This window comes from Nonomuraea sp. B208 (assembly GCF_057536035.1).
Genome location: NZ_BAAJOU010000028.1, coordinates 728,372 through 786,042, shown reverse-complemented (window position 1 = coordinate 786,042; position 57,671 = coordinate 728,372). Strand labels below are relative to the sequence as shown.

Annotated in this window: 47 protein-coding genes and 1 tRNA gene (2 of these 48 running past the window's edge); 18 read left to right on the top strand and 30 right to left on the bottom strand. The window is 72.8% G+C overall.

Translation table 11 applies throughout. The features are described from left to right. From AC27IY_RS39935 to pgsA, 7 genes are all read right to left on the bottom strand, one after another. Positions 1-1,536, bottom strand: the 5' portion of a protein-coding gene (locus AC27IY_RS39935; protein ID WP_423476384.1) for an alkaline phosphatase D family protein. It extends 129 nt beyond the left edge of the window; the window shows 1,536 of its 1,665 coding nt (coding positions 1-1,536); it begins with the start codon at positions 1,534-1,536; its stop codon lies off the left edge, out of view. A gap of 154 nt (positions 1,537-1,690) precedes the next feature. Then, on the bottom strand, positions 1,691-2,605 hold the full coding sequence (gene pdxS, locus AC27IY_RS39930; protein ID WP_344218600.1) for a pyridoxal 5'-phosphate synthase lyase subunit PdxS: 915 nt from the start codon (positions 2,603-2,605) through the stop codon (positions 1,691-1,693). A gap of 118 nt (positions 2,606-2,723) precedes the next feature. Then, positions 2,724-3,737: a DUF3048 domain-containing protein gene (locus AC27IY_RS39925; protein WP_364445080.1), complete on the bottom strand. Its 1,014-nt coding sequence runs from the start codon at positions 3,735-3,737 to the stop codon at positions 2,724-2,726. A 65-nt stretch (positions 3,738-3,802) separates the two neighbouring features. Next, entirely contained in the window at positions 3,803-4,333 is a 531-nt protein-coding gene (locus tag AC27IY_RS39920) for a hypothetical protein (protein WP_423476803.1), read from the bottom strand. Positions 4,334-4,341: 8 nt separating this feature from the next. After that, positions 4,342-5,472: a glycosyltransferase family 4 protein gene (locus AC27IY_RS39915; protein ID WP_344218456.1), complete on the bottom strand. Its 1,131-nt coding sequence runs from the start codon at positions 5,470-5,472 to the stop codon at positions 4,342-4,344. Then, positions 5,469-6,389 carry a phosphatidylinositol mannoside acyltransferase gene (locus AC27IY_RS39910; RefSeq protein WP_344218454.1) on the bottom strand — a complete coding sequence of 307 codons (921 nt, stop codon included), beginning with the start codon at positions 6,387-6,389 and terminating at the stop codon, positions 5,469-5,471. Before AC27IY_RS39910 ends, AC27IY_RS39915 begins: the two co-directional genes overlap by 4 nt. Beyond that, a complete protein-coding gene (gene pgsA / locus AC27IY_RS39905; RefSeq protein WP_423450414.1) occupies positions 6,386-6,988 on the bottom strand; it encodes a phosphatidylinositol phosphate synthase in 603 nt (200 codons plus the stop codon). Before pgsA ends, AC27IY_RS39910 begins: the two co-directional genes overlap by 4 nt. Positions 6,989-7,151: 163 nt before the next feature. Here pgsA and AC27IY_RS39900 point away from each other — a divergent pair, with 163 nt between their 5' ends. Continuing rightward, on the top strand, positions 7,152-9,290 hold the full coding sequence (locus AC27IY_RS39900) for an elongation factor G-like protein EF-G2 (RefSeq protein WP_423450416.1): 2,139 nt from the start codon (positions 7,152-7,154) through the stop codon (positions 9,288-9,290). 141 nt (positions 9,291-9,431) lie between these two features. Continuing rightward, complete coding sequence (locus AC27IY_RS39895) at positions 9,432-10,994, top strand: glycoside hydrolase family 10-like protein (RefSeq protein WP_487181162.1); 1,563 nt, start codon at positions 9,432-9,434, stop codon at positions 10,992-10,994. Here AC27IY_RS39895 and AC27IY_RS39890 read toward each other — a convergent pair. Further along, positions 10,981-11,619 (bottom strand): TetR/AcrR family transcriptional regulator, encoded by a 639-nt coding sequence (locus tag AC27IY_RS39890; RefSeq protein ID WP_487181161.1) that lies wholly within the window; start codon positions 11,617-11,619, stop codon positions 10,981-10,983. The two genes, AC27IY_RS39895 and AC27IY_RS39890, sit on opposite strands and share 14 nt — an antisense overlap. Before the next feature lie 97 nt (positions 11,620-11,716). Between AC27IY_RS39890 and AC27IY_RS39885 the strand changes: the two genes are divergently transcribed. Further along, positions 11,717-12,646 (top strand): zinc-binding dehydrogenase, encoded by a 930-nt coding sequence (locus tag AC27IY_RS39885; protein WP_344218444.1) that lies wholly within the window; start codon positions 11,717-11,719, stop codon positions 12,644-12,646. A 139-nt stretch (positions 12,647-12,785) separates the two neighbouring features. Here AC27IY_RS39885 and AC27IY_RS39880 read toward each other — a convergent pair whose 3' ends face one another. Continuing rightward, entirely contained in the window at positions 12,786-14,126 is a 1,341-nt protein-coding gene (locus tag AC27IY_RS39880; RefSeq protein ID WP_423476389.1) for an aminotransferase-like domain-containing protein, read from the bottom strand. A 90-nt stretch (positions 14,127-14,216) separates the two neighbouring features. Between AC27IY_RS39880 and AC27IY_RS39875 the strand changes: the two genes are divergently transcribed. Together AC27IY_RS39875 and AC27IY_RS39870 are read left to right on the top strand one after the other, a co-directional pair. Further along, a complete protein-coding gene (locus AC27IY_RS39875; RefSeq protein ID WP_487181160.1) occupies positions 14,217-15,173 on the top strand; it encodes a branched-chain amino acid transaminase in 957 nt (318 codons plus the stop codon). A 133-nt stretch (positions 15,174-15,306) separates the two neighbouring features. After that, entirely contained in the window at positions 15,307-17,379 is a 2,073-nt protein-coding gene (locus AC27IY_RS39870) for a hypothetical protein (protein WP_487181159.1), read from the top strand. Here AC27IY_RS39870 and AC27IY_RS39865 read toward each other — a convergent pair. Continuing rightward, a complete protein-coding gene (locus AC27IY_RS39865; RefSeq protein ID WP_344218436.1) occupies positions 17,335-17,865 on the bottom strand; it encodes an HIT family protein in 531 nt (176 codons plus the stop codon). The genes AC27IY_RS39870 and AC27IY_RS39865 overlap by 45 nt on opposite strands. 86 nt (positions 17,866-17,951) lie before the next feature. Here AC27IY_RS39865 and AC27IY_RS39860 point away from each other — a divergent pair, with 86 nt between their 5' ends. Next, positions 17,952-18,680, top strand: coding sequence for a PIG-L deacetylase family protein (locus AC27IY_RS39860; RefSeq protein ID WP_344218434.1), 729 nt, complete (start codon positions 17,952-17,954; stop codon positions 18,678-18,680). Between the two features lie 66 nt (positions 18,681-18,746). On the opposite strand, the gene thrS is transcribed toward AC27IY_RS39860, so the two are convergent. The 3 genes from thrS to AC27IY_RS39845 form a co-directional block, all read right to left on the bottom strand. Further along, a complete protein-coding gene (gene thrS / locus AC27IY_RS39855; RefSeq protein WP_344218432.1) occupies positions 18,747-20,711 on the bottom strand; it encodes a threonine--tRNA ligase in 1,965 nt (654 codons plus the stop codon). Positions 20,712-20,777: 66 nt separating this feature from the next. Next, the gene (locus AC27IY_RS39850) at positions 20,778-21,374 is read right to left on the bottom strand and encodes a glycoside hydrolase family 25 protein (protein ID WP_487181158.1); all 597 of its coding nucleotides are present in this window, start codon (positions 21,372-21,374) and stop codon (positions 20,778-20,780) included. A gap of 54 nt (positions 21,375-21,428) precedes the next feature. Beyond that, positions 21,429-22,328, bottom strand: a complete 900-nt coding sequence (locus AC27IY_RS39845; protein WP_423450432.1) for a TIGR03564 family F420-dependent LLM class oxidoreductase — start codon at positions 22,326-22,328, stop codon at positions 21,429-21,431. A gap of 96 nt (positions 22,329-22,424) precedes the next feature. On the opposite strand from AC27IY_RS39845, the gene pgm reads away from it, so the two are divergent. After that, on the top strand, positions 22,425-24,059 hold the full coding sequence (gene pgm, locus AC27IY_RS39840) for a phosphoglucomutase (alpha-D-glucose-1,6-bisphosphate-dependent) (protein WP_487181157.1): 1,635 nt from the start codon (positions 22,425-22,427) through the stop codon (positions 24,057-24,059). 12 nt (positions 24,060-24,071) lie between these two features. Here the strand turns inward: pgm and AC27IY_RS39835 are convergent, their stop codons facing one another. Then, entirely contained in the window at positions 24,072-24,770 is a 699-nt protein-coding gene (locus AC27IY_RS39835) for a DUF2786 domain-containing protein (RefSeq protein ID WP_344218424.1), read from the bottom strand. Positions 24,771-24,794: 24 nt separating this feature from the next. After that, positions 24,795-26,033 (bottom strand): hypothetical protein, encoded by a 1,239-nt coding sequence (locus AC27IY_RS39830; protein ID WP_344218422.1) that lies wholly within the window; start codon positions 26,031-26,033, stop codon positions 24,795-24,797. Between the two features lie 295 nt (positions 26,034-26,328). On the opposite strand from AC27IY_RS39830, the gene AC27IY_RS39825 reads away from it, so the two are divergent. The 3 genes from AC27IY_RS39825 to AC27IY_RS39815 are packed head-to-tail and all read left to right on the top strand — an operon-like array spanning position 26,329 to position 28,565. Further along, positions 26,329-27,504 carry a cytochrome P450 gene (locus AC27IY_RS39825; protein ID WP_487181156.1) on the top strand — a complete coding sequence of 392 codons (1,176 nt, stop codon included), beginning with the start codon at positions 26,329-26,331 and terminating at the stop codon, positions 27,502-27,504. 18 nt (positions 27,505-27,522) lie between these two features. Then, positions 27,523-28,296 (top strand): HAD family hydrolase, encoded by a 774-nt coding sequence (locus tag AC27IY_RS39820; RefSeq protein ID WP_487181155.1) that lies wholly within the window; start codon positions 27,523-27,525, stop codon positions 28,294-28,296. After that, positions 28,293-28,565, top strand: a complete 273-nt coding sequence (locus tag AC27IY_RS39815) for a DUF4031 domain-containing protein (protein WP_329574786.1) — start codon at positions 28,293-28,295, stop codon at positions 28,563-28,565. The genes AC27IY_RS39820 and AC27IY_RS39815 overlap by 4 nt, the downstream gene beginning before the upstream one ends. 6 nt (positions 28,566-28,571) lie before the next feature. Here the strand turns inward: AC27IY_RS39815 and AC27IY_RS39810 are convergent, their stop codons facing one another. Continuing rightward, a complete protein-coding gene (locus AC27IY_RS39810; protein WP_487181154.1) occupies positions 28,572-29,213 on the bottom strand; it encodes an HD domain-containing protein in 642 nt (213 codons plus the stop codon). A gap of 401 nt (positions 29,214-29,614) precedes the next feature. Here AC27IY_RS39810 and AC27IY_RS39805 point away from each other — a divergent pair, with 401 nt between their 5' ends. Both AC27IY_RS39805 and AC27IY_RS39800 read left to right on the top strand, forming a co-directional pair. After that, a complete protein-coding gene (locus AC27IY_RS39805; RefSeq protein WP_487181153.1) occupies positions 29,615-30,781 on the top strand; it encodes an alpha-hydroxy acid oxidase in 1,167 nt (388 codons plus the stop codon). A 99-nt stretch (positions 30,782-30,880) separates the two neighbouring features. Further along, on the top strand, positions 30,881-31,300 hold the full coding sequence (locus AC27IY_RS39800; RefSeq protein ID WP_344218411.1) for a hypothetical protein: 420 nt from the start codon (positions 30,881-30,883) through the stop codon (positions 31,298-31,300). An 8-nt stretch (positions 31,301-31,308) separates the two neighbouring features. Here the strand turns inward: AC27IY_RS39800 and AC27IY_RS39795 are convergent, their stop codons facing one another. Genes AC27IY_RS39795 through AC27IY_RS39785 form a run of 3 tightly spaced genes read right to left on the bottom strand, consistent with a single transcriptional unit; the run spans position 31,309 to position 36,573 of the window. Then, positions 31,309-34,512 (bottom strand): ATP-binding protein, encoded by a 3,204-nt coding sequence (locus AC27IY_RS39795; RefSeq protein ID WP_423450441.1) that lies wholly within the window; start codon positions 34,510-34,512, stop codon positions 31,309-31,311. Then, positions 34,509-35,840, bottom strand: a complete 1,332-nt coding sequence (locus AC27IY_RS39790) for an oxygenase MpaB family protein (RefSeq protein WP_487181152.1) — start codon at positions 35,838-35,840, stop codon at positions 34,509-34,511. Before AC27IY_RS39790 ends, AC27IY_RS39795 begins: the two co-directional genes overlap by 4 nt. A 22-nt stretch (positions 35,841-35,862) precedes the next feature. After that, positions 35,863-36,573 (bottom strand): Crp/Fnr family transcriptional regulator, encoded by a 711-nt coding sequence (locus tag AC27IY_RS39785; RefSeq protein ID WP_423450445.1) that lies wholly within the window; start codon positions 36,571-36,573, stop codon positions 35,863-35,865. A gap of 188 nt (positions 36,574-36,761) precedes the next feature. On the opposite strand from AC27IY_RS39785, the gene AC27IY_RS39780 reads away from it, so the two are divergent. Then, positions 36,762-37,334, top strand: a complete 573-nt coding sequence (locus tag AC27IY_RS39780) for an RNA polymerase sigma factor (RefSeq protein WP_344218403.1) — start codon at positions 36,762-36,764, stop codon at positions 37,332-37,334. A gap of 17 nt (positions 37,335-37,351) precedes the next feature. Here the strand turns inward: AC27IY_RS39780 and AC27IY_RS39775 are convergent, their stop codons facing one another. The 7 genes from AC27IY_RS39775 to AC27IY_RS39745 all read right to left on the bottom strand — a co-directional run bounded on the left by AC27IY_RS39775 (position 37,352) and on the right by AC27IY_RS39745 (position 44,735). Beyond that, positions 37,352-38,623 carry a hypothetical protein gene (locus AC27IY_RS39775; protein WP_487181151.1) on the bottom strand — a complete coding sequence of 424 codons (1,272 nt, stop codon included), beginning with the start codon at positions 38,621-38,623 and terminating at the stop codon, positions 37,352-37,354. Positions 38,624-38,813: 190 nt separating this feature from the next. After that, positions 38,814-39,677: a hypothetical protein gene (locus tag AC27IY_RS39770; RefSeq protein WP_423476401.1), complete on the bottom strand. Its 864-nt coding sequence runs from the start codon at positions 39,675-39,677 to the stop codon at positions 38,814-38,816. 107 nt (positions 39,678-39,784) lie between these two features. Next, complete coding sequence (locus AC27IY_RS39765; protein WP_487181150.1) at positions 39,785-40,531, bottom strand: SDR family NAD(P)-dependent oxidoreductase; 747 nt, start codon at positions 40,529-40,531, stop codon at positions 39,785-39,787. A 20-nt stretch (positions 40,532-40,551) separates the two neighbouring features. Continuing rightward, positions 40,552-42,108 (bottom strand): phospholipase D family protein, encoded by a 1,557-nt coding sequence (locus AC27IY_RS39760; protein ID WP_487181149.1) that lies wholly within the window; start codon positions 42,106-42,108, stop codon positions 40,552-40,554. A 57-nt stretch (positions 42,109-42,165) separates the two neighbouring features. Further along, positions 42,166-43,176 carry an aminoglycoside phosphotransferase family protein gene (locus AC27IY_RS39755; RefSeq protein WP_487181148.1) on the bottom strand — a complete coding sequence of 337 codons (1,011 nt, stop codon included), beginning with the start codon at positions 43,174-43,176 and terminating at the stop codon, positions 42,166-42,168. Between the two features lie 108 nt (positions 43,177-43,284). Continuing rightward, a complete protein-coding gene (locus tag AC27IY_RS39750; protein WP_487181146.1) occupies positions 43,285-44,160 on the bottom strand; it encodes a hypothetical protein in 876 nt (291 codons plus the stop codon). Continuing rightward, positions 44,157-44,735, bottom strand: coding sequence for an RNA polymerase sigma factor (locus AC27IY_RS39745; RefSeq protein ID WP_487181145.1), 579 nt, complete (start codon positions 44,733-44,735; stop codon positions 44,157-44,159). The genes AC27IY_RS39750 and AC27IY_RS39745 overlap by 4 nt, the downstream gene beginning before the upstream one ends. A gap of 144 nt (positions 44,736-44,879) precedes the next feature. On the opposite strand from AC27IY_RS39745, the gene AC27IY_RS39740 reads away from it, so the two are divergent. The 3 genes from AC27IY_RS39740 (at position 44,880) to AC27IY_RS39730 (ending at position 53,159) form a co-directional block, all read left to right on the top strand. Further along, positions 44,880-48,059: a S8 family serine peptidase gene (locus tag AC27IY_RS39740; RefSeq protein WP_487181144.1), complete on the top strand. Its 3,180-nt coding sequence runs from the start codon at positions 44,880-44,882 to the stop codon at positions 48,057-48,059. 289 nt (positions 48,060-48,348) lie between these two features. Next, complete coding sequence (locus AC27IY_RS39735; RefSeq protein WP_487181143.1) at positions 48,349-49,770, top strand: flavin-containing monooxygenase; 1,422 nt, start codon at positions 48,349-48,351, stop codon at positions 49,768-49,770. A gap of 107 nt (positions 49,771-49,877) precedes the next feature. Then, entirely contained in the window at positions 49,878-53,159 is a 3,282-nt protein-coding gene (locus AC27IY_RS39730) for an ATP-binding protein (protein ID WP_487181142.1), read from the top strand. 165 nt (positions 53,160-53,324) lie between these two features. Here AC27IY_RS39730 and AC27IY_RS39725 read toward each other — a convergent pair. Further along, positions 53,325-53,396 (bottom strand) — tRNA-Val (locus AC27IY_RS39725). Positions 53,397-53,890: 494 nt separating this feature from the next. Here AC27IY_RS39725 and AC27IY_RS39720 point away from each other — a divergent pair. Then, a complete protein-coding gene (locus AC27IY_RS39720) occupies positions 53,891-54,307 on the top strand; it encodes an SsgA family sporulation/cell division regulator (protein WP_020547189.1) in 417 nt (138 codons plus the stop codon). A 68-nt stretch (positions 54,308-54,375) separates the two neighbouring features. Here AC27IY_RS39720 and AC27IY_RS39715 read toward each other — a convergent pair whose 3' ends face one another. Continuing rightward, positions 54,376-54,984: a DUF305 domain-containing protein gene (locus AC27IY_RS39715; RefSeq protein WP_487181141.1), complete on the bottom strand. Its 609-nt coding sequence runs from the start codon at positions 54,982-54,984 to the stop codon at positions 54,376-54,378. A 114-nt stretch (positions 54,985-55,098) separates the two neighbouring features. On the opposite strand from AC27IY_RS39715, the gene AC27IY_RS39710 reads away from it, so the two are divergent. Beyond that, entirely contained in the window at positions 55,099-56,487 is a 1,389-nt protein-coding gene (locus AC27IY_RS39710) for an LVIVD repeat-containing protein (protein WP_423450470.1), read from the top strand. A gap of 56 nt (positions 56,488-56,543) precedes the next feature. Here AC27IY_RS39710 and AC27IY_RS39705 read toward each other — a convergent pair whose 3' ends face one another. Both AC27IY_RS39705 and AC27IY_RS39700 read right to left on the bottom strand, forming a co-directional pair. Next, positions 56,544-57,374: an aminotransferase class IV gene (locus AC27IY_RS39705; protein ID WP_344218121.1), complete on the bottom strand. Its 831-nt coding sequence runs from the start codon at positions 57,372-57,374 to the stop codon at positions 56,544-56,546. Then, positions 57,371-57,671: the final stretch of a chorismate-binding protein gene (locus AC27IY_RS39700; RefSeq protein WP_344218123.1), read on the bottom strand. 710 nt of this gene lie beyond the right edge of the window; the window shows 301 of its 1,011 coding nt (coding positions 711-1,011); the start codon falls outside the window, past its right edge; its stop codon occupies positions 57,371-57,373. Before AC27IY_RS39700 ends, AC27IY_RS39705 begins: the two co-directional genes overlap by 4 nt.

Sequence of the window (57,671 nt, the reverse complement as noted above, 5' to 3'; positions counted from 1 at the left end):
CCGCGTGTAGGCCTCCGCGCCCGGCACGGTGACCCGGGGCACCACCTTGAAGTCCGCGGTGATCTGGTCGCGCTCGATCTTCGTGAGCACGTAGCCGCGCTGGTTGTTGTAGAACTTCAGGTGCGGGTTGATCGCCAGGAACGGGTGCGCCGCCGGGTCGGAGTCGGCGCCGTCGCCGGTGGTGGAGATCGAGGTGGCGACCAGCTCCGCGCCCACCGAGGGCCCGGTCGGGTCGTCGTAGTCGAGCTTGAGGTCGCTGGCCCAGTGGGCGTGCACGTCGCCGGTCAGCACGACGGCGTTGCGCACCCCCGCGTCCACCCAGCCCTGCGTGATGCGCCGGCGGGAGGCCACGTAGCCGTCCCAGGCGTCCATGCTGGTGATCTTGGCGGGGCCCGCGTTGTTGTCGCGCTGGGCGAAGAAGACCTGCTGGCCCAGGATGTCCCACTGCGCCCGCGAGCGGCGGAAGCCGTCCAGCAGCCACGCCTCCTGCTCGGCCCCGGTGATCGAGCGGGCCGGGTCCACGGCGGCCGGGCAGTCCTTGTAGCCGTCGCCGCAGCCCTGGTCGTCGCGGTACTGCCGGGTGTCGAGCATGTGGAAGGTGGCCGTACGGCCCCAGCGGACCCGCCGGTAGAGCTGCATGTCGATGCCGCGCGGGATCGAGGTGCGGCGCAGCGGCATGTTCTCGTAGTAGGCGCGGAAGGCGGCCTCGCGGCGGGCCAGGAAGTTCGGCTGCGGGACCTCGGGCTTCTCCGGCACCTCGTCCGCCCAGTTGTTGTCCAGCTCGTGGTCGTCCCAGACGACCAGCCAGGGCGCGGCGGCGTGCGCGGCCTGCAGGTCGGGGTCGGTCTTGTACTGGGCGTGGCGCTGGCGGTAGCCGGCCAGGGTCTCGGTCTCGGGGCCCTCGTGGTCGCGGATGTTGCCGCCGGGGATCGTGTAGGTGTCCCTGGTGTACTCGTACTGGTAGTCGCCGAGGTGCAGGACCAGGTCCGGGTGGTCCTCGGCCAGCCTGCGGTACGAGGTGAAGTAGCCGTGCTCGTACTGGGCGCAGGAGACGAACGCCATGGCGAGGGCGCCGCCGTAGGACGCCGGGTGCGGGGCGGTGCGGGTGCGGCCGGCCGGGGAGACGTACGGGCCGACGCGGAAGCGGTACCAGTACTCCCGGTCGGCGGCCAGCCCGTCCACCTCGACGTGGACGCTGTGCCCCCATTCCGGGGCGGCCGTCGCGACGCCGGCGCGCACCACCCGGCGCAGCCGCTCGTCGGCGTAGACCTGCCACAGGACGGGGAACGGCCGCTGCGGCATGCCGCCGAGCCCGTCCTCGGCGAGCGGCTGCTGCGCGAGGCGGGTCCACAGCACGAAGCCCTCGTGGTCGGGGTCGCCGGAGGCCACGCCGAGGGTGAAGGGGTCGCCGCGCAGCCCGCGCGCGGCGCTCGCGGAGGTGGGGTCGTCGGCGTGGGCCGCTCCGGGCGCGAGCGTGGCGGGAAGGGCCGCGGCGAGCCCGGCGACGAGGAAGTGCCTGCGGTTGGGGAAGGACATGGGCGCTCCTGGACGATCGAGGAGGGGGGAACGCCCGTAGCCTGACCGAGGATCATGGCCAGGTGGTGAACGCCACGCGACGCGAGTGAGGCGACATCCTTCGCGGATGCCGCCTCACTCGAAGATTTCCGTCAGCGCCCGGGGGCCGGTGGGCCTACCAGCCGCGCTCGGCCAGGCGGTGCGGCTGCGGGATCTCGTCGACGTTGATGCCGACCATCGCCTCGCCGAGGCCGCGCGAGACCTTGGCGATGACGTCGGGGTCGTCATGGAACGTGGTGGCCTTGACGATCGCGGCCGCGCGCTTGGCCGGGTCGCCCGACTTGAAGATGCCCGAGCCCACGAACACGCCCTCGGCGCCGAGCTGCATCATCATCGCGGCGTCGGCCGGGGTGGCGATGCCGCCCGCGGTGAACAGCACGACCGGCAGCTTGCCGCTCTTCGCGACCTCGGCGACCAGCTCGTAGGGGGCCTGCAGCTCCTTGGCCGCGACGTAGAGCTCGTCCTCGGGCAGGGAGCTGAGCCGCTTGAGCTCGGCGCGGATGGTGCGCATGTGGGTGACGGCGTTGGACACGTCACCGGTGCCCGCCTCGCCCTTGGAGCGGATCATGGCCGCGCCCTCGGTGATGCGGCGCAGGGCCTCGCCCAGGTTGGTGGCGCCGCACACGAACGGCACGGTGAACTGCCACTTGTCGATGTGGTTGGCGTAGTCGGCGGGGGTCAGCACCTCGGACTCGTCGACGTAGTCGACGCCGAGCGACTGCAGCACCCGGGCCTCCATGAAGTGGCCGATGCGGGCCTTGGCCATCACGGGGATGGACACGGCCTCGATGATGCCGTCGATCATGTCGGGGTCGCTCATCCGGGACACCCCGCCCTGGGCGCGGATGTCGGCAGGCACGCGCTCGAGGGCCATGACGGCGACCGCGCCGGCGTCCTCAGCGATCTTGGCCTGCTCGGGGGTGACGACGTCCATGATGACGCCGCCCTTGAGCATCTCGGCCATGCCGCGCTTGACGCGGGCGGTTCCGGTGACGGGGGTGCTTTCTGGCGTGCTGCTGGACACGGTCATCCTCACGGGCTCTCACGGCGGATCGGTTCGTTGTCAAGCCCATCGTAGGTCCTGCGGGACCCCTCGCCCGACATGCCAAGATGTCAGGATTCAGGGCCGTTGTTGTACATGCAGGCGGCTAAGGGATCACGGGCTTGCGGCTGGCGAGCGCCACCCAGACCTGGCCGGGCGCGAAGTTCATCGGCTCGCCGCTCTCCGTGGTGAACGTCGTACCGCTGTCCTCCGATTCCCGTTCCCAGCGCGCCTTGAAAGCTTTGCCGTCGCGCAGCACGATCGCCGAGCCCTTGCCGGTGGTGTGGACGAGCGGGGTGTAGCTCTGGTTCTTGTCGTGGAACTGCGAGCGCTCGGTCTTGGTGTACTGGACGACGATCGTCGGGGCGCCGAGCTGCCCGCCCTCGGCGGCCATGTCCTTCTTGCCGTCCTGCCAGATCATCCACAGCTTGCGCTGCTCGTTCCAGGCGAAGGTGAAGCGCGCGGCGGGCCAGCGGACCGTGTACGACTTCCGCTCCACCCCGCCCTCCGGCGCCTCCCCGAAGGTGAAGCCGATGTCGTGGGCCTTGCTCGCCTTGGGCGCCTTCGCGAGGAGCTGCTTGGTGGTGGCGAACAGGTTGTAGGGGGCGAAGCGGCCGGGCTCGCGGTAGTAGGCGCCGGGGTTGCGGGTGTCGCCGACGTCCCAGAGCGAGGCCTCCGCGATCAGCGGGAGCATCTTGGTCTGCGCGCCCGAGTAGGAGAAGGCGGGTTTGCCGAACATCGGCGCGATGTGCAGGTCGGAGACGCGCGCGCTGCGGACCGGGCCCACCTTGGCCGGCAGCTTCGAGGAGAAGATCGCCATGAGCCGGGTCAGCCCGGCCTCGACCTGCTCGACGTAGACGATGTCGGCGCTCTTCAGCCCGAGCTGCGGCTTGCCGGCCGCGGTGTTCTCGATCTTGACCGCGAGCACCGGCTTCAGCGTGTCGTACGGCTTGCCGGTGAACGGGTGCGCCGGCGCCGACTCCTCGGGCTCGTCGCTGGGGGCCGCGGTGGCGGCCTGGGGGGCCTGGCCGGCGGCGGGCTCCTCACTGGAGCAGGCCGCCATGGGCAGCAGCACGGCCGCTCCGGCCAGCGTGACCGAGATCATCCGGGGTAGCCGCACGTTGAACACTCCTCGCTCCATGCCTGGCAAACCGGCATGAGCTTACTGCTTCCCCCCAAATCTGGTCATTCAGTTGCCATGGTCGCCGGGGGATTGTCATCAATCTCGAAGAAAGCGGGGTAGTCCGTGTGGCCCGCCAGCCGCAGCGTACGCGCCAGCCAGCGGCGCTGCGCCGTCCGCGTGACGGCCACCGCGTTGTTGTAGAAGCGGCGCGCGTAGACCACCTTCGCCACCGCCGCGTCCAGCTCCTCCAGCAGGTCGGCGCCGCCGGGCGACTCGGCCAGCTTCTCCCTGAAGCGCTCCTGGTCCACCGCCGCCCGCAGCGCCCGTGACAGGTCGCTCTCGGCGTGCTCGCGCTCCTCGGGGCCGGCGATCCTGGCCTCGTGCGCCGCCGCTGCGAGCACCAGCGACGTGGCCGGGTCGAGCAGGCGCGAGCCGGCCAGCTCCAGCACCACGGCCCGGCGGCGGGTCAGCGCCGCGTCCATCGACTCGCCGGCCAGCTCCAGGCGGATGTGCAGGCGGTCGAGCCGGCCCGCGCGCCAGGAGACGTAGACCGCGAGCAGCACCACGACGAGGCCGGCGACCAGCACGGCCATGGTCGACGTCACAGGTCCTCCTCCACCCGGCCGGCGCCCGCCGCGGTGACCGTCTCGTAGACGCGCACGACGTCGCGGGCCACCGTGGACCAGTCGTACTTCCTGACCGCCACCAGCGCCTCCTCGGCCAGCTTGGCCCGGCGCTCCGGCGCGTCGAGCAGCGCACCGGCCTCGCGGGCCAGGGAGGCCGAGTCGCCGTTGGCGAACAGCGCGCCCGCCTGGCCCTCGCCGAGCACCTTGCGGAAGGCCGGGATGTCGCTGGCCAGCACCGTCGCCCCGGAGGCCATGGCCTCGGCGAGCACGATGCCGAAGCTCTCGCCGCGGGTGTTGGGGGCGCAGAAGACGTCCACCGAGTGGTAGGCGCGGATCTTGTCGGCCTCGCTCACCATGCCCAGCACCGTCACCCGGTCGTGGAAGCGCGCGGGGATCTTCTCGTAGACGTCCTTCTCGTCGCCGGGCCCCGCGATGAGCAGCTTGACCTCGGGCCGGTCGGCCGCCAGCACGGCGAACGCCTCCAGCAGGATCGGCAGGCCCTTGCGCTCCTCGTCCATGCGGCCGAGGAAGCCGATCGTGCGGCCGTCGGGGCCCCAGCCCTCCAGCGGCTCGGCCCGCGCGTAGCGGTCGACGGTCACCCCGTTGGGGATGAGCACCGCGTCGCCGCCGAACTGCTCGACGAGGCTCTTGCGGGCCGCGTCGGAGACCGCGATGCGGCCGGTCAGCTTCTCCAGCGCGCTGCGCAGCAGCGGCTCGGCCACCGCGATCGCCCGCGAGCGCGAGAACGAGGCGTGGAAGGTCGCCACGATCGGCCCCTTGGCCGCCCAGCAGGCCAGCACGCCGAGGCTCGGGATCAGCGGCTCGTGGATGTGCAGCACGTCGAAGTCGCCGGTGCGCACCCAGCGCCGCACCCGTGCCGCCGACAGGAACCCGAACGACATCCGGGCCACCGACCCGTTGTAGGGCACCGGCACCGCGCGGCCCGCGCCGGTGACGTAAGGAGGCAGCTCGTCGTCGTCGGCCGCCGGCGCGATCACCGACACGTCGTGGCCCTGCGCCGCCAGCGCCTGGGTCAGGTCGTCGATGTGCTGCTTGACGCCGCCCGGCATGTCCCACGAGTAGGGGCAGACGATGCCGACCTTCATCGGCCGGCCCCGCCCGGTAGGTCGTCCAGCCAGAGCCGCTGCAGCATGTGCCAGTCCTCCGGATACTGGGCGATGCCCTTCTCGAAGGCGTCGGCGAGCCCCTGGGCGAGCGCCTGCACCTTTTCCTGCCGGGTGCCCTCGGCCGGCACCGGGAGCTCCTCCTGGATCTGGATGCCCCAGTCGTCGCCGTCGAAGTGCACGATCGCGGGCAGCAGCGCGGCCCCGGTCTGCACGGCCAGCAGCGGCGGCCCCGCGGGCATCTTGGTGGCGGCGCCGAAGAAGCGCACCTCCACGCCGGTCTTCGTCAGGTCGCGCTCGGCCGGCAGGCACACGACGCCGCCCCTGCGCACCCGCAGGGCCAGGGTGGCGAAGTTGTGGCCGTCGCCGCCGGTCAGCGGCAGCACCTCCATGCCGAGGCCCTCGCGGAAGGCGACGTAGCGGCGGAACAGCGACTCGGGCTTGAGCCGTTCGGCCACCGTCGTGAACGGGTGGCCCACGTTGACCAGCCACGCGCCGGCCTGGTCCCAGTTGCCCATGTGGGGCAGCGCGAGCACCACGCCCCGGCCGGCCGCCACGGTGTCGTGGATGTGCTCGGCCCCGACGACGCGGGTGCGGCGCACGATCTCCGCGCCGCTCATCCGCGGCAGCCGGAAGATCTCGTGGAAGTAGCGGAAGTAGGAGCGCATGCCCGCCCTGGTGAGCTCGCTCAGCTCGCGGCTGCCCGGCTCCAGCCCGGTCACCCTCGCCAGGTTGGACTCCAGCCGCGCCACCGACTTGCCGTGCCTGGCCCACACCCGGTCGGCCAGCAGGCGGAAGACCGCCGCCGTGGGCCGCTCGGGCAGCAGCGGGACGAGTTTCCAGCCGGCCGCGAAGCCCGCGGCGACGATCCGGTCGCCGAACGACGTGTCCCCGCTCATCTCTCCCTCGCCTGCTCGTGGACGTGCCACACCCGCTGGCCCACCGTGATCACGCTCGCCGCGGCCAGCAGCCACATGCCGGCCGCCAGCACGTACGGCACCCCGAGCCCCGACAGGAAGGCCGCGACCAGCGCCACGACCAGCCGCTCAGGACGCTCGGCCAGCCCGACGTCGGCCGTGAGGCCGAGCCCTTCCGCCCTGGCCTTCGCGTAGGAGACCAGCGCGCCGGCGATCAGGCACGCCAGCGTGACCGTCGCCATCAGCGTGTCGCCTCGGGAGACGAAATACAAGATCAGGCCGGCGAAGATGGCGGCGTCGGCGACCCGGTCGAGCGTCGAGTCGAGGAACGCGCCCCAGGTGCTGCCCCCCTTGCCGCCGAGCCGGGCGACCACGCCGTCGAGCAGGTCGAACAGCACGAAGACGGTGATCACGAGAGCGCCCCAGGTCAGCTGGCCCAGGGGGAAGAAGGTCAGGGCGGCCACGACGGTGCCGAGGGTGCCGATCGCCGTGACGGCGTCCGGGCCGATCCCGCGGCTCACGAGGGCCCTGCCCAGCGGGGTGAGTATCCGGGTCATGGCCGGGCGCAGGAGTTTGAGCATCGCGGTCCGATCGTAGGCCATCACGGACCCAGGCACTTTCTTTGCCCCGCCCCCCTTGTGATATCCGCCACACGGGTATTTGGTGAACACACCGCGTCCATGCGGTTTCCAGCACATTCCGCGGGCGCGATCCGGGACGGAGTTCGACGCGCGGGAGGCTGATGTGGCGGAGAAGAGCTCAGGCAGCGCCGTGGGAGCCGCGGGCAGGGCACCCGCGGCCGACCGGGCTGATGCGATACGCAATGTCGTGCTGGTCGGCCACTCGGGAGCGGGCAAGACGACCCTCGTCGAGCAGCTGCTGGCCGCCACGGGCACCGTCCAGCGCCCGGGGCGCGTGGAGGACGGCAACACGGTCAGCGACTTCGACGAGGTCGAGGTCAGGCAGCAGCGCTCGGTCAACCTGGCCGTGGCTCCGCTGACGCACAACGGCATCAAGATCAACCTCATCGACACGCCCGGCTACGCGGACTTCGTGGGCGACCTGCGGGCCGGGCTGCGCGCGGCCGACGCCGCGCTGTTCGTCGTGTCGGCCTCCGACGGGATCGACGGGCTCACCCAGATGCTCTGGGAGGAGTGCTCCCAGGTCGGCATGCCCCGCGCGGTCGTCATCACCAAGATCGACCACCAGCGGGCGAACTTCGAGGAGGCGCTCGCCGCCTGCCAGGAGATCTTCGGCGACGGCGTCGCGCCCCTCTACCTGCCGGTCATCACCAACGGCCACGTCAACGGGCTGATCGGGCTGCTGACGCAGAAGTTCTACAACTACGCGACCGGCGCCCGCACCGAGAAGGAGCCGGGCGCCGGCTACGAGGCGCAGATCGAGGAGCACCGCGGCAGCCTCATCGAGGGGATCATCCAGGAGAGCGAGGACGAGTCGCTCATGGACCGCTACCTCGCGGGCGAGCCGATCGACGTCAAGGTCCTCATCGAGGACCTGGAGAAGGCCGTGGAGCGCGGCAGCTTCTACCCGGTCGTGTGCAGCGGGCTCGGCGTCGGCACGCACGAGGTGCTGGAGGTCATCACCCAGGGCTTCCCCTCGCCGCTGGAGCACCCGATGCCGGAGATCACCGACCTGTCCGGCAAGCCGGTGCAGGGCGTCACCTGCGACCCCGACGGCCCTCTGGTGGCCGAGGTCGTCAAGACCACCAGCGACCCGTACGTCGGCCGCATCAGCCTCGTCCGCGTCTTCTCCGGCACGCTGCGCCCCGACATGACGGTGCACGTCTCGGGGCACGGCCTGGCCGACCGCGGGCACGAGGACCACGACGTGGACGAGCGCATCGGCACGCTGTCCTGCCCCCTGGGCAAGCATCAACGCCCGATCCCCAAGGGCGTGGCGGGCGACATCGTGGCGGTGGCCAAGCTCGGCCGGGCCGAGACCGGCGACACCATCTCCGACGTCGAGCGGCCGCTGCTGATGACGTCCTGGACGATGCCCGACCCGCTGCTGCCGGTGGCGATCAGGGCCAGGTCCAAGGCCGACGAGGACAAGCTGGCGCAGGCGCTCTCCCGGCTGGTCGCCGAGGACCCCACGCTGCGGCTGGAGAACAACGCCGAGACGAAGCAGCTCGTGCTGTGGTGCATGGGCGAGGCGCACACCGACGTGCTGCTCGACCGGCTGGCCAAGCGCTACGGCGTCGAGGTCGAGCGGGTCGACCTGCGGGTGCCGCTGCGCGAGACGTTCGGCGGCAGGTGCCAGGCGATGGGACGCAACGTCAAGCAGACCGGCGGCCACGGCCAGTACGCCATCTGCCACATCGAGGTCGAGCCGCTGCCCTCCGGCGGCGGGTTCGAGTTCGTGGACAAGATCGTCGGCGGTGTGGTGCCGCGGCAGTTCATCCCGTCGGTGGAGAAGGGCGTGCGCGCCCAGATGGAGCGCGGCGTCGTGGCCGGCTACCCGATGGTGGACGTGCGGGTCACGCTGTACGACGGCAAGGCCCACTCGGTCGACTCCTCCGACATGGCCTTCCAGATCGCCGGCCAGCTCGCGCTGAAGGAGGCCGCGTCGAAGGTGCCGACGCTGCTGCTGGAGCCGGTGGACGAGCTGTCGGTGCTGGTGGCCGACGACTACGTCGGCTCGGTGATGTCCGACCTGTCCTCGCGGCGCGGGCGGGTGCTCGGCACCGAGCCCGTCGGCACCGGGCGCACGCTGGTGCGGGCCGAGGTGCCCGAGCTGGAGATCACGAGGTACGCGATCGACCTGCGGTCGATGTCCCACGGCACGGGCACCTTCACCCGCTCGTTCCTGCGCTACGAGCCGCTGCCGCCGAACCTGGCGAACAAGATGGCCGCGGCCGGCTGATCCACTCTGAACCGTGGAGCCGGGAGGGCCGGATCAGGTCCCTCCCGGCCCAGCCATAACAAATAATCACAGAATCATCACAGTTTCATTTCGCTCTTTTGGCCTGATCACCGGCGTCGGGCTGCCAGACTGGGTGGCACTATGCGTACTGGACGCCCACTTTTGGCCGCCGCCGCTCTCGCCGTCGCCACCACCACGGCCGCCTACCTGTTCGGCCCAGGAGCCGGAGAGAGCCCCGCCGCGAGCAAGAAGAAGACGACCACCGCCACCACCGCGGCCACCGCGGCGGCCGCCGCCTGCAAGGCCGACCCGCGCTACCCCAAGCGCCAGTTGCGCGGACTCTGGATCGCGACCACCACCAACCTCGACTGGCCGTCCAAGGCCGGTCTGTCGCAGGCCCGCCAGAAGGCCGAATACGTCAAGATCCTCGACACCGCCGCCAAGCGCAATCTCAACGCGGTCTTCGTGCAGGTCAGGCCCGCTTCCGACGCGATCTACAAGTCGTCGCTTGAGCCCTGGTCCAAGTTCCTCACCGGCGTCGCGGGCAAGGATCCCGGCTGGGACCCGCTGCCGTTCCTCATCGACGAGGCGCACAAGCGCAACCTCGAGTTCCACGCCTGGTTCAATCCCTACCGGGCGGCGTACGAGTCGGACGTCTCGCAGCTCCCGGCCAACCACCCCGCCAGGCAGCACCCCGGCTGGGTCGTCAAGTACGGCGGCCGCCTCTACTACAACCCGGGCCTGCCCAAGGTGCGCGAGCACGTCGTCAAGGTCATGGACGACGTCGTCAGCCGCTACGACGTCGACGGCGTGCACTTCGACGACTACTTCTACCCCTATCCGGGCGAGGGCGGGCAGTTCGACGACAAGGCCGCCTTCGCCAAGCACGGCAAGGGCAAGAGCCTGGCCGACTGGCGGCGCGCCAACGTCGACAAGCTCGTCGCCGAGGTGGACAAGTCGGTCCACGAGCGCAAGAGCTACGTGAAGTTCGGCATCAGCCCGTTCGGCATCTGGCGCAACAAGGCGCAGGACCCGTCCGGGTCCGACACCTCCGGCATGTCGGCCTACGACTCGATCTACGCCGACGCGCTCGCCTGGATCAAGGCCGGCTCGGTCGACTACGTCATGCCGCAGCTCTACTGGCCGCGCGGCTTCAAGGCGGCCGACTACCGCGTGCTGCTGCCCTGGTGGGCGGGCGCGGTCAAGGGCACCGGCGTGCACCTCTACATCGGCCAGGCGCTCTACCGGGTCGGCGAGGACCAGTCGTGGTCCAGGCCGGGCGAGCTGGCCGCGCACCTGACGCTCAACCGCAAGTACCCCGAGGTCAAGGGCGACGTCTACTTCAGCGCGAAGAACCTGCTGGCCAACCCGCTGGGCGCGATGGACCGCGTCGTCAAGGAGTTCTACAGCCGCCCGGCGCTGCTGCCGATCATGAAGGACCTCGACGGGCAGGCGCCGCCCAAGCCGGCGGACGTCAAGGCCGCGGGCACGACGCTGTCGTGGACGCCCTCGCAGGGGGCCCGCGCCTACGCGGTCTACCAGGTGCCGAAGTCCGGCGAGGCCTGCCACGAGACCGACGCCCGCAGCCTGGTCGCCGTCGTCACCACCCCGTCCTACACGGCCAAGGCCGCCGGCACCTATCTGGTCACCTCGCTCGACCGGCTCCAGCACGAGAGCAAGGCGACGAGCGTCAAGGTGAGCTGACGCCCGCCGTGCCCTCGCCCGGGACCAGGGCGAGGGCGGCGGGCAGGGCCGCCACCGCGTCGCGGAGCCGGGCGGCCAGATCGGCGGGGTCGGGCTCGGGTCTGTCGGCCCAGCCCGCCATCGCGACGTGGAACGCCGCGACCAGCATGTCGATCGCCAGGCGGGGCCGCGGGTCGTCCGGGCCGCCGAGGCCGAACCGCCGCCACAGGACGTCGAGGGCGCTGCGCGTGGTGCTCTCGCAGAAGTGCCGGTTGTGTGCGTCCATCGAGGGCGTGCGCTGGGCGAGCGCGTACGCCAGCGCCATCCGCCGGCCCCAGCCCTCCTCCTGCGCGGCGCGCTCCAGCGCCGCCAGCAACGTGTCCCGCCCCGTCTCCAGCAGCGTCCGGCCGCCGGGCTCCGCGGACTCCATCTCGGCGAGGAAGAGCGTCCACAGGTCCTGCGCGGGCGCCATCGCGACGTCCTCCTTGCTGGCGAAGGTGCGGAAGAAGGTGCGCTTGGACACCTCCACCGCCTCGCACAGCTCGTCCAGCGTGACGCCGTCGAAGCCGAGCCGGGTGAACTGCTCCAGCGCCGTGTCGATCAGGGACTGCCGGGTCCGGAGTTTCTTGCGTTCGCGCAGGGTCACGCGGGGAGTGTAGCAGGGGCGAATGCCACTTGCAGGCTTATGCCACTCAGTGGCATAAATGGCTCGGACATCCGTTCGCTCCACGAGGAGATCTCGCATGCGTGCCTTGCTCGTCGACCACTCCACCGCCTCCGGCCTGCGTCTCGGCGAGACCGCCGATCCCGTGCCCGGCCCGCACGAGGCCCTGGTCAGAGTCAGTGCCGTCTCGCTCAACTACGGCGAGGTCAGGCACGGCCTGGCCGGCGCGCCGGACGGCGCGGTGATCGGCTGGGACGCCGCCGGGGTGGTCGAGCGGCCGGCCGCCGACGGCTCAGGCCCCGCCGCGGGCACGCCGGTCGTCACGCTCGGCGGCGACGGCGGCTGGGCCGAGCTGCGGGCCGTGGACACCCGCGCGCTCGGCGTCGTGCCCGAGGGGGCCGACCTCGGCGCGATCAGCACCGTCCCGGTCGCGGGGGCCAGCGCGCTGCGCGCCCTGCGCGTGATCGGGCCGCTGCTCGGCCGGCGCGTGCTGGTCACGGGGGCCACGGGCGGCGTCGGCCGGTACGCGGTGCGGCTCGCCGCGCTCGGCGGCGCGTACGTCGTGGCCTCCACCGGCGACCCGCACGCTCATGGGGACGGGCTGCGGGCGCTGGGCGCGCACGAGGTGGTCGCCGCCCCCGAGCTGGCCTCCGGGGCGCTCGACGGGGTCGTGGACTGCGTGGGCGGGCCGCAGCTCGTGCAGGGCTTCATGAAGCTGGCGCCGCACGGGACGCTGGTCTCGGTCGGCCACTCCGCCGAGGAGCCCGAGGTCTTCCCGCCCGGCGCGTTCTACGGCAACGACGGGCGGCACGGGCGCTCGATCGTCACCTTCTACCTGCTGGACGGGCAGCCGCTGGAAGCGGACCTGACGTGGCTGGCCGCGCGCGTCGCCGACGGCGTCCTCGACCCGCACGTGGCGTGGCGCGGCGGCTGGGACCGAGCCGGCGAGGCCGTGAGCGCGCTGCTGGAGCGCCGCCTGCACGGCAAGGCCGTCCTCGACCTCACCTGACAGCCCGGCCCCCACTGTTGAGGGGCCTCTCAGCTGCCATGCCCGGCCACGACCGGCGAGGGGCTGCTCAACCGCCGTGACCACCACAACCGGCCGGGGCCGCTCAACCGCCGTGGCGGCACCATCCGGCCGGGGCCGCTCAGTCGTCGTGGCCGGAGGTCCAGGCGCGGGTCAGGCCCTCGACCGCCTGGTCCAGGAGTGCCGGCGGGAGGGCGAAGCTGAGCCGCAGGCGGTCGCGGTGCCGGCCGTCCGGCGAGAACAGCGAGCCGGGCGCCACCGCCACCCCCTCCTCCCTCGCCGCCGCCGCGAACCGGTCGGTGTCCGTGCCGGGCAGCCGCGCCCACACCGACAACCCGCCCGCCGGCCGCTCCCACGTCCACTCGGGCAGCCGGGCGGCCAGGGCCGCCGTGAAGTGGTCGCGGCGCCGGGCCAGCTCGGCGAGCCACGGGCCTGGCGGGTTGTGGTCGAGGAGGTCGGCCGCCAGCCGCTGGGCCACCGCGCTGGTCGCCAGGTCGGCGTCCAGCTTGGCGTCCACCAGGCGGGCCAGCAGCGGCTCGGGCGCGGACAGCCAGCCCACCCGCAGCCCGCCCCACAGCACCTTGGACAGGGAGCCGACCGTCACCGTGCCGTACGGATGCAGCGGGGCCAGTGGCGCGGGCGGCGGCGCGCCGTCGTGCACGAGGGCGGCCAGGGTGCGGTCCTCGACGAGCGGCACGTCCGCCGCGGCGGCCAGCTCGGCGGCGGGCCGCAGGTCGGGCAGCGCGCCCGTGGGGTTCTCGACGGCGACGACGTACACGGCGGCGGGCCGGTGCCGGGCGAGTGCGTCCGCCACGGCGGCGGGCGCGGTCAGGTCGACGGGCACGGCGATCGCCCCGGCGCGCCGGAACACGCTGAGCGCGCCCCCGTACGTGGGATCGCCGACCAGGACGCGCTCGCCGGGACGCAGCAGCACCCGCGCGGCCAGGTCGATGCCCTGCTGCGCCCCGGCCGTGACCAGGACCTCTCCCCCACCCTCCGGCCAAGGGCCGGCCGCGCCCCCGCGCAGCAGCGCCCGCAGCCGGGGGTCGCCCATGGCGTCGTAGCCGTGGCCGCTCGGCGAGCGCAGCAGCGCGGCCGGGTCGAGCGACGGCACGACCAGGTGGGACGGATCGGGCACGACCGAGGTGGACAGGTCGGCCACCACCGCCTCGCCCTTCAGCAGGCCGCCGAACGAGGGCGTGCCCAGCACGTACGTGCCGCTCCCGTGCCGCCGCTCGCACAGCCCCTCCTCGCACAGGGCGTTGAACGCGGCCGCCACCGTGCCCCGGCTGACGCCGACCGCCTGGGCCAGGTCGCGTTCGGAGGGCAGGCGGTCGCCGGGGGCCAGGGCGCCGGTCTGCGCCAGGTCGGCCAGCGCGCCGGCGAGCCTGCGGCTGGGGGTGCCCCGGTGCAGGCGCAGCCGGTCGCGGACGAGTGTGACGAGATTGTCATCCCTTCCCATGCCACTAGTATCCCGCTACTGTGCCACTCATTAGCCAATTGGCCCATATATCCCGCAAACATGCGGCCAATCAGGAAGAGGGTGGGCACAGTGCGCGAAGCCACGTACATCTGGATGGACGGGGAGCTGGTCCCCTGGGGTGAGGCCCGCGTGCACGTGCTGACGCACGCCCTGCACTACGGCACCGCCGTCTTCGAGGGCACCCGCGTGTTCACGACGCCGGACGGGCCGGCGGTGTTCCGGCTGGAGGACCACCTGGCGCGGCTCGTGCGCAGCGCGCGGATGATCGGGCTCGCGCTGCCGTACTCGGTGGACGAGCTGCGCGCCGCCACCCTGGAGACCGTCGCCGCCAACAGCCACGCCGCCTGCTACATCAGGCACCTGGCCCACCGGGGCCACGGCGAGATGGGCATCGCCGCGCGCCGGTGCCCGACCGTCGTCTCCGTCGCGACCTGGGAGTGGCCGCCGCTGCTCGGCACCTCGGGCGTACGGCTCATGACCAGCTCCTGGCGGCGCAACGACCACCGGGTCGTCCCGGTCGCGGCCAAGGCCACCGGCCCCTACCTCAACTCCGTCCTCGCCAAGGACGAGGCCATGGCCGCCGGCTACGACGAGGCCGTGCTGCTCAACGCCGCCGGGTACGTCAGCGAGTGCACCGGCGCCAACCTCTTCGTGGTGCGCGACGGGCGGCTGCTCACGCCGCCGCCCGGCGCGGGGGCGCTCGACGGCATCACCCAGGACACCCTCGAACGGCTCGCCGCCGACCTGGGCGTCCCGGCCGTCCGCCAGGACCTGATGCGGACCGACCTGTACGCCGCCGACGAGATCCTCCTGTGCGGCACCGGCGCCGGGGTCGTGCACGTCAGCGCCGTGGACGGGCGCGAGCTCGGCGGCCCCGGGCCGGTCACGGAGAGGCTCGCGGACGCGTACGACGCCGTCACCCACGGCCGCGACGACCGTCATCGTCACTGGCTGACCCCGGTGCCCGCGTCCGGCGGCCTGGCCCGCCCGCACGACCCGGCCTCCGACCTGGTGCCGCGTGCTTGATCCCGCGTGCGCGTTACCGGCTCGCGGTGGGGCCGCGGCATGAGAGGGTAGTCGCGTCCGACGGCGCGGCCTCCACCGGCCCCTCGTGCGCCGGTGGCACGACGCCCCAACCGAGTCGCGGGAGGTCTTCGAGGTGAGGCGCGCGCTGATCGTGCTGGCCGTACTGACCGGCCAGCTCATGACTGGCCAAGGGCCGGCCGCCGCCGCGGCGCCCCCCGCCGCCGCGCAGCGGGTGGCGTTGATCGGGGTGCCCGCGCTGCACTGGAACGACCTCAGCCCCGCCGACACCCCCCACCTGTGGGCGCTGGCCGGATCGAGCGCGATCGGCTCCCTGTCGGTCCGCACGGTCGGCAACGTGACCTGCCCCTATGACGGCTGGCTGACCGTCTCGGCGGGCACCAGGTCGGCGGCCGGCTACGGCTGCGGCGCGCCCCCGGCCCCCGAGCAGCAGGGCGAGGGCGCGGTCATCCCCGGCTACCACTACCTCATCGACACGGCGGGCAACCGCGAGGCCGGCAACCTGGGCGAGGCGCTGAAGGCGGCCGGGCAGTGCTCGCTCGCGATCGGCCCCGGCGCGGCCCTCGCGCTCGCCGACCGCGAGGGCCGGGTCCCGCGCTACCACGCCTCCCCCGCGCAGCTCGCCGCCGGCGACCTCGAACGGTGCCGGCTGACCATCATGGACGTCGACGACCTCGTGAGCCCCTACCTCACCGGCGACCGCCTGCCCGCGACGCCCGAGCAGCTCGCCCCCGCCCGGCGGCGCGAGGCGGCGCGGCTGGCCGACGCCAAGGCCGGCGCGCTGCTGGCGGCCCTGCCCGCCGGGACGACCGTGCTGCTCGCCGGGCTCTCCGACCACGGCTCGGTGCCTCACCTGCGGGTGGCCGCCCTGCACGCCCCGGGCATGGAGGGCCGGCTGCTCGGCGCCGCCTCCACCCACCGCGACGACATCTCGATCCTGCCCGACCTGACCGCCACCGTGCTGACCGAGCTGGGCGTGCCCGTGCCCGCCACCGTGGTGGGCGTGCCGATGCGGGCGGGCGAGGGCGGCGCGACGATCGAGGCGATGGCCCGCGCCGACGCGACCGCGCAGACGATGCGCTCGGCCAAGGGCCAGTACTTCACCACGCTGGCCGTCCTGCAGGTGCTGTTCTACGTGCTGGCGTTCGTGCTGCTGCGCCGCCGCAGGCGGCTGCCCCTGGTGCGGGTGGCGGCGGTGGGCCTCGCGGCGCTGCCGGTCACCACGTTCCTGGTCAACCTGCTGCCGTGGACCACGCATCTGGAGCTGTTCGGCTGGATGCTGGCCTGGTGGGCGGTGATCGTCGCGCTGGCGCTGGGCGGGCCGTGGCGCAGGCGCCCGCTCGGCCCGCTGGCGGTGGTGGCCGGGGTCACGGCGCTCACGCTCGCCGGCGACCTGCTGACCGGCACCACGCTCCAGCTCAACAGCTTCATGGGCTACAGCGCCGAGCAGGGCGCCCGCTACTTCGGGCTCGGCAACATCCCGTTCGCGCTGTTCGCCACCGGCACCCTGCTCACCACCACCGCGATCGCGCACCGCTGGCCGGGCCGGATCGGGCTGGCCGCGATCGTCGGCCTCGGGGCGGGGGCCATGGTGCTCGGCGGGTCGGGGCTGGGCAGCGACTTCGGCGGCGTGATCGCGTTCGTGCCGGGCATCGCGGTGACCGCGCTCGTGCTGACGGGCAAGCGGGTGTCGCTGGTGAAGCTGGGGCTGTTCTGCGTGGCCGGCGGGGTGATCGTGATGACGTTCGCCTGGCTCAACTATCTCAAGCCGCCGAACGAGCAGACCCATCTGGGCCGGTTCGTCGGCCAGGTGCTGACCGGCGAGGCGTTCGACGTCATCTGGCGCAAGCTGCAGGCGATGCTGGCCACGCTGCTCAGCCCCAACCTCATGCCGATCGTGATCGTGGCCGTGGCCTTCCTGGTGTACGCGATCCTGCGCCCCGACCAGGCCTCGGCCGGGGTGGTGCCGGCGGCCTTCGAGCACTCGCCCGCGCTACGGGCCGGGCTGATCGGCACGATGGTCGCCGGCGTGGTCGGCATGCTGGTCAACGACTCAGGGGCGGCGGTGCTGTCCATGGCGCTGGCCCTGGCGGTGCCGCTGCTGCTGGCCACCGGCATCGGGGTGCTGGTGCGGCGGGAGGAGTCAGCCCCAGGCGTCGGCGAGCAGCTGGCGGGTGTCGCGAAGTAGCTGCGGCAGCACCTTCGTCTGGGCGACGACCGGCATGAAGTTGGTGTCGCCGCCCCACCGGGGCACCACGTGCTGGTGCAGGTGGGCGGCGATGCCCGCGCCGGCGACGTGGCCGAGGTTCATGCCCACGTTGAAGCCCTGGGCGCCGCTGGCCTTGCGCAGCGCGCGCAGCGCCTTCTGGGTGAACTCGCCCAGCTCCACCAGCTCGGCGGGGGTCAGCTCGTCGTAGTCGGAGACGTGCCGGTAGGGCACCACCATGAGGTGGCCGGAGTTGTACGGATAGAGGTTGAGCACCGCGTAGACGCTCTCCCCCCGGGCCACGACCAGGCCGTCCTCGTCGCTCATCTCGGGGATGGCGTCGAACGGGCACCCGTCGCCCGGGCCGGTGCCCGTCGGCTTGTTCTCACCCTTGATGTACGCCATCCGATGCGGGGTCCAGAGACGGTCGAAGTTGTCCGGGGCCCCGGCCCCTGCCTGATCGTGCATATCTAGCAGCATAGGACCCCGGGCGGACCGGGTCTCAGGCCGCTCGCGCGGAGCAAGGCCGGACCGCACCGCCCTAGGGTGTGGGGATGACCACGAACGATCAGCTTGAGCCCATGCCCGGCGACTGGCGGCGTGCCCTGGCCATCGTCGCCCACCCCGACGACCTGGAGTACGGCTGCGCCGCCGCCGTGGCCGTCTGGACCGACGCCGGCCGCGAGGTCACGTACGTGATGGTCAGCAGCGGTGAGGCGGGCATCGACACCCTGGACCCCGCCGAGAGCGGGCCGCTGCGCGAGCGGGAGGAACTGGCGGGCGCCGCCGTGGTGGGCGTGCGCGAGGTGGAGTTCCTCGGCCATCCTGACGGGGTCATCGAGTACGGCGTCGCCCTGCGCCGCGACCTGGCCGCCGCGATCCGCCGGCACCGCCCCGAGCTGGTGATCACGCTCAACCCGGACGACACGTGGGGCGGCACGTACTGGAACACCCCGGACCACCGGGCGGTCGGCAGGGCCGTGCTGGACGCGGCCGGGGACGCCGGCAACCGGTGGATCTTCCCCGACACCGACGCCGAGCCGTGGAACGGCGTGCGCTGGGTCGCCGTCGCCGGCACCGACACGCCCACCCACGCCGTGGACGTCACCGACGGCCTGGAGCGGGGCGTGCGCTCGCTCCTGGCGCACCGCGCCTACATCGAGGCGCTGACCGATGAGGACCCCGAGAAGTACGCCCGCGACCTCATCGAGGGCCAGGCGCGGGAGGCGGCCGGGCGCTTCGGCGGCCGGCCCGCCGTGACCTTCCGCCTGTTCCCCAGGTGACGAGCACGGACGGGGGGCGGAGCCGCCTGGCTCCGCCCCCCGTCCGTCAGCTCAGTCGCCTGTATGTCAGACCTGGACGCGCTGCTCCACCGCGCGGACGATCTCGGTGATCGCCTGCTCGACCGGCACGCCGTTGTTCTGCTCGCCGCTGCGGTAGCGGAAGGAGACCGCGCCGCTCGCGATGTCGTCGTCGCCGGCCAGCAGCATGAACGGCACCTTGGCCTTCTGCGCGTTGCGGATCTTCTTCTGCATGCGGTCGTCGGCCGTGTCGACCTCGACCCGGATGCCGTGCTCGCGCAGCTTCTTGGCGACGTCCTGCAGGTAGGGGACGTGGGCCTCGGCGATCGGGATGCCCACCACCTGCACCGGCGCGAGCCAGGGCGGGAAGGCGCCGGCGTAGTGCTCGGTGAGCACGCCGAGGAAGCGCTCGACGGAGCCGAACAGCGCCCGGTGGATCATGACGGGCGTCTGCCGGGAGCCGTCGGCCGCCTGGTATTCGAGCCCGAACCGCTTGGGCTGGTTGAGGTCGAGCTGGATGGTGGACAGCTGCCAGGTGCGGCCGATGGCGTCCTTGGCCTGGACGGAGATCTTCGGGCCGTAGAAGGCCGCGCCGCCCGGGTCGTCCTTGAGCGTGAGCCCGGACTCGGTGGCCACCTGGCGCAGCGCCTCGGTGGCCTCCTCCCACTCGGCCGGGTCGCCGATGAACTTCTCGGAGTCGTCGCGGGTGGACAGCTCCAGGTAGAAGTCCTCGAGGCCGAAGTCGCGCAGCACGCTCAGCACGAACCGCAGCAGCGACTGGATCTCCTCGGCCATCTGCTCGCGGGTGGTGTAGATGTGCGCGTCGTCCTGCGTCATGCCGCGCACCCGGGTGAGGCCGTGGACGACGCCGGACTTCTCGTAGCGGTAGACGGAGCCGAACTCGCACAGCCGCAGCGGCAGCTCACGGTAGGAACGGCCACGCGCACGGAAGATGAGGTTGTGCATCGGGCAGTTCATCGGCTTGACGCGGTATTCGACGCCCTCCAGCTCGAAGGCCGGGAACATGTCGTCGGCGTACCACGGCAGGTGGCCGGAGGTCTCGAACAGCGACGACTTGGTGATGTGCGGCGTGTTGACGAACTCGTAGCCCGCCTCGGCCTGCCGCCGGCGCATGTAGTCTTCCATCTCCTTGCGGATGATGCCGCCCTTGGGGTGGAAGATCGGCAGGCCGCTGCCCAGCTCGGGCGGGAAGCTGAACAGGTCGAGCTCGGCGCCCAGCTTGCGGTGGTCGCGCTTCTCGGCCTCCTCCAGCAGCTTGAGGTATTCGTCCTGCTTGTCGCGGGACTCCCATGCGGTGCCGTAGATGCGCTGGAGCTGCGGGTTCTTCTCGCTGCCCCGCCAGTAGGCGCCGCCCGAGCGCATGAGCTTGAAGGCCGGGATGGACCGGGTGGACGGCACGTGCGGGCCGCGGCAGAGGTCCTTCCAGCGCAGCTCGCCGCTCTTGGCGTCGAGGTTGTCGTAGATGGTGAGCTGTCCCGCGCCGACCTCGACCGACTCCTCGTCGGCGGCGCCGCCCTTGAGCCCGATGAGCTCCAGCTTGTAGGGCTCGCCGGCCAGCTCGGCCCGCGCCTCGTCGTCGCCGACCGGCCGCCGGGAGAACAGCTGCCCCTCCTTGACGATCTCGCGCATGCGCTTCTCGATGCGCTTGAGGTCGTCGGGGTTGAACGCCTGGGCGACGTCGAAGTCGTAGTAGAAGCCGTTGTCGACGGGCGGCCCGATGCCCAGCTTGGCCTCGGGGAACAGCTCCTGCACCGCCTGCGCCATGACGTGCGCGGTGGAGTGGCGGACGATCGCCCTGCCCTCTTCGCTGGAGACCTCGATCGGCTCGACCACGTCGCCGTCGGCGAGCTCGTGGGCCAGGTCGCGGGCCTCGCCGTTGACCTTGGCCGCGATGACCGTGCGGCCGTCGGCCTCCAGCGCGGCGCCGGCCGTCGTGCCGGCCGCCACCACACGCTCGGCTCCGGCGAGGGTGATGTGTAGCTCGGCTGACACGGTGACTCCTTGAGGTCGCGCGCCCGGCGCCCGGCACCGGGGCTGCTTCGGTGACGAACAACGATGCTATCGCGGGTGAAACCCCAGCTTTGTCAGGTCCTTCCGGGTGCCGTGGAAGACGTTGCGGTCCACGGGGCTCTGGGCGTACTGGTGGATGGTCCAGTCGTTCCAGGGCCTCGGGACGGCGGGGCGGCCGCGGGCGTGTTCGGGGCCGGCGATCCAGAGGGGATGTTCGCCGAGGCCGGCGCAGTGCCCGGAGTTCGCGAAGGAGTGGAAGGTGTAGATGAAGGGGCGCACGCCGGTGCTGCGCTCGACGTGGTGGCACCAGCGGCGGGCGTAACGCGCGACCTGCTCGGGGCGCAGGCCGTCGCCGGTCTCCAGGTCGAGCGCGATCAGGTCGCCGCGGCGCAGCCCGCCGGCCGACCTGATCGTGGCCAGGAAGTGGCGGGCGTGCTGGACGGGGTCGCCCTTGGGGCGGGCGAAGTGGTACGCGCCGCAGACGAGCCAGCTCTCCCGCATGCCGTTCCAGTTGCGCGCGAACCACTTGTCGGTCCAGTCGCCGCCCTCGGTCGCCTTGGCGAAGGCGAACGCCACGCCCGCCTCGGCGTGACCGGGCCAGTTGACCGAGCCCTGCCAGTTCGACACGTCTATGCCCTGCAGCACGCCCTTCACCTTGCCAAACTCCACCTTGCCAAAACTAGGGGGATCTCTCCCGCCTCAGCCCTTCGCCGCGCCGGTCAGCAGGCTCCGCGTGCGTTCCCGCTCGGCGAAGACGGAGCCGACGAAGTCGGTGACCCCGGCCCGCTCCAGCTCTTCGAGCTTGGCCAGCACGGTCTTCTCGTCGCCCACGAGGGCGATGTCGCCGGGGTTCGCGGCGCCCTCCCGGTCGAGCATGGCGCGGTAGGAGGGCAGCTGCCCGTAGATCTTGAAGATCTCGTTGGCGCGGGCGACGGCGCCCTCGGGGTCGTCGGTGACGCAGACGGGCAGCGCGCACACGACGCGCGGCTCCTCCCTCCCCGCCTCGGCCGCGGCGGCCCTGATGGTCGGCACGATGTGCTCGGCGACGGTCTTCGGGCCGGTCATCCACAGGACGGTGCCGTCGGCGACGGTACCGGCCATCTTGAGCATGCGCGGGCCGAGCGCGGCCACCAGCACGGGGAAGCCGGCGCCCGGGGTGCTCAGTTTGATGTCGGCCTTCAGCGTCTCGCCCTGGTAGCGCACGTGCTCGCCGCGGCTGGCCGGCACGAGGACGTCCAGATACTCCTTCATGTGCCGGCCGGGCCGCTCGAAGCTGTAGCCGAACATGTTCTCGATGACGATCTGGTGCGACAGCCCGAGGCCGAGCGCGAAGCGGCCGCCGAGCGCGGCGTTGGCGGTCATGGCCTGCTGGGCCAGCGCGGCCGGGTGGCGCGGGTAGGTGGGCACCACGGCGGTGCCGAGCTCCAGGGGCGGCGCCTGCACGCCGGCCGCGACCAGGGCGGTGATCGCGTCGAGGCCGAAGATGTGGGACAGCCAGGCCGAGCTGAAGCCGTCCTCGGCGGCCTGGGTGATCTGGTCGCGAAGGCCGCCGATGGGGTCGGCGCCCGTGGGCTCGTTGAGGAAGTACCCGTAACGCATCGAACAGAACTCCATTCTGGTTGCTGACGTGAATGTACTTCGCACACCCCGACTCGGTCACCCGCCGCGCCGGGCCCCGTTTGTAAAGTGGCCTGCATGACCCACGAACGCGCCGGACAGCCCGCTCAGCCCGCCGACCTGGTCGACGTCCCCCGGCTGGTGACGTCCTACTACGCCCTGCGCCCCGATCCTGACCAGGCCGGGCAGCGGGTCTCGTTCGGCACCTCGGGGCACCGGGGGTCGGCGCTCGGCGCGGCCTTCAACGAGGGCCACATCCTGGCCACCAGCCAGGCCATCTGCGAATACCGCCGCGAGCAGGGCACCGACGGGCCGCTGTTCCTGGGCATCGACACGCACGCGCTGTCGGAGCCCGCGCGGGTGTCGGCGCTGGAGGTGTTCGCGGCCAACGACGTGGACGTGCTCATCGACACGCGCGACGGCTACACGCCGACGCCCGCCGTCTCGCACGCCATCCTGCGCCACAACCAGGGGCGCACCTCCGGGCTCGCCGACGGGGTCGTGGTCACGCCGTCGCACAACCCGCCGGCCGACGGCGGGTTCAAGTACAACCCGCCGAACGGCGGCCCCGCCGGCACCGACGCCACCGGCTGGATCCAGGACCGCGCCAACCGGCTGCTGGCCGACGGGCTCAAGGAGGTCAGGCGGGTGCCCTACAGCCGCGCCCTGGAGCGGGCCGGCCGGTACGACTTCCTCGGCACGTACGTGGACGACCTGCCCTCCGTGCTCGACCTCGACGCGATCAGGGCGGCCGGGGTGCGCATCGGGGCCGACCCGCTGGGCGGGGCGAGCGTGGCCTACTGGGGGGAGATCGCCGAGCGGCACCGGCTCGACCTGACCGTGGTCAACCCGCTGGTGGACCCGACGTGGCGGTTCATGACGCTCGACTGGGACGGCAAGATCCGGATGGACTGCTCGTCGCCGTACGCGATGGCCTCGCTCATCTCCGGCCGCGACCGCTACGACATCGCCACGGGCAACGACGCCGACGCCGACCGCCACGGCGTCGTCACCCCCGACGGCGGCCTGATGAACCCCAACCACTACCTCGCGGTCGCCATCTCCTACCTCTACGCGCACCGCGACGGCTGGCCGGCCGACGCCGGGATCGGCAAGACCATGGTGAGCAGCGGCATCATCGACCGGGTCGCCGAGTCCCTGGGCCGGCGGCTGTACGAGGTGCCGGTGGGCTTCAAGTGGTTCGTGCCGGGGCTGCTGGACGGCTCGCTCGGCTTCGGCGGCGAGGAGAGCGCGGGGGCGTCGTTCCTGCGCAGGGACGGCTCGGTGTGGTCCACCGACAAGGACGGCATCATCCTCGCGCTGCTCGCCTCCGAGATCCTGGCGGTCACCGGCAGGTCGCCGAGCGCCCACTACGCCGATCTGGTGGGGCGCTTCGGCGAGCCGGCGTACGCGCGGGTGGACGCCCCCGCCACCCGCGAGGAGAAGGCGGTGCTCGGCAAGCTGTCGGCCGCGCAGGTGACGGCGTCGTCGCTGGCCGGCGAGGAGATCACCGCCGTGCAGACGTCGGCGCCCGGCAACGGCGCGGCGCTCGGCGGGGTCAAGGTCTCGACCGAGCACGCCTGGTTCGCGGCCCGGCCGTCCGGCACCGAGGACGTCTACAAGATCTACGCCGAGTCCTTCCGCGGCCCCGACCACCTGGCGAAGGTCCAGGAGGAGGCCCGTTCGCTGGTCTCCGCCGCGCTGGCCGGCTGACCTGCGCCGGGGTCAGGTCAGCTCGCGGGCGGCGGGCGACGCCATGCCGGTGCGGCCGAGGTCGGCGTGGCGGGCGGCGGCGACGCCGTCGCGGTAGCCGGTGCCGCTGGTGCGCGGGACGCTCATCCTGACGCGCGGGTAGTGCGCGGCCACGGCGCGCTCCACCTCGGCGCGGCGGTCGGCGAGGACGAGCGCGGTCCCCGTGCCGGCCGCCACCGCGTCGGACTCGGCGCCCGCCTCGGCCGCGCACAGCAGCCGGTAGACCTCGTCGGTGAAGCCGATCAGCCAGGAGCGCCGGTAGGCGCGCGGCGAGACGGCGTCGCCGGGCGGCCGGACGCGGGCCAGCCCCGAGGCCATCTGCAGCAGCAGGGACGTGGCCAGCAGGTCGGCGCGTTCCAGGTCGGCGGCGAAGCCGAAGACGTGCACGCGCTGGCCGTCGTCGCCGCGCCCGATGAGCAGCGGGCGGCAGCGCACCGCCTGGGCGACCAGGCTGACGAGCCTGGCCTTCTCCCTCGCCCAGGGTGCGGGCAGGGTGACGACGCGGTCGCCGGGCGTCTCACGGTCGGCCCCCGGCGGCAGCGCGTCGATGCCGTGCTTGGCCATGAGCGCCGAGGCCGCCGCCATGAACGTGGCCCGCTCGTGCTCGTTGTCGGTGCGCTCGGCCTTGGCCAGGAGCTTCCTGACGCGTTCGAGTGTGCGCTGCTCGCGCAAGTGCCGCCCCCCGGGTGCCGCCGCTCAGTGCTTGGCGAGCACCCGCCCGTCGGCCCCGAGTGCGGGGAAGGCGCCCGTGTCCACGATGCCGTGCTGCTGGAACAGCGCCTCGATGAGGGCGTGTGCCTGCGGCTCCAGCTTCCACAGGGCACGATACTCGCGCGCGGTGGCCAGCGAGATGCCGATCTCCTGGGCGATGTCCACGGTGCGCGGCACGATGCCCTTGGCGATCTGCCGGTCCCAGTAGTCGCGGGCGGCCCGCTGCCGGGCGGCGCGCTCGGCGGTGGACAGCACCTGCGGGGTGGTGTCGAGCACCTCGACGTCCTCGTCCTCGTCGTCCACGAGGTCGGCCAGCGCGGGCGGCAGCGCCGGGCGGGCGGGCACCGGGTGCCGCTCGGCGTCGTGCTCCCACGGCACGCGCGGGTCGGCGTCGATGAGGGCGCTGGTGTTGTAGAGCGCGGCGATCTGGGCGAGCAGGGCCTCCTGGCGGGCCGGGTCGACGGCCAGCCCGGTGTGCTCGACGGCCTGGTCCATCGCCTTGTCGAGCCTGGCGAGGGCGGCGCGCATCTTGCGCTCCGGCGCGCCGGCCTCGCGCAGCGCCTTGGCCTTCTTCGCGGCCAGCGCGACGCGGGTGAGCCTGCGGTGGGCGTCCACCTCGCTGGCCGTGCGGTCGCTGACCTCGGCCAGGCCGAGCCGGACGAGCAGCCGCTCGGGGGTGAGCCGCCAGTTGATGCGGCCGGTGCCGCGGATGCGGTGGCGTTCGATGGCCATGCCGCGCTCCCACAGCCAGGCGGCGACCAGCGGCGCGGCGAGCCGGAAGACGGCCTCGGGCAGGCTGCGCGCGTCCATGGACGACAGGACGGCGGTCAGGCAGGTCAGCGCCCAGACGGCGATGCCGTCGATGCCGGCGGAGAAGTTCTCGCGCATGTTGCGGCGGGCGCGTACGGCCGAGGTGATGATGGCGACCTCGATGAAGGCGAACAGGAGTAACCGCAGCGGCCCGTCCAGCCCCAGCACGTCTCCGGAGAAGCGCCACATGCCCTGGGCCGACACGCCGGTCGCGATGGAGGCGGCCACGATGGTCAGCACGTCCTCGATGGGGCGCGGGGCGACGTATCTGGCGAACAGCCAGGCGAGGGCTCTCCAGGCGACCCTGATCACCAGGAACGCGAGCGCCAGCCCGAGGAGGCTGAGCAGGGCGATGACCGCGGTGGCGACCGGTTTCTCGTTGACGAAGGCGGTGAATTCCTCGAATGTCGGCATCAGTCACTATCCGTGGGGGGCGTTAACTCCGGCTCTATGCGACGAGATCATCGCAGAAGGTCGCCAATCTGTACGCCAAACCCCGGCTGCCGTCCCAGTTTGCCCCGCTTTCCCAGGGTCACCTCCCCTGTCCCGGTCCGCCCGCCGGAGGACGGCGGAGCCGAACGGGAGGTCGCCCGGCGGGGTGAGGGGTAAATTCGTCCTTTCGGAGGGGCCCGGCAGGCTCTCCAGGTGGGACCATCTATCGAGGGATTTATCCCTAGATAGTGCGCTATATCCCAGCAGGACGGACACGATGGCAGACAATGAGTTCCCGCTCGTCCAGTTCATGCGCGACGGCTTCGACCCCGTGGGCGAGCTCGGCCGCATCAGGAACGAGCATCCGGTCTATCCCATGCAGATCCCAGGCGACCAGACGGTGTACCTCGTCACCCGCTGGGAGGACGTCCGCACGGTGCTCGGCGACCACGAACGCTTCAGCAACGACTTCGCGGGCGTCATCGGCCTCGGCTCCAACCAGGAGGACCCGGGCGGTCTGGGCTTCCGTGACCCGCCCGAGCACACCCGGCTGCGCAAGTTCCTGACCCCCGAGTTCACCGTGCGGCGGCTGCGCAGGATGGAGCCGCGCATCGAGGCCCTGGTCGAGGAGGCGCTCGACCGCATCGAGGCCAAGGGCGCCGAGAGCAGGCCGGTCGACCTGTTCGAGGAGTTCGCGCTGCCGATCCCGTCGCTGGTGGTGTGCGAGCTGCTGGGCGTCCCGTACGAGGAGCGGGCCGACTTCGTCAAGATCAGCAAGGACCGCTTCGACTTCACCGCCGGGCCCGAGGCGTCGCTGCAGGCGATCAACGACGCGATGGCCTACCTCGTCGAGCTGGTCGCCAGGGAACGGCTCAACCCCGGCGAGGGCCTGCTCGGCCAGCTCCTGCGCGAGCACGGAGACGAGCTCGACGACCGCACGCTCGCCAGCATGGCCGACGGCCTGCTGACCGGCGGCCACGACACCAGCACCAGCATGCTCGCCCTCGGCACGCTCTGGCTGCTGGAGCACCCGGAGCAGGCCGCGAAGGTGCGCGAGGTCGACGGCCACGTCAACGACGTCGTCGAGGAGCTGCTGCGCTACATGTCCGTGGTGCAGGTGGCCTTCCCGCGCTTCGCCCGCGACGACCTGGAGCTGCACGGCGTACCGATCAAGAAGGGCGAGATGGTGCTGTGCTCGCTCATCGGCGCCAACCGCGACCCGGGCGCGCTCGGCGCGGACGCCGACGAGATCCGGCCCGGCCGCGACGGCTCCCACATGGCCTTCGGCCACGGCATCCACCGCTGCATCGGCGCGCCGCTGGCGCAGATGGAGATGCGCATCGCCTTCCCCGCCCTGCTGCGCCGCTTCCCGACGCTCCAGGTGGCGGGCGAGGTGACGTTCAGGGAGCTCGCCATCGTCTACGGGCTCAAGACGCTACCCGTGACCTGGTAGACGGGCTACGTTCGCCATGTGAGCGAGCCTGCTGCTGTTGACGCGCCCGTCATCGACCTGACCCGGGTCGGCGCCGTCGCCTTCGGGGCCGACGGCGCGGTCACCGACACCGCCCGGGGGCACGCGGCCGCCTGGAAGCACGTCTTCGACGCCTTCCTGCGCGGCCGCTCGGCGCCGTTCGACATCCGTGAGGACTACCTGCGCCATCTGGACGGGCGGCCCCGCCTCGACGGGATCCGCACGTTCCTCGCCGCGCGCGGCATCACGCTGCCCGAGGGCACGCAGGACGACGAGCCCGGCGCCCCCACCGTGCACGGGCTGGGCCTGGCCAAGGACCGGACGTTCCTCGCCCAGGTGGACGAGTACGGCGTGGCCGCGTTCCCGTCCACCGTGGCGCTGCTGCACGAGCTGCGGCGGCGCGGCGCCAGGACGGCGGCCGTGTCGGCGAGCCTGCACGGCCGCCGGCTGGTGCGGGCGGCCGGCCTGTCCCACCTGTTCGACGTGATCGTGGACGGCGCGGACGCCGCCGAGCTGCGCCTCCCCGGCCAGCCCGACCCCGCCCTGTTCCTGGAGGCGGCGCGCCGCCTGGAGCTGCCGCCGGCCCGCGTCGCGGTGGTGGACGCCGCGCGCGCGGGCGTGGAGGCGGCGGGGAAGGGCGCGTTCGGGCTGGTCGTCGGGGTCGTACGCGAGAGCGGGCAGACGGACGAGCTGCGCGCCGCAGGGGCCGGGTCCGTCGTCACCGACCTCGGGGAGGTCGAGGTGCGCGGGCGGGTCCTACCCTTGTCCTCGTGACCGTTCTCATCGATCCTCCCAACTGGCCGGGGCCGCGCGGGCTCATGTGGTCGCATCTGGTCAGCGACCACACGCTGGACGAGCTGCACGACTTCGCCGCGCTGCTGGGGGTGCCGGAGCGGGCGTTCGACCGCGACCACTACGACGTGCCCGAGACCGTGCACGCGCGGGCGGTGTCGCTGGGGGCCGAGGCGGTCAGCTCGCGGGAGCTGCTGCGCCGGCTGGTCGCCGCGGGGCTGCGCCGCCGCAAGCGGCACCTGCCACGGTGAACGCCGTCAAGGCGCGGTGAGTGAGGCGAGCTCGGCGGTCATGTTCGCGCGGGCCCGTTCCTCCCACAACGCCCGGCCGCGGGCGGTCCGGTAGAGGCTGGGGGTGGCGAGCAGGCGGCGCAGGACGTCGGCGCGGCCCAGCCTGAACAGGTCGTCGGGGACGTGGGCGTACTCACGGCGGACGGCGGCCGCGTAGCCGGCGTACCCGTCGGCCGGGCCGCCCAGGACGGCGAGGTCGGCGTCGCACAGGACGGCGCCGTTCGCGTCGCCGTCGGCGAGGGTGTCGTGGGCGGCGGTCAGCCGGACCAGCCTCGCCACCTCGGCGACCACCGCCGGGGTCACGCCGCAGCGCGGGAGCCTGGACTGGGCGAGCTGGGCGCTGCGCTCCTCGTCCCGGCCGGGGTGGCCGTCGTAGACGGCGTCGTGGAACCAGGCGGCCAGGCGGACCGCGTCGGGGTCGGCGGCGTCACCGGCCAGGTCGTCCACGGCGGCGAGCACGGCGGCCAGGTGGGCGCGGTCGTGGTAGCGGCGGTGCGGCTCGGACCAGCGGGCGACGAGCTCGGCGCCGGTGGCGAGGGCGGCGGCCGACGCCCCGGCGAGCCGCACCCACGCCGCCACGAGCCCGCCATCACTACGGTGATCATTCACGCCCCCACCGTAGACGGCCGAGGTCCCTGGGGAGGTGCGGGGGGCGCCGCAGACGGCCCAGGTCCCTCAGGAGGCGCGGGAGGTGCCGCAGACGACCGGGGTCCCCCGGGAGGTGCGGGGGGTGCCGCAAACGGCCCAGATCCCTCGGGAGGCGCGGGAGGTGCCGCAGACGACCGGGGTCCCCCGGGAGGTGCGGGGGGTGCCGCAAACGGCCCAGATCCCTCGGGAGATGCAGAGGGCGCTCGCAGACGACCGGGGCCTCGGGAGGTGCGGGGGGTGCCCCCGGGTGGCGAGGTCCCGATCAAGGTATAGGGGGGTGCCTCCGGTTTTGGTAGCGTCGGGGTATTGACGGGAGTGCGGAGGAGCGGCGGCGGCTGCCGCGGTGGCGGGAGCTGCGGGAGGTGCTGCCCGGGCGTCCTCGCCTCTCCCGGGCCGGACGGGTGGCCGCGGCGGCGGACGTCGGTGATCTGCGGGAGCTGGCCAGGAGGCGCGCCCCGCGCATGGTGTTCGACTACGTGGACGGCGCCGCCGAGGGCGAGTGGTCGATGGCCAGGTCGGTGGAGGCGTTCCACCGGGTGGAGTTCCGGCCGAGGGTGCTGCGTGACGTGGCCGAGGCGCCGACGGCGGTGGAGGTCCTGGGCCGCAGGATCGCGATGCCGGTGGTGCTCGGCCCGACCGGGTTCACCCGGATGATGCACCGGGCGGGCGAGCGCGCCGTGGCCAGGGCGGCGGAGCGGGCGGGCGTCCCGTACACGCTGTCCACCATGGGCACCACCCCGGCTCCCGCGGTGACGGCGGCGGCAACCGGCGGGTGGAACTGGTTCCAGCTCTACGTGGTCCGCGACCGCGCCCGCACCCTGGACATGCTGGCCGCGGCCCGCGACGCGGGCATGGACGTGCTGGTCGTCACCGTGGACGTGCCGGTCGCCGGGTCACGGCTGCGCGACGTCAGGCACGGCCTCACGGTGCCGCCGGCCCTGCGCTGGCGCAGCGCGCTGCAGGCGCTGGCCCGCCCCGCGTGGTGGTTCGACTTCCTGACCAGCGAGCCGCTGCGCTTCGCGACGGTGGACGGCGCCCCCGGCGACCTGGCCGGCATCACCAACCTGATGTTCGACCCGTCCGTGACGGTCGCCGACCTGGAGTGGATCCGGTCGGCGTGGCGGGGCCCGCTGCTGGTCAAGGGCGTGCAGCGGGTGGACGACGCGAAGGACCTGGCCGACGTGGGCGTGGACGGGCTGGTCGTGTCCAACCACGGCGGCCGGCAGCTCGACCGCTCCCCCACCCCGCTGGAGCTGCTGCCGGAGGTGGTGGACGCCGTCGGCGACCGTACCGAGGTGTTCCTGGACGGCGGCGTGCGCAGCGGCGCGGACGTCGCGGCGGCGGTCGCTCTGGGCGCGCGGGCCTGCTTCGTCGGCCGGGCCTACCTGTACGGCCTGATGGCGGGCGGCGAGCCCGGCGTGACCCGGGTGCTCGACCTGCTGCGCGCCGAGCTCGTACGGACCCTGCAGCTCCTCGGCGCGCCCGGCGTCGAGGGCCTGGACCGCGACCTGGTGCGCCTGCGTCCCTGACCGCCGCCGCTGCCGCGAAAAGCACGCGTATCTGGGCGGCGGTGCCGCCGCTCTGCTCCTTCACACGGGGACCTGGTCCTCACCCGGAGAGGAGAGCAGATGGCGACCGGAGAGTTCCAAGTGATGAAAGTGCCGGCGGAGCAGCTGGCCGGTGCCCTTCACGGCCAGGTTGTGGATCCGGGCGCGCAGCCCACGACCGTCGTCAGATGCGGCGAGGGGTGGACCGTGGACGTGAGCTGGGAGGTGTCGGGTGAGCTCATCGACTGGTTGCAGGGCCGATGGCAGCTGGAGATCATCGCCGACTTATTGGGCGGCGGCGAGAGCCGGCATCCCTCGCCGCCCGTGGAATTGACGTTCACCCCGGGGTCGGGCCGATATACCGCCTCGATCCCGATGCGTGGCCAGCTCGCCCCCGGAACCTATGACCTCGTGGTCAACCTCACCACCATGACCGCCGCCGGCACCGCGGGGGCGCTCGGCGGCTTCGTGGTGCTCAGCAAGATCATGGTGAAGGAGTGACGGCGGAGTCAGCGAAGACGGCGGTCCAGGAGCAGCGCGCCCCGTCCGGCCAGCAGCGAGGAGCACCACCGGCGCAGGTCGGCCGGTCTGGGCCCGCTCACCTGGCCGCCGTCCAGCAGGTCGGCCCAGTCCAGCAGCGACTCGGCGAGCATGAGCGGCACCTCACGCCGCTCGTGGACCTCGGCGGCGGCCTCGAAGTGCTCGGCCGCCCGCCGCGGCTCGCCCATGATCACGGACAGGTGGGCCAGGTAGTGGTGGCCGCAGTGGTGGGCCACCGTCGAGTGGCCGAACGTGTCGCCCTCGCCGGACAGCGCGTCGTAGAGCCGCGCGGCCAGGTCGGGACGGCCGAGCCGGCCGGCGGCCACGGTCAGGTTGTCGAGCGCGGGGCGGTGCGCCATGTTGCGCGGCGGGACCGCGCCCCCGTCGGCGAGGATGCGTTCCAGCAGGGGGCCGGCCTCCTCGTCGTCCAGCTCGCTCAGATAGCGCAGCACCGCGTGCACGGGGTCCGCGCGGGGCGCCTGGGCGGCGCGGCGCAGCCGGTCGCGCAGCTCCCACAGCCGCCCCTGGAGCCGGCGGATCTCGGCGATCTGCTCGGCGTAGATGGCCACGGCCTCCAGGCGGCGGCCGATCTGCGAGCCGAGCCGCAGCGCCGCCTCGGCCTCGGCCTCGGCCTGCGCCAGGTCGCCCTGCATGAGGGTCAGCCCGGCCCTGGAGTAGCCGACCAGCCAGTGCAGGTGCGGCTGCGCCAGCCGGTGGGCCAGCTCCTCGGCCCGGTCGAGCAGGGTGGCGGCGCGGGCGGCGTCGCCGCTGTCGAGGACCGGCGGGGTGCGCTGGACGTAGGCGTGGAACAGCGCGAGGTCGTCGCCGGTGCGGCGGGCCGCCTCCAGCATCTCGTCGCCGTCGCGGTGGCGCTGGTGCAGCGGGTCGGCCGGGATGATGGTGAGGCTGCGCAGGCCCAGCACCAGCGCGAGGGTGCGCGGGTCGCCCGACTTGCGGGCCAGCGCCACCGCCTCGTCGCTGAGCGCGAAGCGCCGCTCCCCGTCGGGGGCCCAGATCAGCTCGGCGGCCAGGTTGGCGGCCAGCAGCGCGCGGGTGCTGACGTCGGTCGAGTCGACCTGCCTGCGCGCCTCCTCCAGCAGCGCGATGCGCTGCCGGTCGAGGGCGGCGTTGATGCCGGAGAAGGCGACGCCGCCGAGCGCCGCGGTGACGACGAGGTCGCCGCGGCCGCACTCCAGCGCGAGGTCGGCGGCCCGGCCGAGGGTGGCCCGCGCCTCCGGGTGCCCGGCCAGCCACATCGCCCGCCCGCAGCCGACGAGCAGCTCGGCGCGGCGCTCCGGGGGCGTGCCCGGGGTGTCGTCGAGCAGGTCGAGCACCCGGCGGTACCAGGTGACGGCCTCGTCGTGGGCGAGGCCCTTCAGCGCGTGCCCGGCGGCGAGGACCCCGGCCTCGGCCGCCGCGCTCACCCGGGCCGGATCGCGGCCGTGCTCGGCGGCGGCCATCAGGTGCCGCGCCACGACGTACGGGCGCGTCTCCATGGCGCGCGGATCGGCCTGGCACAGCGCGTCGGCGACCTTGCCGTGCAGCAGCCCGGCGCGCGGCGGCGAGAGCGTGGCGTAGAGGGCGTTCCTGGTCAGCTCGTGCGGGAAGCTGCACGCGCCGCGGGCGGACATGGCGACCAGGCCGGCGCCCAGCGCCTCCTCGGCCGCCGCGACGAAGCGGGCCTCGTCCAGGCCGAGGGCGGCGCGCAGCTCGGCCGACTCCATGTGCTCGCCCACGGCCAGCATGCTGACCAGGTCGCGGGCGTCGGTGTGGAGCTGCGCCAGGCGGGCCCGCACCATGCGGGTGACGGAGTCGGGCACGCCGAGCGCGTCGAGCTCCTTGCCGGCGGTCAGCTCGCGGGCCATCTCGCTGACGAGGAAGGCGTTGCCGCCGGTGACGCGGTGCAGCAGCTCGGCGTCGGCGCCGGGGCGCACCTCGGCCAGCACGCCGGCGACCTCCTCCAGGCCGAACGAGGCGACCTGCAGCACGCGGCCGTCGGCGGTCAGCTTGAGCAGCTCGGGCATGGCCGTCTCGACCGGCGCCGGCCGGGACGTGGCCAGAATGAGCAGCGGCAGGGCGTCGGCGTCGTACATGAGGGCGTTGAGCATCTGCAGCGACTCCAGCGTCGCCCACTGCAGGTCGTCGATGACGAGCAGCACCGGGCGCACGGTGGTGAGCCGTTCGATCAGGGTGCGCGCGGCGGCCATCAGGTGGTAGCGCTCGGAGACCGGCTCGGTGGCGGGCGGCACCTCCAGCGACAGCGGCGGCGCGGCGAGCGACGGCGCCAGCCGGACGAGCTGGCCGCACTGCTGGTCGATCCCGGCCCGCAGCAGCAGCGCGGGCGAGGTGCGGGCCAGCCGCTCGACGGCTCCGGCGATCGGCTCGTACGCCTGCCGCGCCGGATCGGTGCACCGCCCGGCCAGCACGGTGAACTGCCGTTTGAGCGCCTGCCGCGCGGCCATCGACGCGAGCCGGGTCTTGCCCACCCCCGGCTCGCCCTGGAGGATCACCAGCCCGCTGCCGAACTCGGCCGCCGCGAGCTCGGACTCCAGCGCCCGCAGCTCCTCGCCCCGGCCGACGAAGGTCAGCTCCCGCTCGCCGGACAGCCAGGTCGGCAGCGCGCCGCTCTGGTGGTGGTCGGCGTTCTGCCAGTGCAGCTCGTAGGTGTGCATCGGCTCGCGCAGGCCCTTGCCGGACATCCGGCCGAGGTCCTTGAACTCGTGCCGGCTGCGGCCCTGGGCCAGGCGCCGCACCAGGTCGGTGCAGAGCACCTGGCCGCCTTCGGCGATCGCGACCAGCCGCGCCGCCTCCACCGTGGGCAGCCCGGACACGTCGTCGTGGCCCCAGCAGACGTCGCCGGCGGCGAGCGCCGCCTTGATGGAGATCTTCTCCATGGCGCGCTCGTTCTCGTCGGCGACCGCCTGCTCGACGGCGATGATCGCGTCGAGGCCGGCGGTCGCCGACTCGAAGACGGCCATGAGGCCGTCGCCGAGGCTCTTGGTGAAGGTGGCGCCGTTGGCCTGCGCCACCGAGCCGAGGAGCCGGCGGAGGCGGCGGAAGACGTCGTTGGCGCGTTCCTCGCCCAGCCTGACCCGCAGCGCGGTCGAGCTCACCACGTCGGTGAACAGGATCGTCGCCGTGGTGAGGGTGCCTGGTTCGTGCGGGACACTCACGCGCGCAGCCCCTTTCGCCCCTGCGCGGGCGCTCGTTCGGTCTTGCGCACACTTCTGCGGACATTCTTGCGGACATTCTTACGGACGGCGCGCCGGATCTCACGTGATTTGACCGCGGTCTTCGTCTGCCTGATCCGCCAGGCGCCGGCCAGCTCGGGCGGGATGCGGAAGGCGGCCTGCCCGTCGGAGTGGCGGTCGACCAGGGCGACCACGAGATGCCGGCCCACCCTGCGCACCAGCCCGCGCACCACGCGGTCGACCGCGCGGCCCAGCCACGGCTGCCGGTGCGCCGCCCTGGCCAGGGCGAACAGCGCGGTGAACCACCACGCGGGCGGCGGCACCTCCAGCAGCTCGGGCACCCGGTCGGCGCCGTGACGGGCGTCGCGGAAGACCCAGTGCACCAGGCTGCGCGGCAGCTTGCGCCAGCCGAGGTGCATGAACTCCTCCATCTCGGCCAGCAGCATGGACATGAGCAGCCGGCCCTCGGGGCTGGACTCGTACAGGCGGCCCATGCGCTCGCTCACCGGGGCGACGTCGTCGAGGGTGAGCGGCCGGTCGCGGCACGCCTCCACGCCCATGAGGTGGCCGAAGACGCTCCACGTGTAGAGGTGGGCCTCGCGCTGCTCGTCGGTCAGCGTGACGCCCATCGTCTCCAGCGCCTCCCAGGTGACCACCGTGAAGTCGAACAGGGTGGCCAGCAGCAGCTCCTGGTTGACGGGCGGGCCGAACCGCTCGGTGTCCCAGTGGTCGCCGTAGCGCTCGTCGACCAGGGCGCGCACGAACGCGTGCAGGATGCGCAGCCCGAACGCCGTGGTGTGGCCGGGGCCGCCGGGCAGCAGGCTGTCGGTGGCCTTGAGCCCCATGACGTCCACCAGCATCTGCCCGGTCTCGGCGACGCGGCGGGTGAGGCCGTGCGTGGCGAGCTGCGAGACCCCGGCCAGCACGCGGGCGCTGGAGACCTCGACGTACGCCATCGGCAGGCACTTGCAGAACAATGCGGCCGACTGGTAAAGCCCGTAGTCGGCGAACACCGCCTGGCCCTTGGCCAGCAGCTCGGCGTCGCGGCCCCATTCGGGCAGGTCGGCGGCGAAGTCGAGGGCGTCGAAGATCTCGGAGGCGGGCGGCGCGCCCGAGGGCTGCCTGGCCTCCTTCTTGGCCTCCCCCAGCTCCTTGACCACGGCCTTCACCAGCTCCAGCGGGCCGAGGCCGTCGTCGCGCTCCTTGAGGTGGCGGGCGACGACCTCGTCCATCTCGGGGTCGGCCATCTGCCTCAGCTGCCGGAACCTCTCCTCCGGCCAGCGCTCGTGGGCATCCTCGCGTCGGTTCATCGTCCCCGTACTCCAGATTCGGTCAGAGGCCGCCCCGCCTGCGCAGTGCGGCGACGTCCAGCAGCGTGATCGTGCGGCCCTCGATGGCGATGAGCCCCCGTGACACGAGCGACTGCAGCGCCCGGTTGACCGCCGGCCGGGTCGCGCCGATGAGCGCGGCCAGGTCCGACTGCGTCAGGCCGGGCAGGTCCACCACGGCGTCCGCCGTGCCGTGCTTGCCGGCGAGCTCCAGCAGGAGCTTGGCCAGCCGGCCGCCGAGGTCGAGGAAGGCCAGGTCGGCCGCCTGCCCGGTGAGCCGGCGGACGAGGTGGCCGAGCAGGTGCAGGAACTCGTCCGCCAGCGCGGGATGCTCGCGCATCAGCTCCAGCAGCCGCGCCCTGGGCAGCGCGAACACCCACGAGGGGCGCACGGTGACGATCGACGCCGAGCGCGGCGAGCCGTCGAGCAGCGCCAGCTCGCCGAAGGTGTCGCCCCTGCTCAGCATGTTGAGCACGATCTCGTCGCCGTGCTCGGTGGTGAACACCACCTTGACCAGGCCGTCCAGCATCGCGTAGAGGGACTCCCCCGGGTCCCCCTGGTGGAAGATGATCTGCCCCGACCGGTAGCGGCGGGCCAGCCCGGCCCGTAGCGCGCTCCTGACGCCGTCCTCTCCGAGTACGCGGAACAACGGGATCTCCGCCAGCGCGGCGGCGAGCTGCTGAGCGTCCCGTGGGGGCCCGCTGAACCCGTTCATGACAGAACTCTAGGCCGCGATCGGCGGCCCGGCAGTAACCGGTAAGCGGTCTCTTCCACGCCTCGAATGTGACGAGGAACACATCCGGACTGTCACAAGCGCGACAGACGCCGCGGATCTTCAGGCGGACCGTGGGAGGGCCGGTCGGAAGAGGCCCCCCGAGTAGCCGTGCCGGCGAGGAGTGGAACATGCAGTTGGAGACCGTCGACCGCCTCGACACGGGCGCTCTGGTGGCGGCCGCGCAGCAGGGCGACGCCGGCGCCTGGGAACGGCTGGTCGAGGAGTTCACGCCGATGCTGAAGGCGCGCATCCGCCGCTTCAGGCTCGGCCACGAGGACGCCCAGGACGTGCTGCAGACGACCTGGCTGCTGGCCTGGCAGAACCTCAAGAGCGTCGCCGACGGCCAGCGCATGGCCGGCTGGCTGGCCACGATCGCCTTCCGCGAATGCCTCAAGCTGACCAAGAGGACGCGCGAGATCTGCACCCCCGACCTCGACACGGTCGGCAGCACCGACGACGTGGACAGGGAGCTGGCCAGGATCTGGCTCGCCGGGACCCTCGAAGAGCTGGTCGAGGGGCTGCCGGACGCACAGCGGGTGCTGTTCAGGGCGCTCACGGAGACCTCCGAGCCGCATTACGTGGACGTGGCGCGCAGGCTGGGCAGGCCGGTCGGGAGCATCGGGCCCACCCGTGCCCGCTGTTTCGCGAAGCTGCGCGGGATGCTCCAGGCCCGCGAGATCACCAGGGACTTCCTCGATTGATCCACCCGGCCGCTCATCTACGTGGCGCTCCGGTCGAACGGGATCGCCTCCAGGAACGGCTCGAGATCGAAGGTGGCCATCTCGAAGGCGTCGGGGTCGCTCTCGGCCGGGTAGCGGTAGAGCCTGCGCCGGATGCCGGGCAGGCCGGGGTCGCGGTCGAACATCTCGCCGATCGCGTCGGGCACCAGGCCGCGCCGCATCTCCTCGGCGAGGCCGTCGGCGATCCTCTGGTCGAAGGGCACCCGGTAGAGGGCGGCCACCGTCTGGTAGACGCGGAAATAGCTGACGATGAAGCGCATGCGGTCGGGGTAGGACACCCAGTTCGTCACCCCGGCCGTGGACGCCTCGCGGTCCTCGGTGATGAACTCCTCGGCGAGCTTGCGCACCCGTTCGTCCTGGATCGGCGCCCACGCCCGGTCCAGGTCGACGCCTTCGGGGGCGGTCAGCGGGCGGCCCACCTTGATGTCGCTGAGCGGGGTGCGCACCGCGAACAGGTGGCGGGTGTAGAGCCCCGCCCACAGCTCCTCCAGCCTGCGGGTCAGCCAGGGCTGGTCCTCGTGGCGGGCGGAGTAGAGAGGGAAGGGGGCGTACGGGCGGCGGGTCACGAGCGCGCGCAGCGAGCGCCACGATCCCCGGGTCAGCCACCGGACCGGCCGGTAGAGCACCAGCTCCAGGGCCTTCTGCGCGCGTTTCTGCTCGTACGCCGACAGCGCGACGTTGGCGCCGAACATCAGCTCGGCGCGTACCTCGGGGTCGCTCGCCTCCCGGGCCTCCAGCAGGAGCTGGGCGGCGTCGCGCAGGTAGCGCGGGTCGGCCGGCTCCAGCAGCGCGGCCAGGAACTCCGGCGGTGACGGCGTCAGCTCGGACTCGGGGCTGACCTTGAGGAACCCGTCGGGGGTGTCGTCCCGCCAGAGGTTGACGGCGAGGCTGGCGGTCTCCAGGAAGATCGCCCGGTTGGCCAGCGCGAGGCCGAGCTGGTAGCTGGGGCCGAGCAGGGTGAGCAGCGTGGCGCGGAAGAGGCGGCGCAGGCGGCGCGGCACCCGCAGGCGGCGCCCGAAGTCCTCGATGAACGGCGAGTCGGGCGTGAGGTCGAGGCTCTCGCCCACCGCCTTGGAGGTCCAGGTGGCGTAGCAGTACCAGTTGTTGCACGCCTGGCCGAGATGTTCGGAGAGGTCCCCCGCGAGCCGGTGGTAGGCGTAGGCGATGACCATCGCCTCGAGCGCCGGGCTCCTGTCCTGGTAGGCGGCGATGCGGAGCACGTCGTCCGCGGTCATCCGGGTCTCGGGCATGGGGGGTGTCTCCCGTTCGCTGGTCCCTCGCCTCGAAGAGTTCAGAGCGTCCCCGAGGGCGTCAGATACAGGCGGCCGGCTGCCTCCCCGTGGCCGCCGGGGCGTCGAGCGTAAAAAGGGGCGCTTGCGAAGGGCTTGCAGGTTGATCAGCGCCGGGTGAACCCCCTGCGGCACAGCCGGCTCAGACGGCTCAGAGGGCCAGGGTCTGGCCGGCCTCGATGGCCTCGCGGACGCTGCGCGCCAGCGTCTCCTCCAGCGCGTCGCCGTGCGCGGTCAGCGCGGCCATGCCCTCGGCGTCGTCGGTGGCGGCCAGCAGCGCGCGGTACTTGTGGTTGTTGTCCAGCGCCTCGCGGGCGCGCAGGGCGGCGTCGGCCTCCTGGACGCGGCGGGCGTACCGCTCCAGGCCCTCGACGCGGGCGGTGACGGCGGCCAGGGAGCGGTCGAGCGCCTCCTGCTGCGGGTCGAGCACGGCCCGCAGCTCGTCGGTGACCAGGCCGTGGCGGGCGGTGTCCTGCTCGTGCTGGAGCTCGTGCTGGACGCGCAGCAGGCGGGCGATCTCCCAGACCTGCCGGGGCAGCAGCACCTCGTTGGCCACGACGTCGAGCAGGTGGCGGCGCATGGCCTCCGACCGCTGGACGATGTTGACGGCGCGGCGGGCACGTTCCAGCAGGGCGCGGCCCGGCGGGGAGAGCTCGGCGACGGCCACGAACCGCTCGCGCAGCGGCGAGGAACGGGGGTCGCGGCCCAGCCGGGGGATGTGGCAGTCGAGCACGGCGAGGCGCTGCTCGGCGCTCAGCTCGGGGTCGAGCACCAGGTCGACGGTGCGCCGGACGTGCTCGCGCTCGCGGTCCAGCCGCAGCGCCTCCTCCTGGCTGAGGGCGCGGTGGCGGAGCACGTCGTGGGCCACGACGAAGCCGCACAGGATGATGGGGGCGAGCAGCACCACGATGACCGCGGCGATCGGGCCTAACTCGACAAACAGGGTGAAACCGGTCAGCAGGACCCCGACGGACGCGACGAGCGACGCCAGCGCCCAACCCCATCCTCTGGCCACGCCGTCCCCTCCGAAGCGAGTACCCGCAGTGCCCTGGATGCCACAATAGCCGCCACTTCCGACAATCCGCGGCGATACCGCGCCTTCTCGGGGCCGCCGGAAGGCCGTCAGCGGAGGTAGGAGGCCCCGTTCAGGTCGAGCACCGCGCCGCTCGCCCACTCGGCCTGCGGCGAGGCCAAGAAGACGACGGCCGCCGCGACCTCCTCCGCCCGCGCCACCCGCCCGAACGGGCTCTGCGCCCGGATGGCGTCGCCGCGCGGCGCCTTGAGGTGCTCGCTGGCCATGTCGGTCTCCACGAACCCCGGCGCCACCGAGGCGACCGCGATCCCGTGCGGCGCGAGCGCGACGGCCAGCGACTGCCCGAGCGCGTTGAGCCCCGCCTTGGCGGCCCCGTACGCGGGGCCGTCGGGCTCGCCGCGGTAGGCCCCGCGCGAGGAGACGTTGACGATGCGGCCGCCGGCGGGCATGTGGCGGATCGCGCAATAGGTGACGTCGGCCGCCCCCAGCAGGTTGACGGCGAGGGTGCGCCGCCAGGCGTCCTGCCACTCCTCGTACGACACCTCGGTCACGGGATGGTGGAAGAAGACCCCGGCGTTGTTGACCAGCACGTCGATGCGCCCGAGCGCGCCGGCGGCGGCGTCCACCATGTCGCGGATCTCGGCCGGGTCGGCGAGGTCGGCCCGGACGACGGCGTGGCCCTCCCCGGGCAGCTCCTCCAGCAGCCCGTGTGCCTCCGCCGCCGAGTCGCGATGATGGACCGCCACCCGGTCGCCCTGCCCGGCGAAGGCCGCCGCGACGGCCCGCCCGATCCCCCGCGACGCGCCGGTCACGAGCACTCCACGTCCGTTGCTCACCCGCCGCACCCTAGCAGCGCTCAGAACCGTCCCGACCGCCGCAGGTCGGCCGGCCGCCCGTCCGGGTCCACCGCGAACCGGTAGAGGGGCATGGCCAGCGCCTTCTGCAGCCTCGACAGCGTGGGCGCCGGGTGCGGGCGCAGCCGCCCCGGCGGGCGCGGCCCCTCCTCGCCGCCCCGGTGCCACGCCTCCAGCCGGGACGCGGCCCGCTCGAACGCCGCGAAGGCGGCCGCCGGGTCGCACAGCTCGTCCCGCTCGCCGTCCGGCAGGTCCAGGTGCTCGGCCATGAGGGTCAGCCGCAGGTCGCGGGCGAAGCGCAGCGCGCCGTACGGCGGGCGCGGGTCCTCCCGCTCGTCCAGCACCGCGCAGCTCAGCTCCGAGTCGTACGTCCACGAGCGCAGGTTCACGTTGTCGGAGCCGATCGTGGCCCACACGTCGTCCACCACGCAGACCTTGGCGTGCACGTAGATCGGGGTGCCCTGGTGGTTCTCCAGGTCGTAGACGGCGACCCGGTCGCCGCCGGCGGCCCGCAGCCGGGCCAGGGCGTCCGCGCGGCCGATCAGGCTGGCGGGCCCGGCCAGCAGGCCGTCCTGGTCGGGGTGGCGCGGCACGACGACGATCATGCGCAGGTCCGGCTCGCGCTCCAGCGCCTCCGCGAACGGCTCGATGACGTCCGTGGACCACAGGTACTGGTCCTCCAGGTAGACGATGGAGCGGGCGCGGGCGAGCACCTTGCGGTAGGCGCGGGCGATGCTGCGCTCGCCGTCCGGCGCGAACGGGTAGCGGTCGCGCCGCGCCGGATACGTACGCAACAACTGCACAGCGTGCCGGCCCGCCGGCGGCGGTGGCGGGCCCGGCTTCGGCAGCGGCGGGGCGTCGTCCAGCCGGCCGACGTGGTCGCGCAGGCGGCGCAGCGGGTCGCGGGTCTCGGGGGCGGGGTCCTCCCAGCGTTCGCAGAAGACCGTCTCCACCTCGGCGACGGCCGGCCCGTGGATGGCGACCTGGACGTCGTGCCAGGGCGGGCGGGGGCCGTACACGGAGGGCATGGGACAGCTCTGCGGGTCCCCCAGGTGGTCGGCGTCGTCGCGGCGGCTGTGGCACAGGTCGATGCCGCCGACGAAGGCGACGTCCCTGGCGGGGTCGCCGTCGTGACGCAGGATGACGAACTTCTGGTGGTGCGCGCCGCCCGGCTTGGTCCGCGTGTCCAGCAGCGCCTGGCCGCCGGAGTCCTCGATCTCCTTGCCGAGCCTGCGGTTCTCGGCCGAGCTGAAGCGCAGCAGGTCCATGTGGGAGCGCCAGATGAGGCCGCGTACGAGGGCGCCGCGCCGGGCGGCCGCGGCCATGGCCTCGCTCACGGTCGGCCCGCCGGCGGTCAGCCGCTCGTCGGGGTCGCCGCGCCAGTCGGCGAACAGCAGCAGGTCGTCCTTGCCGAGCTGCTCCAGGCAGGACCGCAGCTCGGCGAAGTAGGTGGCTCCGTGGACGAGCGGGCGTACGTCGTTGCCGGTCGTCCACGGGCCGAGCTTGGTCGCGCCGTTGCCGCGCTCCTCCTCGGTCAGGAACCAGTCCTCGATCCGCATTCCGTACCGGTTACCCCATTTGGGGGTCAAAATGTGTTCCTGTAGGTCCGTGCCTGGTCAAGGCGCGGGAACGTCTGCTCGCGCGCACTCCCCGACCAGGCGCTCGACCCTGGCCCTGGTGAGGGGACGGGCGAGCATCGCCCGCAACCGCGCCCCGGCCCGGGTCCGGTTCTCCTCGCTCTCCTGCGGGTTCATGGCCCGCCGGGCGTAGAACTCCAGCAGATGCCCCTGCTCGGCGATCGCCATCGAGAAGTCGGCCGGCTCCGTCACCCGTCCGGGACCGCCCGCCTCCCGGTACGCCCGGTACGCCGGCGTCGCGGCCCCGTCGGGCAGATCGGCGAGCACCTTCGCCAGCTCCCAGGCCGGGCTCGCCGGGCCGCAGTTCTCCCAGTCCAGCACCACGATGCCGCCGTCGTGCGCGGCGCGGCGGATGTTGTCGGGGGTGATGTCACGGTGACAGGTGACGACGGTGGCCGGGTCGGGCGGCACGATCAGCTCGTCCAGCGCGACCAGCTCGCCCACCGACTCCCGTAACTCCTCCCGCCACCCCCCGCCGGCACCGGCCGCGGCGACCGCCAGGGCCTCCCAGCCTGCGCGCCCGACCGGCTCGGCGAACCAGGCCGCCACCGGCCCCGCCGCCGGATGCCCGATGCCGTGCAATCCCGCCGTTACCGCCCCCAGCTCGGCCGCCGTGACCTGCGCCCCCTCCACGAGATCCACCCACTCGTAGACCCGCCACCGCCCCCCGGCCACCACGTCCCCGCCACCGGTCAGAACGGGCCGCGGCAACCGCACCCCCGCCTCGGCCGCCGCGATCTGGAACGCCACATCCGCCCGGGCGTCCTCCTCCCGCACCGGCACCAGCAGCTCCTTGACCGCCCAGGAGCCGCGCCGCGTGTCCAGCCGCCAGATGCGCCCCAGCTCGCCACGCGCCGCGTACACTGCGGCCCCGACCGGCTCCCCCAGCCCGTACGCGGCCGCCACCGCCTCCACCGGCACCCCGCTCACGCGAGACTCCCGGCGCCCTTCGCCCGCCGCCTCCCGCCACGGCCACTCGTCCTCGTCCACGAAGTCGGATCCTGACCGGCGGGCGATCACCTCGCAACCACTTTCCATGACAAGGGCCGCTGCCCGGCGCCCGTGCGGGCAACGGCCCTCCTGAGTCAACTCGTGTGTCTAGGAGGTCGGGCAGTTCTGGCCGCGGCGGCCTCCTGGCTCCTGCGGCTCGGACCCCTCGTACACGTTCAGGCTCGCCTTGCCCGGCTCCCTCATGGAGCCGCCCTCCACCAGCCACGAGTCCGGCACCGACTGCTTCGTCCCGCCGGACTCGGGGTCCAGGTCCTCGAAGCTCTGGATGGTCACGCCACGCTCCTGCAGCATGCCGCGCACCTCGGCCACGGTCCGGCCGATGTAGGGCACGCAGTGCAGCGGCTCGCCCAGGCCGTCGATCGTGGTGCCGTTCTCGAACGGCTCGCCGGGCCGGGCCTCGCGCCCGAGGGTGATGTCGGCGGGCCCCTGGAAGTTCTCCGGGATCTTCACCCCGATGGGGCAGCCGCCCATCTTGTCGCAGTCCCCCGGCCGGTCGATGGTCTTGATCTCGTCGAGGTACCGGTTCTCGGTGGGCGAGGTGGGGAAGATGGAGCCCACCCACGACGGCGTCGAGGGGATGACCCTGAGGGTCACGTTCAGCCCGGCGTCACGGAGCTGCGCCTGATAGGTGCCGGCGTCGGCGTACAGGTCCTTGATCTCGATGACGTAGTACCCGTCCTCCTTCTTGATGTCCAGCGCCGCGGCCGTCCCGGGTCCGAGGCCGAGCCCGGCGGGCAGGAGCCAGCCCAGAGCGAGGAAAGCGGCGGCCAGCACGGCCACGCCCGGCACCGCGGCGCGCAGGATCAGCGGCCGGCGCGTGCGCCGCCCTGCCGGTGCGACGGCCCCGGACGCGGCGGGTTCGGCGGCCATGATGTCGCGCATGAGCCCGTGGACCGCCTCGGTCATGCCGGGCCCGTCACCGGGAGACAGGTGGGCGACCACGCGGTCCACGCTGTTCTTCATGATTTTCCCTCCGCGAGTGCGACGGCGCGCAGGCCGTAGGTGGTCAGGTCGAGGTCGGCGGCCGCCAGTTCCCTGGCCAGCCGCTTGCGGGCGCGGTGCAGGCGCAGGCGCGCCGCTCCGCGTGAGCAGCCGAGCACCTTGGCGATCTCGGCGCTGTCCAGCCCTTCCCAGCCGACCAGGGCGAGCAGTTCCCGGTCGTCGGGCGTCAGGCGTCCGAACGCCTCGCGGGCGGCCTCGTCGTACCGGTCGGCCACCGGCCTGGACCAGGTGGACAGTTCCTCGCGCAGCCGGGCGGCCAGCGCCGATCGGCGTTCCTCGGCGCGGAAGTGGTTGGCGAGGACCCGCCGGGCGACGGCGTACAGCCACAGCCGGGCCTCGTTCCCCGCGGGAACGTCGTCCAGCCGGCGCCAGGCGGTCGTGAACGTCTCGGCGATCACGTCGGCGATGTCGTCAGTGGACTCGGTACGTCGCGCGACATAGGCGGCGATGGCGGGATAGTGCGCCAGGTAGAGCTGCTCGAAGCGTTGCTCCGGCGCCGGGGGCCCGATGTCGCCTTCTCTCCGTTGTTTGGACACAACTCAGCAGATGTCCGGCTTAACAGCGCTGTTTCACGATGAAGCCCATTTTTCCGAGAGGTCCAGCTTTCACGGGAATCCGGGTAACACCCCGCCTGGTCCGGACATTTGCCCATGCGTTGCCGCTCAACCGAAAGGAAACGCATGAGGTTAGGCAGAAGCCTGGTGGCCGCCGTCCTGGCCGTGACGGCCGGCGTCACGGCCGCCCCCGGACCCGCCGCCGCGACGCCAGGACCCGCGAGGCGGGAAGGCGCGACGACCCGGCCGACCGGCACCGTGACGCTGATCACCGGCGACCGCGTCGTCGTCACCGCCGCCGGGCACCGGGTGGAGCCGGGAGCGGGCAGGCGGGTGCACTACAGCAGCCAGTACCGCGACGGCCGTCTGCACGTCTACCCGTCCGACGCCCTTCCGCTGGTGGCCAGAGGTGTTCTGGACGAGCGGCTGTTCGACGTCACACAACTCCTGACCTGGGGGTACGGCGACGCGAAGCGCAGCGACATCCCGCTGATCACGCGGTCGGCCGAGGACGATGTGCCCGCGCTCCGGAGCGCCCGCCAGGACCGGCGGCTGTCCTCCCTCGGCATGTCCGCCGTGGAGGTGCCCAAGAAGAACGCCGCCGAGACCTGGAAGGGCATCACGGACGGCGTCCGGACCCTGGCCGCCGGCCGGACGAAGATCTGGCTGGACGGCCACCGCTCCTTCACCCTCGACCGGAGCGTCGAGCAGATCGGCGCCACCGAGGCGTGGAAGCAGGGCCTCACCGGTGAGGGCGTCACGGTCGCCGTGCTCGACAGCGGCTACGACCCAACGCACCCCGACCTGAAGGGCGTCGTCACGCAGGCACGCGACTTCACCGGTCGCGACGACGTCCGCGACAGGAACGGGCACGGCACGCACGTCGCGTCGATCGTCGCGGGAGCGGGCGAGAAGCAGCGCGGTGTGGCGCCCGGCGCGAAACTCGCCATCGGCAAGATCGGCGACTTCCTGATGCAGGAGTCCGACGTCATCGCCGGCATGGAGTGGGCCGCGGCCGAGGTCGAGGCCAAGGTCATCAACATGAGCATCGGCGGTCCGGACACGGACGACGTGGACCCGGTCGAGCAGGCGGTCGACACGCTGTCGGAGCGTACCGGCGCCCTCTTCGTCGTGGCCGCGGGCAACGACGCCACGCCCGGTTCGGTCCTGAGCCCCGGCAGCGCCGACGCCGCCCTCACGGTCGGCGCCGTCGGCCGGGACGACAAGGTGGCCGATTTCTCCAGCAGGGGCCCCCGCCTCGCCGACCACGCCGTCAAGCCGGACCTCACCGCTCCCGGCGTCGCCATCAGGGCCGCCAACGCCAACGGCGGCGCCGACGCCCCGTACGTCGCCATGAGCGGCACCTCGATGGCCACGCCGCACGTGGCGGGAGCCGCCGCGATCCTCGCCCAGCGCCATCCCGACTGGAGCGGACAGCGTCTCAAGGCGGCCCTCATCGGCAGCGCCGCCCCCAAGGAGAGCGCCGGGATCTACGAGCAGGGAGCCGGGCGCGTGGACGTGGCCCGCGCGGTCTCCCAGCCGGTGGCCGCGACGACCGGCAACGTCTGGGCCTCCTTCCCCTGGGACGGCGCCGGCGAGCGCGTGGCGACCAGGACGCTCACGTACGCCAACTCCGGCGACACCCCGCTCACCCTGGACCTCGCCGCGGACGGCGAGGTGCTGGAGCTGGGGTCCGAGCGGCTGGAGGTGCCCGCCCAGGGAGAGGCGTCGGTCGAGCTGACGATCCGCGCGGAGGGCAGGGCGCCCGGGGACTATCCCGGCGTCGTCACCGCCAGATCGGGCGACCTCCTCGTGCGCACGCTCGCGGGCGCGTCCGTGGCGGCCGAGACCCACACCCTGACCGTCAGGACCATCGAGAGGAACGGCCAGACACCCCGCGCCGCGATGGGGTATCTCTACCAGCTCAGGACCGGCGCCCAGAGGACACTCTCGTTCGACGACCAGGGCGTCGCACGAGTACGGGTGCCCGAGGGCGAGTGGAACCTCTACGTCAACGTCTACGACTCCGACCATTCCACGACCGCGCACCGGCCCGTGACCATCGACGGCGCGGACCAGGAAGTGACGGTGGACGCGCGCCAGGGCAAGGAGATCACGTTCACGGTGGACGAGCCCACCGCCGTCCAGGACGGCAGCGAGCAGATCATCCTGGCCAACGGCTGGTTCGGCCAGGGCTGGGCCAGCTTCGGTGACGACGTCTACGCCCTGCCGGTGCGCCAGCCCGGCCTGACGTACATGGCCGGGAGCACCTGGCACAAGAAGGACGCCGCGCCGAGCCCGTACCGCTACGACCTGGTCGCCCACCACACCGGCGGAATCCCGGACGATCTGTCGTACGCGGCGCGCACGCGTGACCTGGTGAAGGTGAGCGCGACGTACCGGGCGCCCGGCGCGCCCGGCGCGGCCTACGTGATGGTGGGGCCGGTGCTCCCCGGCGGGTCCTGGGAGGGGGGCGCCTGGCTGTCCGAGAGCCCGGAGGTGGATCTGCCGTCCACCATGACGCACTACCGCACTCCCGGCTTCGCCTGGGCGACGGACATCATGACGGGCACCCACTGGGTGTCGGGCGTGAGTCAGGTGCTCGGCCGGCGGCCCGTCACCGAGCTGTGGAACGCCGCCGTGACCGGCCCCGCTCTCGGCACGTCCGCGGGCAGCCGCGACGGCGACTGGCTGAACTTCAACGTCGACGGCCTCCTCGCCGACGGGCGGGCCGGGCTGATGGGCGGCGACTACGACATGACCGGCAGCATCACCCTGGCCCGCGGCGCGGAGAAACTGGCCGAGACCGATCTGGCGACCTGCGAGCCCGCGTACACGGAAAGTTGCCGGCTGGACGTCCGCCTGCCCGCCGAGCCGGCGACCTACACGCTGACCGCCTCGGCGCGGCGGCCGTCGGCGCTGTCCACCAAGGTCGAGTCGGCCTGGACGTTCCGGTCGGAGCGGACGGCCGAGCCCCGGCCGCTGCCCCTGACCGCCGTCCGCTACGCCCCCGAGGGCCTGGATGACCACAACCGCGCCAGGCCCGGGTCCACGACCGTCATCCCGGTGAGCCTCCACCGTAACCCCGGCGCCTCCGCACCCCGCGCCACCTCCATCACGGTCGAGGCGTCCTTCGACGACGGGGCGCGCTGGCGGCCGGTCCGGCTGACCCGCGCCGGCGCCGGATGGACGGCCCGGATCGCGAACCCGGATGCCCCCGGGTTCGTCTCCCTGCGCGCCAAGGTCACGGACGCGGCGGGTGACCGCGTGACCCAGACCATCATCCGGGCGTACGCCATCGGGTGACGCTTCCGCACTCCGGCGGCGCGGGCGCGACATGGTTACGGCCGGAGTGCGCGCGCGCCGCCGACGGCCTGCCCGACCCGCTCACCTGTCGCCCGGGCCGGCTTTTCCATCCGTTCCCAGGTCCTCCAAGCGCGCCAAGCGAATCATGAGCGCGACCGCTCAGGCTGTCTGCGTCCGGACCGATCGCTTTCACGCACGCGGCACGCGCACGCACGGCAGACCGCGCGATTGCGCCAAGGGCGTGCCGCCTCCATCACCCGCACGGACCTCGAACTGGATGGAACGCATCATGCCGATCGGAAACCACGAGCACACACCGGCTGTCGCGATCATCGGCGCCGGGATCGGCGGGCTCGCCGCGGCCAAGGCACTTGACGACGCCGGCGTCACCTGGGAGTGCTTCGACCGGCGCCCCGATGTCGGCGGACTGTGGTCGCAGGACCCCGAACGGGAGGACGGGCCCGCCTACCGGGCACTCCACGTCAACTCCTCCGCGAAGTTCATGGCGATGTCCGGTCTTCCGATCCCACCGGACTACCCCGAGTTCCCTTCCCGGGAGCAGATCGGCCGCTACCTGGTCCGGTACGCCGAGCACTTCGGCCTGTCGTCCCGCGTGCGCCGGCGCACCGAGGTCACCTCGCTGAAGCGGGAGCCGTCGGGCGGATGGACCGTGGAGACCTCCGACGGGGAGCGCCGTCGCTACGCGTCGGTCGTGGTCGCGGCCGGTCACTTCAGCCAGCCGGTCATGCCGGCCATTCCGGACTTCTTCGCGGGCGAGGTGCTCCACGCCCACGACTACGTCTCGCCCGAGCGCTTCGCCGGACGCAACGTGCTCGTCGTCGGCCTCGGGGCGAGCGGCGCCGACATCGCCTGCGAGGTCTCGCGGACGGCGGCCCGGACCGCCGTGTCGGTGCGCGGCGGCGTGCACATCGTGCCCAAGCACCTGTTCGGCCGCCCCTTCGACACCTTCCCCGTGCGCACGCGTCCGCGATGGCTGCGGTGGATGGTGATGCGGCTCGCTGTGCACCTGTCCAGGGGACCGCAGGAACGGTACGGGATCACGGCGCCCGACCGGCCGCTGGGCAACGCCGCCGTCACGGTCACCAGTGACCTGCTGACCCGGCTGTCCCACGGCGACCTGGCGGTGCGGCCGGCGCTCAAGGGATTCAAGGAGGACGCGGTCGTGTTCGCGGACGGATCGGTCGAGCCGTACGACAGCGTCATCCTGTGCACCGGCTACCGCCCGTCGTTCCCCTTCCTGGACCCGGCGATCGCACCGCCGCGCGACGGGCTGGATCTGTTCCGGCGGGTGTTCCATCCGGCCGCGACGGACCTGGCGTTCGTCGGGCTGGTGCAGGTCCTCGGGGCCGCGCCCGCCACCCTCGAACGGCAGGCGCGCCTCGTCGCGGCCAGGCTGTCGGGACGCTACGCCCTGCCCGGCGAGCACGAGATCGCCCGCCGGCTCATCCGGGACCGGGCGCGGGCGGAGCGCATGTTCGGGGCGGACCGCCGGGCCGGGATGCTGCTGGACCCCGTGTCGTACCGCTCGGTCGTGGAAAACGAGCTGCGGGCCGGCCGGCGCAGAGCCCGCCAGGGCATCGTGAAAGCCGTGTCCCCGGCTCAGGACCGGAGCCGTACGGGCAGCGTCGCGGGGTCCCGCAGGATCACGTCCGGCCTACGTGCCGCCCATCGTGCAGAGCGCCGCTTGTGACCCGGCACCCACGCGGTTCCTGCGGCTGTGAACAAGGTCACTCGCCGCCGGGCCAGAACGCTCGCCGATCGTCTGCCTAAACTGGCGCCGATGGAGGGGCGGCGCACGTGAGATTTCGCGTTCTCGGCTCGGTTGAGGCGTACGACGATCACAACACCTTCGTGGAGCTGCGCGGCCGGCGGCAGCGCGCGGTGCTGGCCCGCCTGCTGGTCGCGCAGGGCTCCGTGGTCTCCACCGACACGCTCATCGAGGACGTCTACGACGGCTCGCCCCCGGCCAGCGCGTTGTCGTCGCTGCAGTCGTACGTCTCGAACTTACGCCGGGCCATCGAGCCCGGGCGGCCCCGCAACGCCCCGCCGCGGGTGCTCGTCGCGCGGCAGCCCGGCTACCTGCTGGCCTGCGCCGACGTGGACGCGCGCGAGTTCGCGGAGCTGGTCGGCCGCTCGGAGTTCCACGCGCCCGAGGAGCGGCTCGCCTCGCTCGACCGGGCGCTGCGGCTCTGGCGCGGCGTGCCGTACGGGGAGTTCGCCGACCGGACGTGGGCCCTGACGGAAGTCAACCGACTGGGGGAGCTACGCCTGCTGGCCGTCGAGCGGCGCGCCCAGGCGCTGCTGGACCTCGGCCGCCCGCAGCCGGTCATCAGCGAACTGGAGGCCGAGACGCTCGGCCATCCGCTGCGCGAGCGGCTGTGGAGCCTGCTGGCCCTGGCGCTCTACCGCACGGGACGCCAGGCGGACGCGCTGGCCGTGCTGCGCCGCGCCAAGGAAATGCTCGCCGACCAGCTCGGCCTCGATCCCGGCCCCGAGCTGCGCGATCTGGAAGATGACATTCTGCGCCAGGTGGAGTCGCTGCATCCCATGCGGGCCGCGACGGTGCTGGCGTCCGCGGCGCCGTCCGCGCCACGGCGGGCCGTCCTCGGGCGGGAGCGGCAGTTCGCGGCCCTGCAGGCGCTGCTCGACGACGGTGGCGTGGCGGTCGCCACGGTGACCGGCGAGCCGGGCATCGGTAAGACGTTCCTGCTGGAGGCGTTCGCTGAGCACTGCGCCGACCTCGGCTACCTCGTGCTGCGGGGCGGCTGCCACGACCTGCGGGGCGCTCCCCCGCTGTGGCCGTGGCTGCAGGTGCTGGGCACGCTCGCCGAGCACCATCCGCTGTCGAACCGGGCGGCGCTGGCCGGGCTCCTCGACGACGAGAAGCCGTTCGGCTCCACCGACGCGGCGCTGCTGCGCCGCAACCAGGCCGTCGCCGACTGGCTGGTGGCGGCGGCGAGGATTCGGCCTGTGATCGTCGTCCTGGACGATCTGCACTGGGCCGACCCTGCCTCGCTCGAACTGCTCCGCGACGTGATCATGCTGGTGGGAAACGCGCCGCTCAAGATCGTGACGGCGTACCGCGACACCGCGGACGGCAGGGACGGCGCGCACGGCCCGTCCGTGGACGAGTTGCTGGCCCGCCTGGTCCGCTACGACCTGCACCACATCCACCTGCCCGGCCTCGGCGTGGACGCCGTCCAGGCCATCGCGGCGAGCATGCGGGCGAAGGTGGACGACCCCACCGCCCAGCGGCTGACCGACCGCACCGGAGGCAACCCGTTCTTCGTCCGCGAGAGCGTCCGCCTGCTGGCCGAAGGCCGCCCGATCGACGCCGTGCCCGGCGCCGTGGCCGCGGTGGTCCGCCAGCGGGTCGGCGCGCTCGGGCCGCAGGTCGAGGCGGTGCTCGGCATCGCGGCGGTGATCGGCCGGGACTTCGACCCCGCGGTCGTCGCGGAGGTCCATGCCTCCGAGGACTGCACGGCGGAGGCGTCCGGCCTGCTGGACCAGGCGGCCGGCGCCGGGCTGGTCGTGCCGCGCGGGGGGCGGATGGCCTTCGCCCACGACCTGGTCCGCGAGACCCTCGCGCACGGCTTGCCGCCGCTGCGCAAGGCGGCGATCCACCGCGCCGTGATGGCCTCCCTGTCCGCCCGGCCGGGCACCGACGTGGCGGTCATCGCCCACCACGCCGTCGAGGCCGGCCCGGCGGCGTACGGCGAGGCGGTGCACTGGGCGAAGGCGGCGGCCGAGCAGGCCGGCCTGCGTCTGGCTTACGAGGAGGCAGCCCTGTGGTGGGACCGGGCGATCAGCGCCCACGGCGCGTCCGCGGGCGACCCGCTCGACCATCTGGAGCTGCTGCTCAAGCAGGTCAGGGCCCGGCTGGACTCGGGTGACGCCATCGGCGCCCGGCACGCCAGGACCGCGGCCATCCGCGCCGCCGACCGCGCCGGCGCGGGCCCCGAGGCGACCACCCGGGCGCTGACCGCCCTCGACGCGCCCGCCGTCTGGACGTTGCGCGACCCGTACGAGGCGGTGGACCTGCAGCTCGTGCACCGCTTCGAGGCGGCACTGCGCGCGCTGCCGGGTGCCGACAGCCCCGAGCGGGCCCGCCTGCTCGGGGGTCTGGTGGAGGAGCTGTACGACGCGACGGACGACCCGCGCCGCGACGCCCTGTCACTGGAGGCGGTCGAGATGGCCCGCCGGCTGGGCGACGACCACCTGCTGCTGCGGATGCTCAACGCGCGGTACCTGTCGCTGCCGGCCTTCGCGGCGCACGCCACCGAGCCGCTGGAGCTCGCCGGCGAGCTGCTGGAGACGGCACTGCGCGCCGAGGAGCCGGCGTTCGAGCTGCTCGCGTACATGATCTACAGTCATCACCGGCTGGAGCTGTTCGACGTGGCGGGCGCGGACCTGGCCGCCGGGCGCTGCGACGCCATGCTGGAGCGGCTGCCGCTGCCCTGGCCCCGGTTCCAGCACACGTTGTGGCGGGCCAACAGGCTCGCCCTGGCGGGACGGTTCGACGACGCCGAGGCCCAGTACCGCGAGGCCGGGCGCCAGGGCGCCCAGCTTGGTGTGTGGCACGCCGAGGCGGTGGTGACCGCCGGGCGGCTCATCCAGCACTTCCACCAGCGGACGCTGGCCGGTGCCGCCCCGCTCATCGACGCGGTCGCCGGCATCCATCCGTCCTTCGACCGCGACCTGCGGGTCCTGGCGCTGTGCCAGCAGGGCCGGGTGGCGGAGGCGCGCGGGCTGGTGTCCGGCGGCTGGTCGCCGCTGGCGCGGGACTGGTCGTGGCTGACCATGACCTGCCTGCGGGGCGCCGCGCAGGCGGCGGTCGGGGACGTCGCGGCCTGCCGAAGGACCTATGCCGAGCTGCTGCCCTACAGCGGCTACATCGCGGTCAGCTCCGCGGTGGTCACGCTGGGGCCCGTGGACCACTTCCTGGCCCGGCTCGCCACGGCCGCGGGCGACCGCGACGCAGCCGCGCGGCACCTGGCCACGCTGCACGAGCTGGCCGTCCGCAACGGGCTCACCTGGTGGCAGGCGCGCGCGACCGGTCAGGAGTCCTCCGGGCAGTGAAGCGCGCGCACGGGCATGCGACGCTCAGGGCGAGCGCGGACAGCGCTGATCGTCATCGATCGGATCTTGTCAGGTAAGGAGGGTGGTGCGGGACAGTCGCTCAGTTGATCACTTGGAAGATCAAAAGGGCCACATCCCGTGTTGGGGTGTGGCCCTTGAGCTCGGTGGGCGATACTGGGATCGAACCAGTGACCTCTTCGGTGTGAACGAAGCGCTCTCCCGCTGAGCTAATCGCCCTCCTGCCGGTCCCTCGCGGTGCCGACGGGGAAAACCATACCGCACTCCGGCACCTGCTGGCGAAGCGAAGCGGTCGGGGGGCGGTCTGGGGGCGGTCGGGGGGCGGGTGTCAGGCGGGTTGCGGGGGTGTCCGGCGGTTGCGGCGGAGGGATTCAGGGTGAAAGGCGGCGGTTGCCCACCGACGAGTGGGGTCGGTGACATACCATCGTCGTGTCCCGGAAGTGGGCGGTCGCGATCTTTCTTGAGAAACGTTCATGGTCGGCCGTTCCGGGGCAGGCTCGACAGCACGCAAAACCCTTGCAAATGCGACCCTGATTGATGCCGTTTAGCCTGGTAGATGCCTGAATGTCCAGCTGTGATGTGCGTTACAGAAGGCCCCTGGGGCGGAATCTTTCCTACGGGTTTCTTCGTTCCGCGTCATAGCTCAGGACGAAGTCCGTCAGAGCAGTGAAAGCCCCGAAGAGGGGACCTACGACGAAAAGGTTTGGCTGACGATGAACAGCACCACCGTCTCCGCCGAGCTTGGCCTTCGGCTTGTGGTCCCCGACCGGACAACCGTCCCCCTGCTCGCCGGACTGAGTTACACAGCCGACGACCCTTACGCCATCCGCATGGCCTTCCACGTAGGGAATGACGAACCGGTCGAGTGGATCTTCGCCCGCGAGTTGCTGACCGTGGGCATCGTCAGGCGTGTCGGCGACGGAGACGTGCAGGTGTGGCCCGCGCGGGCCGACGGTGAGCGCACGCTTCACATCAGCCTCACGTCGCCGTTCGGCCAGGCCCTGTTCGAGGTGCCGCTGGCGCCGCTGACGGAGTTCCTGCACCGCACCTACGAGAAGGTGCCGGCGGGGCGTGAGACCGACTTCATGGACCTCGACGCCGAGCTGACCAACATGTTGTGGCCGTCCTGAGCCATTAGACGACAGAACCGCGAAAGGGGCGGGCCCGCCTGACGGGCCCGCCCCTTTCGCGTGCCGGCTCACGCGGGCGGCAGGGACTTCATGGCCGCGCGCATGCGGGCGATCTCGATGCTCTGTCCCGAGTAGACGTCCTTGGCGAGCAGGCGCATGCGGTGGTCGCGGCCGCCGGCCAGCTCCTCCTCCGCCATCTTCACGGCGCCCTCGTGGTGGCGGGTCATGAGCTGGAGGAACAGGCGGTCGAAGGCGTGGCCGCGGGCGGCCCGCAGCGCGTTCAGCTCCTCTTCCGAGGCCATCCCGTAGCCGGGGCCCGTGGAGGTGTGGTCGTGCCCGGCGGGGGCCTGGCGGCCCAGGTCCGCGAGCCAGCTCGTCATCGCCCTGATCTCGGGGGTCTGGGCGGCGGTGATCGCGCGGGCCACCCTGCGGACGACGTCCGTCGTCGTACGCTCCTCGACCAGTGAGGTCATCTCCAGCGCCTGCCGGTGATGCGGGATCATCCCCTCCGCGAAGCGCACGTCGGCGGCCACGGTCGGCTGCGGCGTCCGGCCCACCCGCTCCCCCGGCGTCGCGGTCCGCGCGGGCGCGCCGGGGCTGCCGGGCACGATGACGGGCGCGTCCGTGCCGATCGCGGACGGCTGCCGTACGGGCTCAGGCCCGCAAGCGACGGCCAAGAGGGCGCAGGCGGCGAGCGCCAAAAGCTCCTTAACTGTGATGAATGCCGTACACGGCCGCGAACCTGCTGACATACCTTCCATAGTGAGCTACGAGACAAAGGGGAATGCGCGTTGATCTCTGCCAAGCTGCGCGGAGCGGTGTCTGTCGCGGCGATGCTGCTGCTGACCGCCGCGTGCGCGGGCGGCCCGTCGGCCTCAGGGGAGCCGGCGAGCTCGGACACCTCCCAGCAGGAGACCAGCGCTCCAGGGGGCCGATCCCCGTCCGGGGACGGCGTCACGACCAGCGACAACATCAAACAGGTCGCGCAGGTGCCGAGGGCCGCCCCGTTCGACGGACGGGACGACATCAACACCGACCTCGCCTTCCAGGGCGACTATGCCTTCCAGGGCAACTTCGGCGGTTTCGCCATCTATGACATCAGCGATCCGAAGAACCCCAAGACCGTCACCCAGGTGGCCTGTCCCGGCCAGCAGAACGACGTGTCGATCTACCGGAACCTGCTGATCCTGTCCGTGGACGAGCCGGTCTCCGGCCCGGAGTGCGACGCGGACGACGACGAGCCCGCCTGGGAAGGGCTGCGCATCTTCGACGTGAGCGACAAGGCCAGCCCGCGCTACGTCGGCGCCGTCGCGACCGACTGCGGCTCGCACACGCACACGATGGTGCCCGCCGGCGAGACGTTGTACGTCTACGTCTCCTCCCCCGGCCCCGAGCCGGAGTCGCGGACCTGCCCGCCGCCCCACGAGCTGATCCAGATCGTGGAGATCCCGATGGGGGCGCCGCAGTCGGCGCGGGTGGTGGCCAAGCCCGACATCTTCCCCGAGCGCCAGCACGACGAGATGCTCTCGGGCTGCCACGACATCACCGCCTACCCGGAGAAGAAGCTGGCCGCGGCCGCCTGCTTCGGCGACGGCGTGCTGCTCGACATCGCCGACCCGGTACGGCCGAAGGTGCTCCAGCAGCTCACCGACACCGAGAACTTCTCGATCTGGCACTCGGCGACGTTCAACAACGACGCGACCAAGGTCGTCTTCAGCGACGAGCTCGGCGGCGGCGGCCAGGCCACCTGCGACCGCAACACGCCGCGCACCAAGGGCGCGAACGCGGTGTACGACCTGGTGAACGGCAAGCTGGAGCTGCGCGGCTACTTCAAGATCGACCGTGAGCAGCAGCAGGACGAGAACTGCGTGGCCCACAACGGCTCGCTGATCCCGGTGCCGGGCAAGGACGTCATGGTCCAGGCGTGGTACCAGGGCGGCGTGTCCGTCTGGGACTTCACCGACTCCTCCGCCCCGAAGGAGATCGGCTTCTTCGAGCGCGGCCCGCACGAGCCGCCGACCATCGCGGGCTCCTGGTCGGCCTACTACTACAACGGCTACATCTACTCCAGCGACATCATGGAGGGCCTGGACGTCCTGGAGATCGACGACCCGCTCACGAACCCCGCCAAGAAGGTCAAGATGGACGACTTCAACGTCCAGACCCAGAAGAGCTACTGAGCTCCGGCTCCGGCCGCGCCGACGCGCGGCCGGAGCTCGTCAGAGGCGTACGCCGGTCACGGGTCCAGGTCGGAGGCCGAGCGCTCGGCGAAGACCCGCATGGCCTTGCTGGTGATCGGGCCGGGGGCGATCGGCAGCTCGGTGTCGTCCACGAGCTTGATCGGCTGCACGTCGCGCGTGGTGGAGGTCAGGAACGCCTCCTCGGCCTCGTACAGGGCCGACAGCGGGACGTCGGTCTCCTCGCCGCCGAACCACTCCAGCACCAGCCCGCGGGTCACACCGGCCAGGCAGCCGGCCTCCAGGGTGGGGGTGACCAGGCGCCCGTCGAGGACGAGGAAGACGTTGGAGCCGGTGCCCTCGCACAGGTTGCCGGCGAGGTTGCCGAAGACGGCCTCGCCGCCGCCGCGCTTCTTGGCGTAGAGGAGGGCCTTGGCGTTGTCGCCGTAGGAGGTGCTCTTGACGCCGGAGAGCGCGCCGCGCTCGTTGCGCGGCCAGGGGACGACGGTGACGTTCGCGGTGGCGGGGAACGGCTTCTGCTCGTCCACGATGACGACCGTCGTGGTGCCCTCGTTGCCGCGGTCGGAGCCGAGGGGGCCGGGGCCGCTGGTGTAGGTGACGCGGATGCGGCCGAGCGCCCAGTCGGGGGCGTGCTCCAGGAGGCGGCCGATGCCGTCGGCGATGGCGGCGACGTCCGGCTCGGGCAGGTCCATGCGCTGGGCCGAGAGCCTGAGCCGGTCGAGGTGCCGGGTGAGCGCGAACGACCGGCCGTGCACGAGCTTGATGGTCTCGAAGACGCCGTCGCCGACCATGAGCCCGTGGTCGAAGACCGAGACGGTGGCCTGCGCGGGGTCGATCAGCTCCCCGTTGACCCAGACAGGGATGTTCATGCGTTTCCTCCTGTGGATGCCAGGGCTATGAGCCTGGCTGCTTTGAGCTCGGTCTCGAGCCATTCGCGCCGGGGATCGCTGCCCCAGGTGATGCCCGCTCCCGTGCCGAACCGGATCTCGCCTGCCGAGATCTGGAAGGTCCTGATGCCGACGGCCAGCGCCGCCCTGCGTCGGTCGGCGTCGACCCAACCCACCGTGCCACAGTACGGGCCCCGAGGTGCGGGTTCGAGCTCGTTGATGATGCGCAGCGCGGACGATTTGGGGGCTCCCGTGACCGAGCCCGGCGGGAACGTCGCG

Bases quoted from the DNA above. Each gene is read 5' to 3' on its own strand.
- pdxS (WP_344218600.1), bottom strand. From the start codon at position 2,605: ATGACCGTGTCCAGCAGCACGCCAGAAAGCACCCCCGTCACCGGAACC.
- AC27IY_RS39920 (WP_423476803.1), bottom strand. From the start codon at position 4,333: ATGGCCGTGCTGGTCGCCGGCCTCGTCGTGGTGCTGCTCGCGGTCTAC.
- AC27IY_RS39915 (WP_344218456.1), bottom strand. From the start codon at position 5,472: ATGAAGGTCGGCATCGTCTGCCCCTACTCGTGGGACATGCCGGGCGGC.
- AC27IY_RS39910 (WP_344218454.1), bottom strand. From the start codon at position 6,389: ATGAGCGGGGACACGTCGTTCGGCGACCGGATCGTCGCCGCGGGCTTC.
- pgsA (WP_423450414.1), bottom strand. From the start codon at position 6,988: ATGCTCAAACTCCTGCGCCCGGCCATGACCCGGATACTCACCCCGCTG.
- AC27IY_RS39895 (WP_487181162.1), top strand. From the start codon at position 9,432: ATGCGTACTGGACGCCCACTTTTGGCCGCCGCCGCTCTCGCCGTCGCC.
- AC27IY_RS39885 (WP_344218444.1), top strand. From the start codon at position 11,717: ATGCGTGCCTTGCTCGTCGACCACTCCACCGCCTCCGGCCTGCGTCTC.
- AC27IY_RS39880 (WP_423476389.1), bottom strand. From the start codon at position 14,126: ATGGGAAGGGATGACAATCTCGTCACACTCGTCCGCGACCGGCTGCGC.
- AC27IY_RS39865 (WP_344218436.1), bottom strand. From the start codon at position 17,865: ATGCACGATCAGGCAGGGGCCGGGGCCCCGGACAACTTCGACCGTCTC.
- AC27IY_RS39860 (WP_344218434.1), top strand. From the start codon at position 17,952: ATGACCACGAACGATCAGCTTGAGCCCATGCCCGGCGACTGGCGGCGT.
- AC27IY_RS39845 (WP_423450432.1), bottom strand. From the start codon at position 22,328: ATGCGTTACGGGTACTTCCTCAACGAGCCCACGGGCGCCGACCCCATC.
- pgm (WP_487181157.1), top strand. From the start codon at position 22,425: ATGACCCACGAACGCGCCGGACAGCCCGCTCAGCCCGCCGACCTGGTC.
- AC27IY_RS39830 (WP_344218422.1), bottom strand. From the start codon at position 26,033: ATGCCGACATTCGAGGAATTCACCGCCTTCGTCAACGAGAAACCGGTC.
- AC27IY_RS39825 (WP_487181156.1), top strand. From the start codon at position 26,329: ATGGCAGACAATGAGTTCCCGCTCGTCCAGTTCATGCGCGACGGCTTC.
- AC27IY_RS39800 (WP_344218411.1), top strand. From the start codon at position 30,881: ATGGCGACCGGAGAGTTCCAAGTGATGAAAGTGCCGGCGGAGCAGCTG.
- AC27IY_RS39790 (WP_487181152.1), bottom strand. From the start codon at position 35,840: ATGAACCGACGCGAGGATGCCCACGAGCGCTGGCCGGAGGAGAGGTTC.
- AC27IY_RS39785 (WP_423450445.1), bottom strand. From the start codon at position 36,573: ATGAACGGGTTCAGCGGGCCCCCACGGGACGCTCAGCAGCTCGCCGCC.
- AC27IY_RS39780 (WP_344218403.1), top strand. From the start codon at position 36,762: ATGCAGTTGGAGACCGTCGACCGCCTCGACACGGGCGCTCTGGTGGCG.
- AC27IY_RS39775 (WP_487181151.1), bottom strand. From the start codon at position 38,623: ATGCCCGAGACCCGGATGACCGCGGACGACGTGCTCCGCATCGCCGCC.
- AC27IY_RS39760 (WP_487181149.1), bottom strand. From the start codon at position 42,108: ATGCGGATCGAGGACTGGTTCCTGACCGAGGAGGAGCGCGGCAACGGC.
- AC27IY_RS39750 (WP_487181146.1), bottom strand. From the start codon at position 44,160: ATGAAGAACAGCGTGGACCGCGTGGTCGCCCACCTGTCTCCCGGTGAC.
- AC27IY_RS39740 (WP_487181144.1), top strand. From the start codon at position 44,880: ATGAGGTTAGGCAGAAGCCTGGTGGCCGCCGTCCTGGCCGTGACGGCC.
- AC27IY_RS39735 (WP_487181143.1), top strand. From the start codon at position 48,349: ATGCCGATCGGAAACCACGAGCACACACCGGCTGTCGCGATCATCGGC.
- AC27IY_RS39720 (WP_020547189.1), top strand. From the start codon at position 53,891: ATGAACAGCACCACCGTCTCCGCCGAGCTTGGCCTTCGGCTTGTGGTC.
- AC27IY_RS39705 (WP_344218121.1), bottom strand. From the start codon at position 57,374: ATGAACATCCCTGTCTGGGTCAACGGGGAGCTGATCGACCCCGCGCAG.